Consider the following 56,710-nt stretch of genomic DNA (forward strand, 5'->3'; position numbering starts at 1 on the left):
TTCGGCGGCGACCTCGTCCGGCTGCACCCGCGCGTCACCTACGCGGCGCCCGGCGGCGAGGCGGAGCTGTACGGCCTGTACTTCACCGAGGCCGGCCAGCACCAGGAGCACCGGCTCATGGTCGACCACGACACCCCCAACTGCCGCTCGCACGTCACGTACAAGGGCGCCCTCCAGGGCGATGACGCGCACGCGGTGTGGATCGGTGACGTCCTCATCCAGGCGGCCGCCACCGGTACGGACACCTATGAGCTGAACCGCAACCTCGTCCTCACCGACGGCGCGCGGGTCGACTCGGTCCCCAACCTGGAGATCGAGACCGGCGAGATCGTCGGCGCCGGCCACGCCTCGGCGACCGGCCGCTTCGACGACGAGCAGCTCTTCTACCTGATGGCCCGCGGCATCCCGGCCGAGGAGGCCCGCCGTCTGGTCGTGCGCGGCTTCTTCGCCGAGCTGATCCAGCAGATCGGCCTGCCGGACGTCGAAGAGCGTCTGATGCGCAAGATCGAGGCCGAGCTGGAAGCGGCCGCGGCATGAGCTACGTACGTGTGGCGACGCTGGGCGAGCTGGCGGAGGACACCCCGAAGCGGGTGGAAATCGACGGCACGCCGGTCTCCCTCGTCCGTACCGAGGGCGAGGTGTTCGCGATCAACGACATCTGCTCGCACGCGAACGTCTCCCTGTCGGAGGGCGAGGTCGAGGACTGCTCGATCGAGTGCTGGCTGCACGGATCGGCCTTCGACCTGCGCACCGGCAAGCCGTCCGGCCTCCCCGCGACGCGCCCCGTCCCCGTTTACCCCGTCAAGATCGAAGGAGAGGGCCCGGAAGCCTCCGTGCTCGTCTCCGTCACCCAGGAGTCCTGAGTTCCCCATGGCAACGCTTGAGATCCACGACCTGCACGTCTCCGTCGAAGCCGAGAACGGCCCGCGCGAGATCCTGAAGGGCGTCGACCTGACCGTGAAGCAGGGCGAGACGCACGCCATCATGGGCCCCAACGGCTCCGGCAAGTCGACCCTCGCGTACTCCCTCGCAGGTCACCCCAAGTACACGATCACCGGCGGCACCGTCACCCTCGACGGCGAGGACGTCCTGGAGATGTCCGTCGACGAGCGCGCCCGCGCCGGTGTCTTCCTCGCCATGCAGTACCCGGTCGAGGTCCCCGGCGTCTCCGTCTCCAACTTCCTGCGCACCTCCGCCACCGCCGTCCGCGGCGAGGCCCCCAAGCTGCGGCTGTGGGTCAAGGAGGTCAAGGAGGCCATGGAGCGCCTGCACATGGACCCCGCGTTCGCCGAGCGCAACGTCAACGAGGGCTTCTCCGGCGGTGAGAAGAAGCGCCACGAGATCCTTCAGCTGGAGCTGCTCAAGCCGAAGATCGCGATCCTCGACGAGACCGACTCCGGTCTCGACGTCGACGCCCTGCGCACCGTCTCCGAGGGCGTCAACCGCGTCCGCGAGACCGGCGAGGTCGGCACCCTGCTGATCACCCACTACACGCGCATCCTGCGCTACATCAAGCCCGACCACGTCCACGTCTTCGCGGCCGGCCGCATCGTCGAGTCCGGCGGCGCCGAGCTGGCCGACAAGCTGGAGGCCGAGGGCTACGAGGAGTACACGAAGGGCGGCGCGACCCTGTGACACAGATTCCGGGCCTCCTCGACACCGAGGCGATCCGCAAGGACTTCCCCCTCCTGGACCGCCAGGTCCACGAGGGCAAGAAGATCGTGTACCTGGACAACGCGGCGACGTCGCAGAAGCCGCGCCAGGTGCTCGACGCGCTGAACGCCTACTACGAGCGCCACAACGCCAACGTCCACCGCGGCGTGCACGTCCTCGCCGAGGAGGCCACGGAGCTGTACGAAGGCGCCCGCGACAAGGTCGCCGCCTTCATCAACGCTCCCAGCCGCGACGAGGTGATCTTCACCAAGAACGCCTCCGAGTCGCTGAACCTCGTGGCCAACATGCTCGGCTGGGCCGATGAGCCCTACCGCGTGGACCACGACACCGAGATCGTCATCACGGAGATGGAGCACCACTCCAACATCGTGCCGTGGCAGCTGCTGTCGCAGCGCACCGGCGCGAAGCTGAAGTGGTTCGGCCTCACCGACGACGGCCGGCTCGACCTCTCCAACATCGACGAGGTCATCACCGAGCGGACGAAGGTCGTCTCCTTCACCCTGGTCTCCAACCTCATGGGCACCATCAACCCGGTCGAGACGATCGTCCGGCGGGCCCAGGAGGTCGGCGCGCTGGTCGTCATCGACGCCTCGCAGGCCGCCCCGCACATGGTGCTGGACGTCCAGGCGCTCCAGGCCGACTTCGTGGCCTTCACCGGCCACAAGATGTGCGGCCCGACCGGCATCGGCGTGCTCTGGGGCCGCCAGGAGCTGCTGGAGGACCTTCCGCCGTTCCTCGGCGGCGGCGAGATGATCGAGACCGTCTCGATGCACTCGTCGACGTACGCCCCGGCGCCGCACAAGTTCGAGGCGGGTACGCCCCCGATCGCGCAGGCCGTGGGCCTCGGCGCGGCCGTGGACTACCTCACCGCGATCGGCATGGAGAAGATCGCCGCGCACGAGCACGCGATCACCGAGTACGCCGTCAAGCGGCTGCTTGAGGTCCCCGACCTCAAGATCATCGGCCCGAGCACGGCCGAGGACCGCGGGGCGACGCTCTCCTTCACGCTCGGCGACATCCACCCGCACGACGTCGGTCAGGTGCTCGACGAGCAGGGCATCGCGGTCCGGGTCGGCCACCACTGCGCGCGGCCGGTCTGCCTGCGGTACGGAATTCCTGCGACCACCCGTGCGTCGTTCTATCTGTACTCCACCCCGGCCGAGGTCGACGCCCTGGTCGAGGGCCTGGAGTACGTCCGCAACTTCTTCGGTTAGTACAAGACGACGCGGTTGACCACGCACAGCGGATGAGGACGAGGACTGACTGAGCCGTGAAGCTGGATTCGATGTACCAGGACGTCATCCTGGACCACTACAAGCACCCGCACGGGCGCGGTCTTCGGGACGGCGATGCCGAGGTGCACCACACCAACCCCACCTGCGGGGACGAGATCACTCTGCGGGTGCGGCTGGACGGCACGACCGTCGCGGACGTGTCCTACGACGGCCAGGGCTGCTCCATCAGCCAGGCCAGTGCCTCGGTGCTGAACGACCTGCTCGTCGGCAAGCAGCTCGGGGAGGCGCAGCGGATCCAGGAGACCTTCCTGGAGCTGATGCAGTCCAAGGGCAAGATCGAGCCGGACGACGCGATGGAGGAGGTGCTGGAGGACGCCGTGGCGTTCGCCGGCGTCTCGAAGTACCCGGCACGGGTGAAGTGTGCCCTGCTGAGCTGGATGGCCTGGAAGGACGCCACGGCCAAGGCCCTTTCCGAGGAGGCGACGACCGCATGACCGACACGCCCGAGAACACCCTGACCAAGCCGGCCTCGGAAGAAGAGGTCCGCGAGGCCCTGTACGACGTCGTCGACCCCGAGCTGGGCATCGACGTCGTCAACCTCGGCCTGATCTACGGCATCCACATCGACGACGCCAACATCGCCACCATCGACATGACGCTGACGTCCGCGGCCTGCCCGCTGACCGACGTCATCGAGGACCAGGCGAAGTCCGCCACGGACGGCATCGTCAACGAGCTGAAGATCAACTGGGTCTGGATGCCCCCGTGGGGTCCTGACAAGATCACCGACGACGGCCGCGAGCAACTGCGTGCCCTGGGCTTCAACGTCTGACCGACGCCCCGTCACCCCGTACGGCCGTGTCCTTCCGAACACCTCGGAGGGCGCGGCCGTCGGCGTGTGCGGACCCTCTATGTGTACACCTGTACGCATCGCCGGTTAGGCTCCCGCCATGGGCTATCTGACGCTGGCCGGGGCGATCGTCTCGGAGATCCTGGCGACCACCGCGATGAAGTACAGCGACGGCTTCAGCAAGCTGTGGCCCTCGCTGGCCACCCTGGCGGGCTACCTCGTGGCCTTCGCGCTGCTCGCCCGGACACTCAGAACGATGAGCGTCGGCACGGCGTACGCGATCTGGGCCGGGGCCGGTACGGCGGTGATCGCGGCGATCGGCATGGTCTTCCTCGGGGAGAGCGCCGGCCCGTTGAAGATCCTCGGGGTGCTGCTGGTCATCGCGGGCGTCGTGGTGCTCCACATGGGCGGGGCGCACTGATGGCCCGGCGGCACGACCCCGAGCGGCGGCAGCGGATCATCGACGCGGCGATCGGTGTGGTCGCCGCCCACGGCATCGCGGGGCTCAGCCACCGCGCGGTCGCCGCGGCCGCCGATGTGCCGCTCGGCTCGACGACGTACCACTTCGCCACCCTCGACGATCTCCTCGTCGCCGCGCTGGAGCAGGTCAACGCGGCGTGGCTGGCGGACTTCGGCCGCTGGGCCGACGGGCTGGGCGGTGACGCCCCGGCGGCGGACGACATCCTGCGGTTGGTCGCCGACCTGCTCGCCGGGGACCGCTCCCGGGTGACGCTGGAGTACGAGCTGTATCTGGCGGCGCTGCGCCATCCGCGGCTGCGTCCGCTGGCCGCCGACTGCCTCGACGCGATGGCGCGGCTGCTGGCCCGCCGCACCGGCGATCTGCCCACCGCCCGCGCGCTGGTGGCCTTCGCCGACGGACTGCTGCTCCAGCACCTGCTGACCGGCCGCCCCTTCGAACCGGACGCGCTGCGGGCCGGGTTGACGGCGGCGCTGGCCTGAGGAGCGGACGGCCCGGGGCGCCGGGGTGTGTGGCGGGGCCCGCCGCTGGGGTTCGCGGCCTGCCTGGGGCGGTCCGGGGTGTGCCGGCCCTGACGGGCGGGCGGCCGGGACGTGCCGGGCTCGCCGACGGGGCGGCCCCGGGTGGCCGGGCGTACCGGACCGGACCACCGGGGCGGACCGGACTGCCGGGCCCGGCGGAGGCCGTCCCGGGCGGGCCGCGAAGCGGTGGGCCGGGCGGCCCCCGGGGCGCCGCGCCGACGGGGCCCCGGGGCGCCGCGCCGACGGGGCCCCGGGACGGTGGGCCGGGCGGGCTCCGGGCGGCGGGCCCGGTCGATGAGACCGGTTCGCCTCGGCGGGTGCCCTCCGGTTAGGTTTTCGGCATGACCGATGCTGCTACCTCCCGTACGACCGGCGCCGTCGCCGCCGGGCTCGCCACCGTCACGCCCGACGGCACCGTCCTCGACACCTGGTTCCCCGCGCCCGTTCTGGACGCCGCGCCCGGCCCGGCCGGTACCGAGCGGCTGACCGCCGAGCGGGCGGCCGAACTGCTGGGTGAGGCCGCGCCGCAGGCCGTCGGCCCTGACCCGGTCCGTGGCGTCGAGGTCGTGGCCGTCCGCACGGTCATCTCCTCGCTCGACGACAAGCCGCTCGACGCGCACGACGTCTACCTGCGCCTGCACCTGCTCAGCCACCGGCTCGTCGCACCGCACGGCCTGAGCCTGGAGGGCCAGTTCGGGCTGCTGGCGAACGTCGCCTGGACCTCGCTCGGCCCGGTCGCCGTCGACCAGGTGGAGACGGTCCGCCTCAACGCCCGCGCCGCCGGCAAGTACCTCCAGGTCACCAGCGTCGACAAGTTCCCGCGGATGACCGACTACGTCGCGCCCGCCGGGGTGCGGATCGCCGACGCCGACCGGGTGCGCCTGGGCGCCCACCTCGCGGCCGGTACCACCGTCATGCACGAGGGCTTCGTCAACTTCAACGCCGGTACGCTCGGCACCTCCATGGTCGAGGGCCGGATCAGCGCGGGCGTCGTCATCGGCGACGGCTCCGACATCGGCGGCGGCGCCTCCACGATGGGCACCCTCTCCGGCGGCGGCAAGCAGATCATCTCCATCGGCGAGCGCTGCCTGCTCGGCGCCGAGTCCGGCATCGGCATCGCCCTCGGCGACGAGTGCGTGGTCGAGGCCGGTCTGTACGTCACCGCCGGGACCCGCGTCACGCTCCCCGACGGTCAGGTGGTCAAGGCCCTGGAGCTGTCCGGCGCCGACAACATCCTCTTCCGCCGCAACTCCACCACCGGCGTCGTCGAGGCCCGCCCGAACAAGGCGACGTGGGGCGGCCTCAACGAGGTGCTGCACAGCCACAACTGAGCGGCCCCGCCCGGCCCCGGCGAACGCCCCCGTACCCAGCGGTGCGGGGGCGTCCGCATGCGGTGACGCGGAGTTATCCACAGCCCTACCGGCCGGGCGCGGGCCGATCGTAGGGTTGGTCCCATGCGTGATCTTGCAGCGGGGATGCGGTATCTGGCCAAGGGCCAGCGGTGGGTCGCCGGGCACGGGCGGTGGTGGGGCTTCGGGATGATCCCGGCGCTCATCGCCCTGGTGCTCTACGGGGCGGCGCTGACCGCCCTGGCCCTCTTCTCGGGGGACGTCGCGGCCTGGGCCACGCCGTTCGCGGACGGCTGGGGCGCGCCGTGGCAGGGGCTGCTGCGCGGCCTGTTCGTGGCGCTGCTCGTCGCCGGCGGGCTGATGCTCTCCGTGCTGACCTTCACGGCGGTGACGCTGCTGATCGGCGACCCGTTCTACGAGTCCCTGTCGGAGCGGGTCGAGGAGTCCGAGGGGCACTGCCCGCGCGGGCCGGAGCGGTCGCTGTGGCGGGAGATCTGGATCGCGCTCTGTGACAGCGTCCATGTGCTGCTGCGCGCGGCGCCGTTCGGGATCGCGGTGTTCGTGCTGGGCTTCCTGCCGTTCGTCGGGCAGACCGTCGTCCCGGCCGTCGGCTTCTGCGTATCGGGCTTCTTCCTCGCCATCGAGCTGACGTCGGTGGCGATGCAGCGCCGCGACATACCGGTGCGCGAGCGGCTGCGTCTGCTGCGCGGCCGCAAGGCGCTCGCCGTCGGCTTCGGCACCCCCGTCGTCCTGCTGTTCCTCATCCCCTTCGCCGCGGTGTTCCTGATGCCGGGCGCGGTGGCCGGGGCGACGCTGCTGGTACGCGATCTGGTGCCGGCGCAGGACGAGGGCGACGAGGCGGACGGGCCGGGCGCCGAGGTGCCGGGTGCCGCCGCCGGGCCGGTGGGCGCGGGGGCGGCGCCGTGGCCCGGCGCGGGCGGTCCGGCCGGTGCGGACGGCCGGGGTGGTCCGGGCGGCGGGTTCGGGCCGCCGCCCGCACCGTTCACCCCGGGGACGTGACGGGGCCCGGGGCGCCGGTGGCGTACGGGCCGCGGCGGTCTCGTAGAGCCGCGGCGGGCCGGGCTGCCGGCGGCGCCCCGGGCGGGGCGGCTCAGGGGCGGATCCGCAGCACCTGCGGGTCGTGGTCGCTGGCCTGGTCGGCGTACTCCGCGTTGAGGTGCACCACGTCGTAGTCGGCGTTCCTCAGATGCGGGCTGGTGAGCATGTGGTCGAGGACCTGGGAGTTGCCGGCGTAGACGTAGCCGTAGCGCTCGGCGCGGGGCAGGCCGTTCACCCGGTCGGTGAGGACGCCGCCCGCGGTGAGGGTCTTCAGGGCGGGGGAGAACTGGTAGTCGTTGAGGTCACCGGCGACCACCACATCCGCCTCGGGATCCTTGGCCAGCAGTTCCTTGACGAAGCCGTTCACCAGACCGGCCTGGGCGGTGCGCTGCTTCTCGGAGCCGCGGGCGGGCCGCTGGAATCGGCTGTCGAGGCCCTGGTCGCCGCCCTTGGAGTTGAAGTGGTTGGCGACGACGAAGAGCCGGCTGCCCGGACGGCCCTTGACGGCGAACTGTCCCACCAGCGGTTTGCGGCTGTCCTGCCATGCCGGGTCGGCCGGTGCGATCCGCCCCGGGGAGGCGGAGAGTGTGGCCCTGCCGTGGTCGGCGCGGGGCTCGACCGGGGTGGTGGCGTCGCCGCCGGGGATGTCGGTGAAGTCCACCTTCTCGGGGTTGTAGAGGAACGCGACCCGGATGTTGCCGCCGGGCTGCCCGCCGTCCTTGTCGTTCTCGGGGTCGATCTGCCGCCACTCGTAGGCCGGGCCGCCCGCCGCCTCGACGGCGTCGGTCAGCTTCTTGAGCGTGCCGTCCGCGGCGACCGTGCCGTCATCGGTGGGGCCGCTGTTGTCCTGGACCTCCTCCAGGGCCACCACGTCCGGCGCGGCGAGGTTCTTCACCAGCCCCTTCGCCAGCCGGTCGAACTTCGCCTGCGGGGTGGCGGGGGAGAGGTTCTCGACGTTGTACGTCGCGACGGACACCTCGCCGGGCCGGGCGGCGCGGGTCGTCTCCGGGGCCGGGGCGTGGCCGGTGAGCTTGCCCAGCGCCGTGGCCTGGAGGGTGTAGCCGCCGAAGTTGTCGTAGTCCAGCGGGCCTTCGGTGGTCCCGCCGAGGGTGGTGCCGACATCGGCCGCCGGGAAGGGGTGCGTATCGAGCGGCAGCAGTGAACCGACCTTGATCCGGGCCGGGTTGGGGTCGGCGTAGGAACCGTAGAGGACGCCGCCACGCGCGGTGCGGGAGTGCTTCGGGTCGGCGGTCACCCACAGCTCGTGGTGGGCGTTGGCCGGGCCGACCACGGGCGCGTCGGCGACCGAGACCCGCATGCCCTCCAGGGACTCGTAGCGGTCCAGGGCGTAGGAGCGGGGGCGCAGCGGCAGCGATTCGATGCTGCCGCCGTGCGCGTCGGGTGCGTAGGCGCGGGGGATCGCGGCGGCGTCGAGGCGGACGGCGGCGGGCAGCGGCCGGCCGGACGCGGTGACGTTCCAGGTGGCGCCGGTCAGCTCGGTGACGGACTGGAGACCGGCGTCCTTGCCGCCCGGGTAGTACTCCTCGACCGTGCCGTCCAGGGTGACCGCGTCACCGACGGCGACCTTCGGCGTCGTCCGCCCGGTGAAGACGAAGAGCGCCTCGCTGGTCGCGGGGGAGTCGTCCGGCTTCGGGTCCTGCACCCAGAAGCCGCGGGCGGAGCCGAAGGCGCGCAGCGCGGTGACGGTGCCGGGCACCCCGGATACCTGCTTCCCGGCGAGCGGGGAGAGGCGGGTGGTGCCCTGGATGTCGTGGATACGGGTGCCGGCGGCGTGGGCGGTCTGCGGGAGCGCCACCAGTCCGGCGGCGAGCGCGGCGGCCACGGCGGCGGCGACGGTGACCGGTCTGCGGAGCGGGCGGCGGGACGGTGAGGACGGCATGGCAGGCGCCTCCGGAGGGTGGGAGAGGACGGTGCGGAGCGGGGCGGGACGCGGGATCCACGCCTTCTACGCGCGTCAATCTCTTGTGCGCCCGGGGGAGTTGTCAAGGTGTTCCGGATGGCCGGGAGGGGGCCGCGGGGTGAAGCGTCCGGCATGCGCGGAATTCCGTCTACGCTGGGGCGCGCACGAGCCGAAGTCCCTTGAGGAGCTGAGCCCCAGATGTCCGCAGACCGCCCGACCCTGCCGCCGGTGCGGCTGCACTCCGACGCGGAACTGGCCCGGGACGCGCTGAGCGCTCCCTTGATGGCACGGGCCGCGCAGCTCGCCCGCTGGGCCGAGCGGGGCGTCCCCGTCGGGGTCGGCGGCGAGATCCTGGAGGAGTCGCTGGGCGCCGCCACCGAGCACCTGGGCCTGGCCGCCGACGAGGACGGCGCCGGGCTGACCGCCGAGGCGTGGCAGCTCGCCGTCGACACCGGGCTGGTCGAGGTCGAGGAGACCGCCGAGGAGGACGACGCGGAGGACGGCGCGGCCGTCGGCCTGGCCAGGCCCGGCGAGGAGCTGACGCAGCTCACCGGCGGCAGCCCGCAGGACATCCTCGACATCTGGCTCGGCGGTATGGAGACGGTGCTCGCCGACGCGGTCGCCCCGGACCTCGCCGACCTCGCCGACCAGCTCGCCGACGGCGGCGAACTGGACCTCGACGCGCTCGACTGGAACCCCGAGGAGGAGGCCGAACTCCTCGACGGCATCCTCGGCAACCTCTACCTGCTGACCGCGCTCGGCGACGCGCCCGGCCAGAGCGTGCCGCTGCCCGCACTCGCCGCCTCCATGATCGTCCCCGACGACATGGAGGAGCCGACCGACGACATCCTCGAAGAGGTCTCCGAGGCGATGATGCGCCTGGACGACCAGTTCCGGGTGCTGGAGCCCATCGGTCTGGTGGCGTACCAGCCGGTCGACGAGGCGCTCATCGAGGAACTGGACGACGCGGGCGAGACGGTCCGTCACGCCGAGCCGCTGACCGACGAGGACGTCACCCGCTACGGCATGGTCCGGCTGACGCCGCTCGGCGTCTACGCGGTCCGCGCCCGGATGCGGGAGGCGGGCGTGTACGCCCCGGCCGTCGGCGACCTGCGGGACGCCGCCGCCGGAACGCTGCTGGACGCGCTGCCCGACTACCCCGAGGAGCTGGCGCGGGAGGAGTCCGAGCAGTGGCTCGCGGCCCGTACGCCCCTGGACGCCGCGCGGGAGCTGCTGGCGGCGGCGCGCGGTGACGACGAGCGGGCCCCGCTGCGGCGGCTCGCCGCGCAGCAGACGCTGGCGCTCGCCGGTGCGGACGCGGAGCCCGCGCTCCGCGAGGTGCTGGACGACCGGCAGTTGGGCGGGCTGGCCCGGGTCTGGCTGACGGAGCGCGGGCTGCCCGGCATCCCCGAGCCGTCCCAGGACATGATCTTCTGGCTGACCGTCGACACCATCGCGGCCCAACTGGGCACCGCCGACGAGGACACCGAGGAGCTGCGCGATCTGGTCGCGGGGCTGACCGGCCGGCACAGCGGCTTCTTCGACGCGGTCTGGCAGGTGGACCACCCGGCGACCCCCGACGTCCTGGAGGCGATGGGCCGGCTGCACCCCGACCGCAAGGCCGCCAAGGAGGCACGGACGGCCGCCTTCAAGGCGCGCTCGCGCGCGGAGGGCTGACGCGGGCGGCAGCCCGGCACGGCGGGCGGCGCGGACACGGAGGTGTCGGCGCCGCCCATCGGCGTCGCGGGGCGGTGGTCCGGGCGGGGTTCCGGGCGTGGGCTGATGGTGCGCGCGGATGTTTCGACGGCTGACGCCCGGCCGCGGGTCGGTGACGTCGGGTAACACCCGGCTGTCCTGGAATCCGGCTGTCCCGGAATCCGGCCGTGCCCAGGGAGGCGGCTCCTCGTGTAACGCCTGACCGCGCTTTGGCCACCCCGGGTATCGCCCGGCCGCGCACCGGCCACTCCTGGTGCCTGGTCGCACCTTGGGATCCGGCCCCCTCCTGAGATCCGGCCGCGCCCCGGGAGCCGGTCACAGGGGCGACGTCCAGCCGCGCCCCGGCCGGCCCGGGTAACGCCCAGGAGCGCCCCGGGGAATGCCCGGAGGCCCGCCCCGGCCGCCCCGGCCGCCCCGGGCACGCCCCGGCCGCCCCAGGCAACGTCCAGGACCGCCCCGGGTAACGCCCGGAGACCCGCACCGAGGCCCAGCCCTGCCCCGGGAACCAGCCTTCGGCGGAACCCCAGCCGCACACGTCTCCGCCCAGGGCGGCTCAGGCCCAGGTCCAAGGGCAGCCCCACCGCACCCCCACCACAGCCCCACCCCACCCCTGGCCCCACACGCCCGGGCCCCTCTCCCCGGTTGCCGTGCCCCGTTCACCTTCCGTTCGCGGGCGGGCGGGATCGTGGGTTCCGTAGGTACAAGGGACCGAATCAGGCCGTCCAGGAGATGACCATGTCGCTGACCCGGAGAGACTTCGCCAAGCGTTCCGCCGCCACCGGTGCCGGGGTCGCCCTGGCCGGGAGCGCGGGGGTGCTGGCCACCGCACCCGGCGCGGTCGCCGCCGGGCCCGCGGAGGGCGGTGCCGCGGACGGCCCGGGGTACGGGCCGCTCCTGGCCGACCCGGAGGGCATCCTCGCGCTGCCGGCCGGATTCTCGTACCGCGTCGTCACCCGTACCGGTGTCACCAGGCTCGACAGCGGGGAGCCGACGCCCTCGCACCACGACGGCACCGGAGCCTTCGCGGGGCCGCGCGCCACCACCCTGCTGGTCAACAACCACGAGGTGAAGGGCCACCGCGCCGACCAGCCGCACCCGGTGCCGCTCGCCGCGGGGCTGGTCTACGACCCGGCGGCGGGCGGCGGCTGCACGGTCGTGGAGGTCGCGCAGGACGGCACCCCGGTCGGTGAGCGGGTCGGTATCGCGGGGACGTCCACCAACTGCGCGGGCGGCACCACACCGTGGGGCACCTGGCTGACCTGCGAGGAGACCGAGGACAAGGCCGGTCAGCGGGGCATGACCCGGGACCACGGCTATGTCTTCGAGGTCGATCCGCACGACCTCGCGGCGGGCCGCGACCCGCGGCCCGTCAAGGCGCTGGGCCGCTTCGCCCACGAAGCGGTCGCCGTCGATCCGCGCCGCGGCCACCTCTACCTCACCGAGGACGCCGACACCCCCAACGGCCTGCTCTACCGCTGGACCCCGCCGTCCGGCTTCCGGCACGGCCGCGGGCGGCTGCGGACCCTCGCCGACGACGCCGGGACGCTCGCCGCGTTCCGCTGCTTCGACTCCGGCGGCCGGTTCGTCGACGACCTCTCCCGCGCGACCCGGCCCGGCACGGTCTACGGCGTCGACTGGGTCGAGGTCCCCGACCGCGACGCCCGCACGACCTCCGTGCGACGGCAGTTCGCCGACGGCGAGATCACCCGCGCCCGGAAGCTGGAGGGCCTGTGGTGGGCCGACGGCGGCGCGTACGTCGTCGCCTCGTACGCCCGTGACGAGAGCCCCGTCCGCCACGACGGCCAGGTGTGGTTCTACGATCCGCGCCGCCGGACGCTGACGCTGAAGCTGCGGTTCGGCGTCAACCCGGACCCGGGGCGGGACGGCGCGTTCGACGGTCCGGACAACATCAGCGTCTCACCGCACGGCGGGCTGATCATCGCGGAGGACGGCGACGGCGTTCAGCATCTCTTCGGCGCCACCGACGACGGCCGGACCTATCCGATCGCCCGTAACGAGATGAACCTCGGCACCGAGGAGGAGCCGGAGTACAGCGAGTTCACCGGCCCGGTCTTCGCGCCCGACGGCCGCACCCTCTTCGTCAACATCCAGGAACCCGGCCTGATGCTGGCGATCACCGGCCCGTGGCGCCGCCAGGAGGGCCCCGGCCACCGGCGGTGACGCCCCCGTGACCGCCGGGCCGTGCGGAATCCCCGGCGCCCACGGGCGTTGAAGGAGAGATGAGCCCGACGACACGGACGACCCGCTTCTCGGTCCTGGACCGCTCCCGCACCCGGCAGGGACACCCGGACGCGGCGGCGCTGCGCGACACGGTGGCGCTGGCCCGCCACACCGAACGCCTCGGCTACCACCGCTTCTGGGTGTCCGAACACCACGGCGTGCCGGGCGTCGCCGGGTCCGCGCCCACGGTGCTGGCCGCCGCCGTCGCCGCGGCGACGGACACGATCCGGGTCGGTACGGGCGGGGTGATGCTGCCCAACCACCGGCCGATGGTGGTCGCCGAGCAGTTCGGGGTGTTGGAGGCGCTGTTCCCCGGCCGGATCGACATGGGCCTGGGCCGGTCGGTCGGGTTCACCGACGGCGTCCGCCGCGCGCTGGGCGCCGACAAGACGGCGGGCGCGGACTTCGCGGACCAACTCGCCGAGCTGACCGGCTACTTCGACGGCACCCAGCACGCCCATCCGCAGGTCCGCGCCCGGCCCGCCGAGGGGCTCCGCGTCCCCGCGTTCGTCCTCGCGACGGGCGCCGGGGCCCGGGTGGCGGCGGAGGCGGGGCTGGCGCTGGTCATCGGGGAGGTACGCGGCCGGAGCCGGATGCGGGAGGCGATCGACGGCTACCGCGCGGCGTTCCGCCCGTCGGCGCTGTGGCCGCGGCCGTACGTCATGGTGGCCGCGACGGTCGCGGTCGCCGCCACCACCGACGCCGCGTACCGGCTGCTGCTCCCGGAGGCGTACGCCATGGCCCACGCACGCACCCACGGCGTCTTCCCGCCGCTGCGGCCGGTGGCCGGCGGGTCGGCGGCCGAGCCGGTGCTGGGCGCGCGCGAACGCGGTTACGTCGAGGAGGAGTTGCGCGGCCGGATCCACGGCACGGAGGCGGAGGTGGCGGACGCGCTGAAGACGCTGACCGAGGAGACCGGGGCGGACGAGGTGCTGGTGACCACCAGCACGTACGACCGCGAGGCGCTGCTGGAGTCGTACGCCCGGCTGGCCCGGGTGGCGGGGCTGCGGGGGCGGACGGAGGAGGAGTGACCGGTCGGGGCCGCCGTCCGGGGGCCGGCCCCGGGCCGGTCACCGGACGAGCCCTCGGCGGTAGCGGATGTCCGGCACCGGAGGCGGCGGAGGTGCCGGGGCGGCCGGTCGGGGGCGGGACGGGAACGGCGGCGCGGAAGCGGCCGGAAGCGGCGGGCCCCGGCCCGCGCTCAGGCCGGGGCCCGCCGCTTCCGCGCCCGCAGGCCGGGAGGCGGGCACGGCCCCGCCTCGCCCTCACCTCAGAGCGCCGCTCCGCCCGGCTTGATCATGCCGCGGACGGTGCGGGCGTCGACGAACTCGCCCAGGGCCGTCATCTCCCACTCGCCGGAGTACTGCCGGATGAGCTTGGCCATCAGGACGCCGGTGCGGGGCTCGGCCTGGGTCAGGTCGAAGCGGACCAGTTCCTCGCCGGTCTGCGCGTCGCTGAGGCGGCAGTACGCCTTGGCGACATCGGTGAACTTCTGGCCGGAGAAGGAGTTCACGGTGAAGACCAGGCCGGTGACCTGCGGCGGGATGCCGCCGAGGTGGACGGTGATCACCTCGTCGTCGCCGGAGCCGTCGCCGGTGAGGTTGTCGCCGGAGTGCTGGATGGCGCCGTTGAGGACGGACAGTTTGCCGAAGAAGCAGTTGTCGATCTTCTTGCGGTCGGGGCCGTACGCGATGACGGAGGCGTCCAGGTCGATGGACTTCCCGCGGAACGCGGGCTCCCAGCCCAGCCCCATCCGGACCGAGCTGAGCAGCGGGCTGCCGTTCTTGACCAGCGAGACCGTCTCGTTCTTCCGCAGGCTGACCCGGCCCTTGTCCAGATTGATCTTCCCGGGGGCGGGTGGCGCCGGAGGCGTGACGCCCGGCGGCGGGGCCAGCGGGGCGGGCGCCCCGGCCGGCGGCGCCCACTGCCCGGCGGGCGGCGCGGGGGCGGCCTGCGGGGCGGGGGCGGGCGGCGCGGCCGGAGGGGCGGCGGGGGCGGCTGCCGGGGGCGCCGCCGGTTCCTCGACGGTGACGCCGAAGTCGGTGGCGATACCGGCCAGCCCGTTGGCGTAGCCCTGGCCGACGGCGCGGACCTTCCAGGCGCCGCCGCGGCGGTAGATCTCGACGACGACCAGTGCGGTCTCCGGGCCGAGTCCTGGCGGGGTGAAGGTGGCGAGGACGGCGCCGCTGTCCGCGTCGCGCACGGTGCCGGTCGGCTCCGTACCGGCGAAGGTGGCGCCGGGGGCGTCCGGGCTCGCGGTGACGACGATCTTCTCGATCTCCGCGGGGATCGCGGTGGTGTCGACGGTGATGGTGTCACCGCCGCCGGGTGCCCCGGCGCCGTGGGTCACCCCGGGGCCGCCGCTGGGCTGGTTGTAGAAGACGAAGTCGTCGTCGGAGCGCACCTTGCCTGCGGCGGTGAGCAACAGGCCCGAGACGTCCAGCCGCACGGGGGCGGTGACGTCCACCGCCACCCGCGCGGCGCCGAGCGGGAGATTCGAGCCAGGAGTCATTGCGGTCATGCCAGCAGTAACGAACGGCTCGCCTTTGCGGTTCCATTACCCGCCCCGTCCGGGGGAGCGTGGTTCCGCGGGCCCCGCCGGACGCGTTCCGGCGGGGCGGGCGGTCAGCGGCGCTCGCGGGAGTTGCCGAAGAGCAGCCGGTAGAGGATGAGCAGGACGAGGGAGCCGGCGACGGCCGCGACCCAGGTGGACAGGTCGAAGATGTCCTTCGGTATGGGACGGTCCAGGATCTTGACGGACAGCCAGCCGCCGACGAACGACCCGACGATGCCGGTGAGCGTGGTGCCCACCAGCCCGCCCGGGTCCCGTCCCGGCAGCAGGATCTTGGCGATGACGCCCGCGATCAGCCCCAGGACGATCCAGCTGACGATTCCCATGGTGTGTTTCCTCGTTCCTGCGCGCCGTGGCGCCGGTGTGACGTGCGGTTTCGGTATCTGACGTGTCGCCCTCAAGGACGCTGTGAAGGGCCCGCGAGTTCCCTTCGGCGGCGGACCGGGACGGCGAAGACCCGACCGTACGGCGCGCCCGGGTCAGTGCTGCCAGCGGGGCGGGTCGGTGCAGAACGCGCCGCCCAGGTGCGCGTGCGCCGGATCGTCCGGGTCCAGTTCCCCCTGGGCCGCGATGAGCGCCGCCGCGTACGGCTCGGAGTCGTCCTGCGGCTCGTACCCCAGGGCGCGGGCGGTCGACAGGTCCCACCACAGGCGGGTGTTGGCGGACGAGCCGTAGGCGACGGTGTGGCCGACGTTCTCGGCGGTGAGGGCGGCGTGCAGCAGCCGGGCGCAGTCCGCCGGGCTCAACCAGAGCGACAGCATCCGCACGGAGGTCGGCTCGGGGAAGCAGGAGCCGATGCGCAGCGAGACGGTCTCGATGCCGTGGCGGTCGTGGTAGAGCGAGGCGAGGTCCTCGCCGAACCCCTTGGACAGACCGTAGAAGGTGTCCGGGCGGCGCGGGGTGCCGACGCCGATCGCGGCGGAGCCGTCCGCCGGGCGCGGAGTGTAGCCGACGGCGTGGTTGGAGGAGGCGAAGACGACGCGGGGGACGCCCGCCTCGCGGACCGCCTCGTAGAGCTGGTGGACGCCCTCGATGTTGGCCCGCAGGATCTGCTCGAACGAGGCTTCCAGGGAGATCCCGGCGAGATGGATGACCGCGTCGACGCCGTCAACCGCCGCGCGCAGCGCCTCCCGGTCGGCGAGCGGTGCGGTGATGGCGTCGGGCGCGTCCGGTACGGGGCGCTCGTCGAAGAGGCGCAGCCGGTAGCCGTACGCGGGCAGCAGTTCGTGCATCAGGCGGCCCATGCCGCCGGCGGCGCCGGTGAGCAGGACGGTGCGGGGTGCGGGCATGGCGGATCCTCCGGCGGGAACGGCGTGACCCCGGGACGTCGGCGACGCGTGCGCGCGGGGCGGCGTTCAGAGGTGTGGACACGGTCGTCAGCACCGTAGGGAGCGTGATCGCCGGTGGTCAATACGCCGAAGGCGGCGGGGTGTTCGCCGTGCGGCGGGGAACGGCCCGTCCTCTTGACCGCCGGTCGCGGGCTGCTCTAGCGTGGCGCCGTTCAGAAATATGGACATTGGTCAGAGACGTGCACGTCGGGGTGGTGGGCCGCCGTCCGTCCGCGACCCATCCGCAGTCCGCCGGTGCCGCGGGGGCTCCGCACCGCCCCGGCACCGCACGCCAGGGAGGGCCCGTGACCCCAGCCTCGCCGCTCGCCGACCGCCTCGACGGAGTGCTGTTCTTCCCCGTGACCACCTACGCGCCCGACGGCGAGGTGGATCTGGACGCCTACCGCGCCCATGTGCGGCGCGGCGTCGAGGCCGGTGCGGGCGCCGTCTTCGCCTGCTGCGGCACCGGGGAGTTCCACGCCCTGACGCCCGAGGAGTTCGCGGCGTGCGTCGGCGCGGCCGTCGAGGAGACCGCCGGACGGGTGCCGGTGGTCGCCGCGGCGGGCTACGGCACGGCCCTCGCCGTCCGCTTCGCCCGCCTCGCCCGCGAACAGGGCGCCGACGGGCTGCTCGCCATGCCGCCCTACCTCGTGCGCGCGGGGCAGGACGGGCTGCTGCGCCACTACCGCGCGCTGGCCGCCGCCACCGACCTGCCGGTCATCGTCTACCAGCGGGACAACGCCGTCTTCACCCCGGACACCGTCGTCGCGCTCGCCCGCACCCCGGGCATCATCGGCCTCAAGGACGGACTGGGCGACCTCGATCTGCTCCAGCGCATCATCAGCGCCGTCCGCACCGAGGCCGCCGGCTCCCGCTTCCTCTACTTCAACGGCCTGCCCACCGCCGAACTCACCGGCCCCGCCTACCTGGGCCTGGGCGTGCACCTGTACTCCTCCGCCGTCTTCGCCTTCGCCCCCGAGATCGCCCTCGCCTTCCACCGCGCGCTCACCACCGGCGACCGGGAGACCGTCGACCGCCTGACGGACGGCTTCTACCGCCCCCTCGTCGACCTGCGCAACCAGGGCCACGGCTACGCGGTCTCGCTCGTCAAGGCGGGCGTCGGACTGCGCGGACCGGACGCGGGCGAGGTCCGGCCACCGCTCGCCCCGCCGGACCCCCGCCACGTCGAGGAGCTGCGCGCCCTGCTCGACCACGGACTCACCCTGCTCCCCGGTACGGACGGCCCGGCGGGCGCCGCCTGATGCGTGCCGCCGCCTTCCTCTACCCCTGGGACGTGGTCGGCGACCCCGGGGCCGCGCCCCGCCTCGCCGCGCTGGGCATCCGTCAGGTCACCCTGGCCGCTGCCTACCACTCCACCCGCGCCCTGACCCCGCGCCACCCCCGCCACCGCGTGGTCACCGCCCGCCACTCCGCCGTCCTCTACCCGCCCGACCCGCGGCGCTGGGCGGGGCGGGCGCTGCGCCCCGCCGTCCAGGACTGGATGCCGGGCCCCGACCCGTACGGCGCGGCCGCGGCGGCGCTGGCGGACGCCGGGATCGAGGTGCACAGCTGGGTCGTCCTCGCCCACAACTCCCGCCTGGGCGAGGAGCATCCGGACACCTCCGTCCGCAACGCCTACGGCGACCGCTACCCCTGGGCCCCGTGCATCGCCCGCCCCGAGGTCCGCGACCACCTCGTCACCCTCGCCGCCGAGGCCGCCGTACGGCCCGGCGCGCACGGCACCGAGCTGGAGTCCTGCGGCTGGTACGGCATGGCCCATCTGCACGCCCACGACAAGACCGGCGGGGTGCCGCTCACCGGCGCCGCGCAGTACCTGATGTCGCTCTGCTTCTGCACGGAGTGCCGCCGCGGCTACGCCGGGCTCGGGCTGGACGCCGACGAGTTGGGCGCGGCGGTGCGCCGGGCGCTGGAGCCGGTGTGGTCCGGGGCGGCGCGGCCCGCCGCCGCGGACCGGGCGGGGGAGTGGGCCGCCGTCGAGGCGCTGCTCGGCGCCGACCTGGCCGCCGTGGTGCGGGCCTGGCGGGCGCGGGCGGCCGGGGGGCTGCGGCGCGCCGCCGTCGCGGCCGTCCGCGAGGCCGCCGCCCCCGGCTTCCGGGTGCTGCTGCACGCCGATCCGGCCGCGCACCGCTGCGGCGCCAACGCCGGTACCGATCCGGCCGGGGTGTTCGGGTACGCCGACGGTGTGGTGGTGCCGTGCGGTCCGGACGCGGCGCAGCGGGCCGAGGCGCTCGGGCCGTTCGCCGCCGCGCCCGGCGCGGCCGGTGCGACCCTCGCCGCCAACTTCCCCGTCGTCTCCGGGATGGGCGGCAGCCCCGCCACCCTCGCCGCGGACGCCGCGCACGCCGCCGCGCTGGGCGCCGGTGAGCTGCGGCTCTACCACGCGGGCCTGGCGAGCGACGCGGATCTGGCCGCCGTCGGCACCGCGCTGGAAGCGCTCGGCCGCGTGCCGGCGAACGGTTGACCGGGGCGGCTCCCGCGGGCCGCCCCGGCCGTCTGTGGCCCCCCTGGGTGGTGGCTATCCGGTGCCCGCGGAAGGGACGGACACGCTCCCGCGCCCGGCGTCCCCGCAGGTCAGCAGGTGCGCCACCGGCCGGGTGGCGGCGCCTGGGGCCCCGCCGTCCCCATCGGACGCGACCGCGCCGGCGGTGAGGAGCGCGGCATGGCCGTCCGCCCGGCGCACCCCGACGGCGGCGCGCGGCGGCAGCGCGGCCGGAGCGTGCCAGGCGGCGGGTCCGGCCCCGGCCCGCCCGGTGACGGCGGTGGCGCCCGGGCAGCCGGGCGGGACGCCGTCGCGGAACCGGTCCGCGGGCGGCGCCGGGAGCGGGCCGTCGTGGCCGGGCCCGGCCGGTGCGCCGTCGGTCCCGGCGGCCGGTACCCGGAGCCGGAGGGGCGGCGGCGCCGTCTCCCGGACAGCGGAGCGCGCCGCCGGGCCGCCGAGCCCGTGGGCGGCGAGCGGCCGGTGCGGCGCGGTGGTCCGGGCGCCGACGGATATCAGCCAGCCCCCGGTGCCCACCGCGGCGAGCGCCAGGAGCAGCGTGCCGTTGCCCGCCCTCCCGCGCCGCCGCCTTCCGGGTCCGGTTCCGGGCGCGCCGGACATGTCAGGCCCGCCCGGCGGCGCGGCGGAACGGCCCGGGGACACCGGCGGGGCGCTCCGGGACGGCCGGACGGCGCGCGGCTGCGGGGGCGCGCCCCGGGCCGGTGACGGCCGGCGCGGTACCGGTGCGCGGGCGGGTGGCGTACACGACGAAACCTCCGTGCGGTACGGACGCGGCGCCCTCGCGCCGGCGGATTTCCGTACCTGCTGCCTTTCGAGATAAACCGCCCGGCGCGCCGTGAGCCTGCTGACGTCTTGTCAGAACGCCGCCGGCCGACCGGCCCACCGCCCGCCGTGATCGCGATCTTCGCAGGTCGGAAGGCGTGTCACGGCGTGTCGGGCCCGCCCGGGGCGCGCTGGGGTGAACGGGTGAGCCGCCGCGGCCCGTCCACCGCTCGGCCCGCAGGTGGCACGGCGTGGCGCGGCCGCGGCGGCGGTCGGCCGGGGTCAGAGCCGGCGGGTCGCCAGCAGCAGCCGGTCGCGGGCGTCGAAGAGGGTGTCCTTGAGCAGTTGCTCGTGATCGGGCGTCAGCCGCGCCACCGGGACCGAGCAACTGATCGCGTCGCGCGCCGGGGAGCGGTAGGGGATCGCGATGCCGAAGCACCGCAGCCCCAGCGTGTTCTCCTCGCGGTCGACCGCGTACCCCTGCTCGCGGACCGTGTGCAGCTCCTCGATCAGTTGCTCGCGGTCGGTGAGGGTGTGCTCGGTCAGCGCCGTCAGCTTCGCCGGGAGCAGCTCGCGGACCTGCTCGTCGGAGTACGTGGCCAGCAGCGCCTTGCCCAGCGAGGTGGAGTGCGCGGGCAGCCGCCGCCCGACCCGGGTGAACGGCCGCAGGTAGTGCTGGGACTGACGGGTCGCGAGATAGACGACGTCGACGCCGTCCAGCCGCGCGAGGTGGATGGTCTCGGTGGTGTCGTCCGAGAGCCGGTCCAGCGTCGGCCGGGCCGCGGCGACCACGTCGTCACCGTCGATGTACGCCGTGCCGACCAGCAGCGCGCGCACCCCGATGCCGTACCGCGTACCGGTCGCGTCGGTCTCCACCCAGCCCAGCTCGACGAGGGTGCGCAGCAGCATGTAGAGGCTGGACTTGGGGTAGCCGACGGCTTCCTGGACGGTGGCGAGGCTGTGCATACCGGGGCGGCCCGCGAAGAACTCCAGCAGCTCCACCGTCCGTACCGCGGACTTGACCTGCGCTCCACCCGTCTCCGTAGCTGACATCGCCCTTGACCCCTCTGATCGGCCCGCCCTAGAGTCCCAGAGGTTCAGTATCCGGGACGCCGTTCAGCATATCGAACGGCCTCCGGTCTGCGGCAAGAGTTGCGCTCGGGAGGAATACGCGGTGACCACAGCGGCGGCAGTACCAGTCTGGAGTGTCGACCCCCGAACCGGGAAGCGGCGCGAACGGGTCGCGGTGGAGGCCACCGCCGCCGAGGTGGACGCGGCGGTCCGCGCCGCCCACGCCGCCCGCCCGGCCCTCGCCGACCGCACCGCCCGCGCCGCCCTGCTGCGCCGCGCCGCCGACCTGCTCGACGGCGCCGGCGCCCGCGTCATCGAGGCCGCCGACGCCGAGACCGCGCTCGGCCCCGGCCGCCTCACCGGCGAACTGGCCCGCACCACCTACCAGTTGCGCGCGTGCGCCGACGCCGTCGACGAGGGCGCCTTCCTCGACGTACGGATCGACCACGCCGACCCGTCGCTCACCCCGCCCCGCCCCGACCTGCGGCGCCACAAGATCCCGCTGGGCCCCGTCGCGGTCTACGCGGCCAGCAACTTCCCGCTCGCCTTCTCGGTGCCCGGCGGCGACACCGCCAGCGCCCTGGCCGCCGGGTGCCCGGTCGTCGTCAAGGCCCACCCCGATCACCCGGCCACCTCGGAACTGGTCGCCGCGCTGCTGCGCCGCGCCGCCGCCGACACCGGGCTGCCCGAGGGCGTCGTCGGCCTGGTCCACGGCTTCGGCGCCGGGGTGGAGCTGGTCCGCCATCCGCTGATCGCCGCCGCCGGGTTCACCGGCTCGGTCCGCGGCGGTCGCGCTCTCTTCGACGCGGCGGCCGCCCGTCCGCACCCCATCCCCTTCCACGGCGAACTGGGCAGCCTCAACCCCGTCGTCGTCACCGCGGCGGCGGCCGCGGAGCGCGCCGAGGAGATCGGCGCCGGGCTCGCCGCGTCGGTGACGCTCGGCACCGGCCAGTTCTGTGTCAAGCCCGGCCTCGTCCTCGTCCCCGAGGGCCCGGACGGCGACCGGCTGCTGACCGCGCTCACCGCCGCCGTCAGCGACACCGAGGCGGGCGTCCTCCTCGACCACCGGATGCGGGACGCCTTCATCGACGGGGTCCGCGCCCGCGCCCAACTGCCCGGTGTCGAGACGCCGGTGACGCCCGGCGCGGGCGGCGAACACACCGTCGGCGCCGGGTTCCTGACGGTGCCCGCCGCCCGCCTCCTCGACGACCCCGACGCCTACGCCCTGCTGCTGGAGGAGTGCTTCGGCCCGGTGACCGTCGTCGTCCGCCACACCGGCGACGACGCGGTCGGCGCGGTCCTCGCCCAACTCCCCGGCAACCTCACCGCCACCCTCCACCTCTCCGCCGAGGAGGGCGCGGGGACGGACCCGGCGGGCCGCGGCGCCCGGCTGCTCGCCGAGGCCACCGCGCTCGCCGGACGCGTCGTCGTCAACGGCTGGCCCACCGGCGTCGCGGTCGCCCCCGCCCAGCACCACGGCGGCCCCTACCCGGCCTCGACCTCCACCGCCACCTCGGTCGGCGTCACCGCGATCGAACGCTGGCTGCGCCCGGTCGCCTACCAGGACACCCCGCCCGCACTCCTGCCGCCCGAACTCCGCGACGGCAACCCGCTCGGCCTGCCCCGCCGGGTGGACGGGCGGACGGAACGGAGCTGACGGGGCATCCGGTGAACGCCGAGGCAGGCGCCCGGCCCGAGGGGGCCCGCGCGGTGGATCCCGCCGACGCCCGGGTCCGGCCGGGGGCCGCCCGGCGTGCCCGGGCGGTGCGTGTTCCGGCCGGGTCCGCCCGGCGTGCCAGGGCGGCGCGTGTTCCGGCCGGGCACGTCCGGTGACCCCCGCCGCTACCGGCGCCCTGACCGTCCGCGCGGGCGGCGCCGGGGATCTGGGGCCCGTCGTCGCGCTGCACGCCCGGGCCCGTGCCGCGTACGACCGGGCCCGCCACCCCGGGGACGCCCCCGGCCCGGACACACACCGCCCGGCGGCCGACCGGGACTGGCGGCACGCGCTGGCCGGGCCGGACGCCCGGATGCTCTGCGCCGAGCGGGACGGCACCGTCGTCGGCGCCGCCTGCCACGGACCGGCCGCCGCACCCGGCACCGTCACCCTCCACCAGCTCCAGGTCGATCCCGCCCACTGGGGCACCGGCGTCGGCCACGCCCTGCACACCGCGTGCCTGCGGGCGTGGCGGGCGGCCGGGCACACCGCCGCCACCTTGGACGTGGTGTGGCACAACCGCCGCGCCCGCGCCTTCTACACCGCCCGCGGCTGGCGCCCCGACCCGTCCCGGGGTGCCGCCCCGGACGCGACCCACATCGGCCTGGCGCTGCTGTTGGACGACGGCGCGCGGCGCCCGGACGCCCGCCCGGACGCCCGCTCAGGGGGCCGGAACCGGTAGGCCGCGGGGCCGTACCGGGCCCCGCCGTACCGTCCAAGATCGTCCGGTACAGAATGACCCCTATGCCGATATCGCACCCGCCGTTGACGGCCACCCCCGACGACGCCCCGCTGATCAGCCGGACCCTGGTCCGCGCCTTCGATGACGACCCGATGATGCGCTGGTTCTTCCCCGACGACGCCACCCGCGAGGCGTCGCTGGGCCGCTACTTCACCACGCTCTTCACCCGGCAGTACGTCCACGCCGGGGTGTGCGAGCACACCGGTGCGGCGGTGTCGTTCTGGGTGCCGCCGGAGGCGCAGGACCGGGCCGTGCCCGACGCGGCGACCATCGCGGAGCTGACGGCCATCCTCGGCGACCGGGCGGGCCTGTTCGGCGAGGCGGTCGAGGCCGCCGCCGCGTACACCCCCGCTGAGCCGCACTGGTCCCTGGCGCTCCTCGGCGCCGACCCGGCCGTCCAGGGCCAGGGCCACGGTGCCGCCCTGCTCCGCTCGGGCCTCGCCAAGGCCGACGCGGCGGGCCGGCCCGCCTATCTCGAATCCTCCAAACCGGCCAACCTCCCCGTCTACGAACACTTCGGATTCACCGTCCGCGACGAACTGCGCCTCCCCGGCGGCGGCCCGGTCCTGTGGACGATGTGGCGGGAGCCGGCGGCTTAGACATCCGTCTCCGGCGCGTCGCGCGGACGCGCCGGAATTCCGTTCCGACCGCTCTCCGGCGGACCAAAGCCTTCAAGGTGACCGTGCACAAGGGCCCGTCGAGCCAGTGCTGGTCCACCCCGAAGGGCAAGGGCGAGGACGTCTTCGTGGCGGGCATCACCCGGATCACCAAGGGCTGCTGAACGGCTCCCCGGGGCGGGCGGCCCGCGACGGAAACGCCGCCCGCCCCGGCGGACGACGTGCCCCCGGCACCGGCGACGGCCCACGGCACGGCGCCGGCTCCGGCCCGGAATATCCTGCCCGCTGTCCGGGTTGTCCCCGTGCCCGCCCCGTACGAGGAAAGACATCCCATGCGCGTCGAAATCTGGTCCGACATCGCCTGCCCCTGGTGCTACATCGGCAAGGCCCGCTTCGAGGCGGGGCTCGCCGCGTTCGCGCACCGGGACGGTGTCGAGGTGGTGCACCGCTCCTTCGAGCTGGACCCGGCGGCGCCCGCGCCCACCGATGTGCCGGTGCTGGAGATGCTGGCGGTCAAGTACGGCGTCAGCCGGGAGCAGGCCGAGGCGATGGAGGCACGCGTCGCCGAGGCCGCGCGCGGTGAGGGCCTGGGCTACCGCTCGGACCGCGTCCACGGCAACACCTTCGACCTCCACCGGCTGCTCCACCTCGCCAAGGCGCACGGGGTCCAGGACGCCCTGCTCGGCGCGTTCTACCGCGCCAACTTCGCCGAGGCACGCCCGCTCGGCGACCGGGACACCCTGGTCGCCCTCGCCGCCGGGGCCGGCGTCCCCGCCGAGGAGGCCGCCCGGGTGCTGGCCGACCCGGACGCCTACGCCGACGCGGTACGCGCCGACGAACGTGAGGCCGCCGAACTGGGCGCCACCGGCGTCCCGTTCTTCGTCATCGACCGCCGCTACGGCATCTCCGGCGGCCAGCCCGCCGAGGTCTTCCGCCAGGCCCTGGAGCGCGCCCACGAGGAGAGCGCGCTCCGGACGCTGCCGACCGGGGACGCCGGGGTCTGCGGGGACGACGGGTGCGCGGTGCCCACCGCGTAGAACCGCGCCGCGAGCACGCCGGCGGAGGGGCGCCGCCGGCCGGAGCCGCCATGGACGCGGCGTCCCCGGCGGCGCACAGTGGGGGCATGCAGCGACACGACTCACTCGGCGGAGCCGAGTTCGCGCCCGGGAACCCGTATCTCAACACCGCATCCGGCGGGCTGCTCCCGGCCCGTTCGCGGACCGCCCTGGCGGAGGCGGTCGAGGAGGCCGCCACGTACGGCACGATGGGCCGCGACTACTTCGGGCCGGCCGAGGAGGCCCGGCGGGGGTTCGCCCGGCTGCTGGGGACGCCGGCCGAGCGGGTCGCCGTCGGCAGTTCCGTGGCGGTGCACTCCGCGTTCGTCGCCACCACCCTGGAGCCGGGCGCGGAGGTCCTGGTCCCCGAGGGCGACTTCAGCTCGCTGGTCAACCCGCTCGCCGCCGTCCCCGGCATCACCTTCCGCACCGCGCCGCTCGACGCGCTCGCCGACGCGGTACGGCCCACCACCTCGCTGGTCGCGTTCAGCGCCGTGCAGTCCCTCGACGGGCGGATCGCCGACCTCGACGCGGTCCGCGCCGCCGCCCGCGCGCACGGCGCCCGTACCTACCTCGACGTCACCCAGGCCGCGGGCTGGCTGCCGCTGCGCCCCGAAGGCTTCGACCATGTCGTCTGCGGCGCCTTCAAATGGCTGCTCTGCCCGCGCGGCACCACCTTCCTGGCGTTCGGCGACGGCGCCCTCGACGGGGACGGACCGCGGGCCCGGCACGCCGGATGGGTCGCGGGCGAGGACCCGGCGAAGTCCTGCTACGGCCCGGTCACCCACCCCGCCGCCACCGCCCGCCGCTACGACGAACCGCACGCTCTGCTCTCCTACGTGGGCGCCGCCGCCTCCCTCGCGCTGCTCGGCGAGATCGGCGTGGCCGCGGTGCACGCCCACAACACCGCGCTGGCCGACCGCTTCCGCGCCGGGCTGACCGCCCGGGGCCTGGCCCCCCGCCCGGCGCCCGGCTCCGCGATCGTCTCCGTACCGGCCCCGCCCGGCGCCGCGGACCGCCTGGCCGCCGCGGGCATCCGCGTCGCGGTCCGCGGCGGCCTGCTGCGCGCCGCCTTCCACCTCTACAACGGCACCGACGACGTCGACCGGGCGCTGGAGGTCATCGGGGAGGGGTGAGCGGACGACGGCCGGAGGCGGGGGCCCGCCGCGCGCCGGGGCCGGAACCGTGCGCCGGGCCCGGAACCGTGCGGCGGGCCGCGAGGCCAGGCCAGGTCAGGTCAGGCCAGGTCAGGTCGGGAACGCGGGCCGACGGCATCCGCGCCCGGCCGGCCACCTGAGCCCGGCCGCGGACCGGTCCGAGCCCGGCCGGCCCCCGAACCCCGGCCGTCCGGCGCCGCCACACCGCGGCCCGTGGCCCGCCCCGCCTCACACCTCCCCGCGCACCATCCGCAGCAGCCGGTCCAGGACCGCGCCGTCGCTCACCCGCAGGCCGTCGTGCTCCCACTCGTTGGTCACCCAGACCCGCATCCCCTGGATGCGTTCCGCCGTCGCCAGGGAGTGCGCGGTGTCGACGTACATGTCGTCGAAGTAGACCGCCGCGGCGGCCGGTACGGTGTTGGCCGCCAGTCGGGCGGGGTCGTACAGATCCGGCCAGTCACGCCGTTCGGCCAGCTCCTGGGCGGTCTCCTTGAGCGGGCGCAGCGCCGGATCGGTGTCGAAGAGCCACGGGTACATCATCTCGCCGGTGAAGTGGAGCGGTCCGTCGCCGTCCAGCACCGTGTCCACGTCGAACTGCGGATACGCCGTCAGCCCGTCGCGCACCCGCTGCGCCGCCCACGCCGTCGGGCCCGGATCCACCGACCGCTGCCCGTAGATCGCCTCGTGCACCACCGCGAACAGCGGCGCCGCGGCGTGCGACAGATGCGCCCGGACGCCCTCCAGGAACGCGTCGCCCAACTCCCGTCCGGCGGGGCCGGCCACCCACGCGTCGGCGAGCAGATGGTGCAGGACGTGCGAGCCGCTGCCGCTGCCCAGCAGCATCCCCAGCGCCTGGAACGCCCGCGGCGTCAGCGTCCCGCCGCCGGGCAGCCGCACCTCCCGCTCCCGCAGGTACCCGGCGATCTCCCGCGCCGCCGCCACGTCCTGCGGATACCGGGCGTAGTGCGCGGCGTTCTTCCGGGCCACCCGCGGATACGCCGCCCGGTAGACGTCCTCGGCGCTCACGTCGAGACCCGGCAGCCCGCCGGTCACCAGCGCCTCACGCAGCCCCTCGGGCGCCCGCGAGAGATACGCGACGGTGCAGAAACCGCCGAAGCTCTGCCCCAGCACGCTCCACGGGGTGTCCGCTCCCGCCAGCCGGCGGCGGAACAGCTCGGCGTCCCGGACGATCGCGTCGGCGCGGAAGTGCGCCAGGTACGCGGCCTGTTCCCGGGGCCCGCCGCGCAGCGGCAGCGTCTGCCGGTTGGCGGGCGTGGAGCGTCCGGTGCCGCGCTGGTCGAGGAGGAGGACCCGGTAGTCCTCCAGCGCCCGGCCCAGCCACGACTCCCGGCCCAGCGGGCGCGGCGCGGCGTTGCCGGGCCCGCCCTGGAGGTACACCAGCCACGGCAGCGCGGCGCCCTCCCGGCCCGCGGCGACCGCCTCCCGGCCGTAGACCTCGATCCGCTCACCGCCCGGGTCGTCATGGTCCAGCGGCACGTCCAGCACATGGTCGGTCAGGGTCACCCCGGGCAGCCGGTCGACGTTCATGGCCCGTCCTCACTCCCTCTCACGGGTGCGCCCGCCACCGCCGGGCGGGCCCGAACACCCTGGCCGGACCCTATGAGGTGACGGCCCGGCAGCGGAGAAGCACCCCGGGAACGCACGGCGCGGCCGCCGCACAGCCCAGGCTGTGCGGCGGCCGCGCGGGTGCGGCGGAAGGTGCCTCAGCGCACCGGCGTGAAGTCCCGGGCGCCGATGTACTCCGGGCGCGGCACGGGCGCCGCGAACGGTTCCACCGCGGCGTTCTCCACGCTGTTGAACACGATGAAGACGTTGCTGCGCGGGTACGGCGTGATGTTGTCACCGCTGCCGTGCATCGCGTTGCAGTCGAACCACGTCGCGGAGCCCGCCTTACCGGTGAACAGCCGGATGCCGTGCTCGTCCGCCATCCGCGTCAGCGCCTCGTCCGACGGGATACCGGCGTCCTGCATCTGGAGGGACCGCTTGTAGTTGTCCTTCGGCGTCTCGCCCTCGCACCCCACGAAGTGCCGGTGCGAACCGGGCATGATCATGAGGCCGCCGTTGGTGTCGAAGTTCTCGGTGAGCGCGATCGACACCGACACGGTCCGCATGTTCGGCAGTCCGTCCTCGGCGTGCCAGGTCTCGAAGTCCGAGTGCCAGTAGAAACCGGACGCGCCGAAGCCGGGCTTGACGTTGATCCGGGACTGGTGGACGTAGACGTCGGAGCCGAGGATCTGACGGGCCCGGCCCACCACACGCGGATCGGAGACCAGCCGGGCGAACACCTCGCTGATCTTGTGCACCTCGAACACGGACCGGATGCTCTGCGACTTCGGCTCGACGATGGAGCGCGGGTTCGCGCGCATCTCCGGGTCGCCCACCAGCCGGTCCAGCTCGGTGCGGTACACCGCGACTTCTTCCGCCGTCAGCAGTTCCCCGATGGCGAAGAAGCCGTCGCGTTCGAAGTCGCTCAGCTCGGACGGCTGGAACGGGCCCGCCGTGCCGGGCTGCGACCACACCACCGGGTCCTTCCGCGGGGTGATCACCTCGGAGGTGCCGCGGCTCGGGTACAGGTCGGCGGTGCGCTCGGGTGCGATGGTCATGGTGTTGCCTTCCTCTCCTCTCGTACGTGCTCCGTGGATGCCGGGGGCCGTCCGGTGGCTACCGGACGCGGGGCGCCGTTCAGGCGTCGGCGCCGTCCTCGGTCAGCAGGGGGTAGACGCCGTTCTCGTCGTGGTCCTCGCGTCCGGTGACCGGCGGGTTGAAGACACAGACGCAGCGGAAGTCCGTCTTGGGCCGCAGGGTGTGCTTCTCGTGGCCGTTGAGCAGGTACATCGTGCCCGGGGAGATCCAGTGCTTCTCGCCGGTCTCGTCGTTGGTCAGCTCGGCCTCGCCCTCCACGCACAGGACCGCCTCGATGTGGTTGGCGTACCACATCGACGTCTCGGTACCCGCGTACAGCGTGGTCTCGTGGAGGGAGAAGCCGACGCGCTCCTTGGCGAGCACGATGCGCTTGCTCTCCCAGGTGCCGGAAGCCGCCTTGACGTGGCGGTCGGTGCCCTCGATGTCCTTGAACGAGCGAACGATCACGGTGAGTCGGTGCCTTTCTGTGGAACGGTGACGAAGTGCCGGGCGCGGTGCGTGGTCAGACGCGGTCGCGGACGGCGCGGGCGAGGATCCGCAGACCCTCGTCCAGCTCTTCGGGGGTGGTCGTCAGCGCCGGGAGCAGCTTGACGACCTCGCTCTCCGGCCCGGAGGTCTCGATCAGCAGACCCAGGTCGAAGGCGCGCTTGGCGATCTTGTTGGCGAGGCTCTTGTCGCGGAACTCCATGCCCCACACGAGTCCGCGCCCGCGGTACTCGACGATGGCGTCCGGGTGTTCCTCGGCGATAGCCTTCAGGTGCGACTCGACGATCTCACCGCGGGCCAGCGTCTGCTTCTCCATCTGCCCGTCGGCCCAGTACGTGTCGAGCGTCGCGGCGGCGGTGACGAACGCCGGGTTGTTGCCGCGGAAGGTGCCGTTGTGCTCGCCCGGCTCCCACAGGTCCAGCTCCGGCTTGAACAGCGTGAGCGCGAGCGGCAGTCCGTAACCGCTGATCGACTTCGAGACGGTGACGATGTCCGGCACGATGCCCGCCTCCTCGAAGGAGAAGAACGCGCCGGTACGGCCGCAGCCCATCTGGATGTCGTCGACGATCAGCAGCATGTCCTGCCGGTCGCACAGCTCCCGCAGCGCGCGCAGCCACTCCGGGCGGGCGACGTTGATGCCGCCCTCGCCCTGCACCGTCTCGACGATGACCGCGGCGGGCTTGTTCAGTCCGGAGCCGGCGTCCTCCAGCAGCCGCTCGAACCAGAGGAAGTCCTCGGTGGCGCCGTCGAGGTAGTTGTCGAACGGCATCGGGGTGCCGTGCACCAGCGGGATACCGGCGCCCGCCCGCTTGAAGGCGTTTCCGGTCACCGCGAGGGAGCCCAGCGACATGCCGTGGAAGGCGTTGGTGAAGGACACGATCGACTCGCGGCCCTTGACCTTACGGGCCAGCTTCAGCGCCGCCTCGACGGCGTTGGTGCCCGTCGGGCCCGGGAACATGACCTTGTAGGGCAGGTCCCGCGGCCGCAGGATGATGTTCTGGAACGACTCCAGGAACGCCCGCTTCGCGGTCGTCGACATGTCCAGGCCGTGGGTGACGCCGTCCCGCTCGATGTAGTCGATCAGGGCGCGTTTGAGGACCGGGTTGTTGTGGCCGTAGTTGAGCGAACCGGCGCCGGCGAAGAAGTCCAGGTAGGTGTGGCCGTCCTCGTCGGTCATGCGGCTGCCCTGCGCGCGGTCGAACACGGTCGGCCAGCTACGGCAGTAGCTCCGCACCTCCGACTCGACGGTCTCGAAGACACTGAGGTCGGGCTGGGTGATGGTCACAGCATGCTCCTGGGAGATGAGTGGCGTGGGGGATTGCGAAGTCCGGGGTACGGGCCCGTCCGGCCGGTGGCACCGGGTGCCACCGCGGGGCCCGCGGGGTGGTGCGGTCAGAGACAGGGGACGTCGGGTGCGGTGAACGGGCCGATGAGGTGCAGGACCTCCGGCTCGTGCCCCTGCTCGGGGAAGAGCGCCGCATCGAAGAGCGGCTCGCGGCGGTGGGGCGCGCCGTGGCGCTCGGCGAACGAGGAGAAGAGCCGGTTGGACGCGGTGTTGTCCGCGGTGACCGTCGTCTCCAGACGGCTCACGCCCCGTTCCCGCGCCGTACGGGTGGTCAGCCCGTCGAGCAGGGCGGCCGCCAGGCCACGCCCGCGGTGCGCGTTGTCGACGGCCACCTGCCACACGAGCAGGGTGTCCGGACGGTCGGGGCGGATGTAGCCGGTGACGAAGGCGGCCGGCACTCCCTCGGTGTCGCGGGCGACGACGGAGGTGGCGGCGAAGTCACGGCACCACAGCAGGTAGCTGTAGGAGGAGTTCAGGTCCAGTGTCCGGGAGTCGCGGGCGATTCGCCAGATCGCGGCTCCGTCCTCCATGCGTGGGGCGTCGAGCTTGAAACCCTCCGGCAATTCCTTGATATCGCTTCGGGCACGTGCATGGTCTGCTTGTGCGGCGGTCATGGGAATTAAATTTACCGAGGGAAAAAGCAAATTGCATCGCGGGCAGGGGTTACGCGGACGGACGCTTTGTGTTATCGCGCGGGGGCGCCCGAGCGCGCGGATCCCTTGCGAGATGTATGCTTTTGTACCGGAAATCTCGGACGAAGCGGGCGGCTTGTGGAGTCGGTCACAGGTCCGTAACGTCCCTGACTCGGATCCGAATTCTGGCTTCCGGCGCTAGCGGAATCTTGGCGTTTGAGGTCGGGAAAAGCGGGAAGGAGAATACGGGAAGCTGGCATCCAAAGAATTGGGAATTTGCCAGCGGAAGATTCTCCGCAAGGTTGCCTCAGGCACCCCGAGAGGAACGTTCGGAAAGCGCCGGAGTGGATTGCGTTCACGGAAATGCACCGGCGTGCGCGGGCGCGCGGAGGGGGCGCCGTGAGCCTGCGCATAAAGTGCCGTCATGACGTCGAAGAGTGAAGGTGCGGCGCTGCACCTCAAGGGGCGGATCCTGGTCGGGCCGGACGACGTGCGCGACGAGATGTGGGTCGTCGGCGGCCGTATCACCTACGAGCGCCCGCGCGCCGCCCGCGAGTTCACCACCGTCGAGGGCTGGGTGCTGCCCGGTCTCGTGGACGCCCACTGTCACGTCGGGCTCGATGCCCACGGCCCCGTCGACGCGGCCACCGCCGAGAAACAGGCGCTCACCGACCGCGACGGCGGCGCGCTGCTGCTGCGCGACGCGGGCTCGCCGTCCGACACCCGCTGGATCGACGACCGCGCCGACCTGCCCCGGATCATCCGCGCCGGACGCCACATCGCCCGCACCCGCCGCTACATCCGCAACTACGCCCACGAGATCGAGCCGGACGACCTCGTCGCCTACGTGGCGCGGGAGGCGCGGCGCGGTGACGGCTGGGTCAAGCTCGTCGGCGACTGGATCGACCGCGCCACCGGTGATCTGGGCTCCTGCTGGCCGCCGGGCGAGGTCGCCGCCGCCATCGCCGAGGCGCACCGGCTCGGCGCCCGCGTCACCGCCCACTGCTTCGCCGAGGACTCCCTCGCCCCGCTGGTCGAGGCGGGTATCGACTGCGTCGAGCACGCCACCGGACTGACCGAGGAGACCATCCCGCTCTTCGCCGAACGGGGCGTGGCGATCGTCCCGACGCTGGTCAACATCGCCACCTTCCCGGACCTCGCCGCGGGCGGCGAGAAGAAGTTCCCGCGCTGGGCCGACCACATGCGCCGCCTGCACGCCCGCCGCTACGACACCGTCCGCGCCGCCTACGACGCCGGGGTGCCGGTCTACGCCGGAACGGACGCGGGCGGTTCACTGGCGCACGGGCTGATCGCCCAGGAGGTCGCCGAGCTGCGCAAGGCCGGACTGCCGGCGAAGGCCGCGCTCTCCGCCACCACCTGGGGCGCCCGCGACTGGCTGGGCCGCCCCGGCCTCACCGAGGGCGCCTCCGCCGACCTGGTCGTCTACCCCGAGGACCCGCGCGCGGACGTCCGGGTGCTGGCCGCACCGCGCCGGGTCGTACTGCGCGGACAGATCATCGGCTGAGGAGTGGCACCGGGTGCCACAGGGGAGCGCGGGGCGGCCGGGAACGGGTGGGCGCGGACGGTGAACGGCGCCGGGCGGTGCGTCCGGGCGTGGACGCGGCACGGGCGCCGGGCGGTGCTGAGGGCGCGGGTGCGTCGCAGGGGGTGCTGAGGGCGCGGGGCCGGGCGCTGTGCGCACCCGGCCCCGCGGTCCCGGGCGTTCGCCCCGGGCCCCTCACGCCTGCCGGGCGTCCCGCCGTCCCGTACGCGCCATCCACGCGGCGACCAGCGCGCCGGAGATGTTGTGCCACACGGAGAACACCGCGGCGGGCAGTGCGGCCGCCGGGCTGAAGTGCGCGGTGGCCAGTGACGCGGCCAGACCGGAGTTCTGCATGCCGACCTCGAAGGCCATCGCCCGGCTCGCCGGAGGGCCCAGCCGCGCCAGCTTGCCCGCGCCGTAGCCGAGCGCCAGGCCAAGTCCGTTGTGGAGCAGTACGGCGACGATCACCAGGAGCGCCGCGTCCTTGATCGCGGCGGCGCTGCCGGAGACCACGGCGAGCACGATGGCCGCGATGGTCACGGCGGAGAGCCAGGGCAGCGCCCGCAGCACCTTGTCGACATAACGACCGGCGATCAGCCGCACCAGAAGCCCGGCCACCACCGGCAGCAGCACCGTCTTCAGGATGTCGGTGACCATCACCCCGGCGTCGACGTCCAGGAACTGCCCGGCGAGCAGCAGTGTCAGCGGCGGCGTGACCAACGGAGCCAGGACGGTCGAGACGGTGGCGACGGAGACCGACAGGGCCACGTCGCCGCGGGCCAGGAACGTCACGACGTTGGACGCGGTGCCGCTGGGCGCGCAGCCGACCAGGATCACACCGGCCGCGAGCTGCGGCGGCAGATCCAGCACGGTCGCGATCAGCCAGCCGAGCCCCGGCATGATCACGTAGTGCGCCACCAGGCCCAGACCGACCGCCCAGGGCCGCTTGGCGACGGCGGCGAAGTCCGGCAGCGTCAGCGTCAGCCCCATCGAGAACATCACCACACCGAGCAGCCACGGCACCGCGGGCGCCCAGCCGGTGAAGTGCGACGGCCACAGCAGCCCCACCGCGCCGGCGGCGATCACCAGAAGCGGGAAGACCGTGACGGCGCGCCGGGCGGCGCGGTCGGACGAGGGGAGATCGCCGTGGGCCGCGGCCGGTACGCCGCCGCCCGCCGGGGACGCGGCGGCGCCGGTCGCTACGGGGCGCCCGGCCGTCTCGCCGGAGGGCTCTTTCGGAGGATTCGTCTGCTCGTTCGACACGGCGGCACTGTAGCCGCCACCTCCGTGTACGGCGCAACAGATCCGGATGCTGGACGCCCGGCCCCCTGCGCGCCCCGTCGAGCCGCGCCTTCGCGGGGTGACGTGCGCACGGCGGTCTTCGGGTGTTTCCGGGGCGGCCGTGACGGGCGGGCCCCCTGCATCCCGTGATTCGAATGTGTGAGCGAGAAACACTCATACGAATGAAATCACCATTCGTGGCTGCCTGTTCACCCTGCGTGCGTACAGTATGGATGGGTCGAGGTCACCGGCCGTCGCGATGTCCCCCATTGGCGCGGACGGTGGCTCCATTCCTCTGTGGGGGTTCCACACACGTGTCCACGAGTTCCACCAGTCCGTCCGGCATGCCCGCCTCCCCGCGGACCGGCCCTGACTTCACGGCCCCGGCGCGTCGTCCCGCGCGCCGGCTGGCCCACGCGGCGGTCGCCACGGCGCTCGCCGCGGGCCCCGTCCTCCTCGGTGCCGCCCCGGCCCACGCCGCCGACCACGGCACCGCCGGCGCCTCCGTGCTCCGCACCGGTCTGGACGTCAGCCTGCTCAACAAGGCCGTCACGCTGCCGCTGAACGTCACCCTCAACGAGGTGCACGCCCCGGCCGACGCGAAGAAGACGGCGCTCAGCGTCGACCTGGACGGCGTCGACGGCGGTAAGCCCTTCTCGGTGCTGCGCGCGGACGTCGCCACCGCCCGGGCCACCGCCGACGCGGCGAAGTCCGAGGGCTTCAGCAACCTCGCGCACGCCAAGGTCAACGTCCCCGGTCTGCCGCTGCTCTCCCTCATCGAGGTCGAGAAGGTCACCTCCCGCGCCGTCTGCGCGGCGGGCGAGCGGCCCACCGCCTCCTCGAACGTGCTCGGCACCGTCAAGATCCTCGGCAAGGCCGTCACGCTCACCGCCGGCGGCACCACCGAGGTCAAGGTCCCCGGTGTGGGCGAGGTCCGCCTCGGCCTCTCCAAGACGCAGACCACCTCCAGGAGCGCCGCGGCCACCGCGCTCGACCTCAAGGTCGGCGTCAACCCGCTCAAGCTGAACGTCGCCGAGGTCAACGGCCGGGTCCGGCTCGCCGAGGCGAGCTGCACCACCCCCGGTACCGACCCCGGCCAGGGCACCGCGGGCGGTTCGACGACGGGCGGCTCCGGCGGCTCCTCGGACGGCGGCGCGACGACCGGCGGGTCCTCCGGCGGGCAGAACGGCGGCGCCACGACCGGCGGTTCGACGGCGGGCGGTGACGGCGGCTCGACCGGCGCCACCACCGGCGGCTCCGGCTCCGGCGGCCAGGACGGCGGCGCCTCCGGCGGCTCCGACCCGCGGCCCCAGGGCGGCGGCGACGGCAACCTCGCCGAGACGGGCAGCAGCTCCACCACCCCCTACCTCGCGGGCGGCGCCGTGGTGCTGCTCCTCGCGGGCGCCGGCTCCGTCGGTTACGCCCGTAAGCGCAAGGCCGCCACGAGCGGCTGACACGACCCCGTACGCCGGGCCGGTGCCGTGGGGGCGCCGGCCCGGGGTGCGGTCCGGGCGCGGTCCGCAACCCCGTGCCCGCCAACGGTCCGTGTGCCGTCTCCCGCCCGCAGCCCGGGCGGGAGACGCCACCGGCACCAGGGCGGGACGGACGGCGTCCGGCGATGCGGGGCCGGCCAGGTGGCGGTCGGCCCCGCATCTTCCTGTCCGGGGGAGCGGGGGCGCCGCGGCCGGTGGCCGCCGCACGAACCGTCAGCTCCGGCCGGGCGCCGAGGCGTTCAGGCCCCCGCCGCGGCCGTTGGCCGCGCTACGAACGTCAGCTCCGGCCGGGCGCCGCCGCGTTCACGCTGCCCCGGCCCACCCGGGGCGGCCCCGCGCGCGGGCCCCGGGCGGCGCGGGCCCTCAGCCGGGGGCCGACCGCAGGCCCTGGTCCCGGGCGGCGCGGTCCCTCAGTCGGGGGCCGACCGCAGGCCCTGGTCCTGGGCCGACCCGGTGCCCACCTTCGCCATCGCCTCCGCGAGGGCGGTCGTGAAGCGGTCCGTGGTGGTGCGGTCGCGGACCGCCAGGCGGAGCCAGTCGGGGCCCAGGCCCGGGAACGTATCGCCGCGGCGGACCGCGAAACCGCTGGTCCGCAGGGCTTCCCGGACGGCCGCCGCGTTCGCCAGCCGGATCAGGACGAAGGGGGCCTCGGCGGGGCCGACGACCCTCACGCCGGGGAGCCGCGTCAGCCGCGCCACCAGATGGGCCCGGTCCGCCGTGGTCCGCCGCGCGGCGGACGCCGCCTCCGCCAGCGCCGCCGGGCCGGAGCACGCCTCGGCCGCCGTCAGCGCGGGCGACGACACCGGCCACAGCGGCTGCGCCCGCGCCAGTTCCGTCACCGTTCCCGGCTCGGCCAGCAGATAGCCGATCCGCAGCCCGGCCAGCCCCCAGGTCTTCGTCAGACTCCGCAGCACCACCAGCCCGGGCAGATCCGTCCGCCCGGCCAGCGACTCCCGTTCGCCGGGCACCGCGTCCATGAACGCCTCGTCCACCACCAGCGTCCGCCCCGGGCGTGCCAGCCGGGCCAGGGTGTCCGCCGGGTGCAGCACCGACGTCGGGTTGGTCGGATTGCCGACGACGACCAGGTCCGCGCCGTCCGGGACCGCCGCCGGGTCCAGCCGGAAACCGTCCCGCTCACGGAGGACCACCCGCTCCACCGTGTGCCCGGCGTCCCGCAGCGCCGCCTCCGGCTCGGTGAACTGCGGATGCACCACCACCGGGCGGCGCGCCCGCACCGTCCGGGCCAGCAGGACGAACGCCTCCGCCGCACCCGACGTCAGCAACGTCCGCGCCACCGGCACCCCGTGGTGTGCCGCGACCGCGCGCCGCGCCGCCGTCCCGTCCGGGTACGCGGCGAGCGAGTCCAGCGAGGCGGTGAGCGCCGCTTTCAGCCACGCCGGGGGCGTCCCCGTACGGACGTTGACCGCGAGATCCGTCAACGCGGCGGCGGCGCCGCGGACCTCGGCGTCGCCGTGGTGGCGCAGATCGGGTTCGGCCGCCGGACGCGGCGCGGGGTCAGCCGACGGCGACACGGTGCTCCGCCTCCGACCGGACCGCCTCGCGGTAGCGCGCCGCCACCGCGTCGGCCACCTCCGCCACCGCGCCGACCGGTTCGGCGCACGTCACCTCGGACTCCGGGTGCGCCGCGCCCCAGCCCTCGGTCTGCAGCCGCAGCCGCTCCTGCTCGGCGCCGGACAGCGGGAAGCACGGCAGCACCACGATCCGCCCCGGCGCGTCCGGTCCGGGCACCGCCGCGCCCAGGACCCGGCAGCGCTCAAGACCCGCCGGGACGTCCGGCGCGGCGTACGACAGGAACGCCGTCTCGACCCCGGCCAGGCCCCGGCCCTCCCACAGCAGCCGGGCGGCCCGCGCCACCTCGGCGTTGGCGTGCGGGTCCCCGGAGCCGGCGCCCACCAGCAACACCGTCGTCCGGGCCCGGTCGCGCGGGCGCCGCGCCCCGCCGCCCAGCGCCTCGTCCAGCCGCCGCTCCCACGCGCCCAGCAGCGCCGGATGGCCGTCCGGGGCCTGCCCCTGGACGAACGACAGCCCGGCATGGCGCGCGGCCGCCGCCGTCAGCTCCGCGGCCGGCCCGCGCCGTACGGGCCCCTCGGGCAGCAGCGGCACCGTCACGACCTCCGTCGCGCCCCGGGCGGCGAGCGCGTCGACCGCCTCGGCCAGCGGCAGCGCCGACGGCGCCCGCCCGGGGAATCCGGCCGCCGCCGGGACCTCGGGACAGCGCTCGGCGACCGCGTCCAGCAGCGTGCGCAGGGCCTGCGCCCCGTCGTCGTCACGGTCGCCGTGACCGGAGATGAGCAGGGCGGGAGGGGTGGTCACAAGTTCTCCTTGGGGGCCGTACGCCGGCGGGGCCGGGCCGGGTGACGAAGGGACGACGATAACCGAGGGGCGGTGCGGACCGGCGCGGTGGTGGCCGGGGGCCGCCGCGACCGCGCAGGTGGCCCGCGACGGCCCCGCGGGAGGGGCGGACTTCCGTTTGCCGACGAGCAGTTGGGCGCCGGGCCCGGCCGCCAGCAGCGCCGCCGCCTCGGCCACGCTGGGCGTCCCGACGGCCGCCAGCGCCGCCGCCGAACCGCCGCCCGGCACCCGCACCCCGGCCAGCTCCCCGGCCGGGAACGCCAGCAGCGCGACGCCCAGCCGCCGGGCCGCGCCGGTCAGCCCCGCCTCGGCGGCCTTCGCCCCGACGGTCGCCAGCGCGGCCACCGTCCCGCCCGCCTCCGCCAGCGCGGCGCGGACCAGCGAAAGCACCTCGTCCTCCGGGACGCCCCGCGCCGCGCCGACGCCCACGTACCGCGGCGTGTCCGGGGCCGTCACCGGACGCCCGCCGGGCGGCGCGCGGAGGTGCGGGGAGGACGCCGCGTCAGTAGGAAGGGGGCAGAGCCGGGGGCGAACCGGCGGGAAGGGGTGCGGCGGTGCCGGTCCTCATCGCGTGCGGCGCGGTCCTGATGACGCTGCTGGGCGGCTGGGTCGCCCAGCGCGTCACCGACCGCCGCCACCTCGTGCTCGGACTGGCCGGTGGTCTGATGCTCGGCGTCGTCGGCCTCGACCTGCTGCCGGAGGCACTTCACGCCGCCGGGCGCCCGGTCTTCGGCGTCCCGCTCGCGCTGCTCTGCTTCGTCCTCGGCTTCCTCGCCGCCCACGCCCTGGAACGCCTCCTCGCGGTGCGGCGCGCCGCCCGCGGCAGCGGTCCGCCGGGCGCCGCCGGGGCCGTCGCGCCGAACGGCGGCCGTATCCCGCAGGTGGGGCTGACCGCCGCCACCGCGATGGTGCTGCACAGCGTCATGGACGGCTTCGCCATCGGCCTCGCCTTCCAGGCCGGGCACGGCATGGCCACGGCGGTGGCGCTCGCCGTCATCGCCCACGACTTCGCCGACGGCTTCAACACGTACACGATCACCAGCCTGTACGGGAACGCCCGGCACCGGGCGCTGCTGATGCTCGGCGCGGACGCGGCGGCGCCGCTGGTGGGGGCGGCGGCGACGCTGTTCGTCACCCTTCCGGAGCAGTGGCTCGGCGGCTATCTCGGGTTCTTCGGCGGCGTCCTGCTCTACCTGGCGACCTCCGGCATCCTGCCCGAGGCCCACCACGACCACCCGGTGCTGCCCACGCTGGCCTGCACGGTCGCCGGGGCGGGCGCCATCTGGCTGATCGTCGGCCTCGCGGGCTGACCGGCCCGCCGCCGCGCCGCCCGCCACCACCGCGCTCATACCGCGACGGCCCCGTGCCCGAGGCGTACCGCGCCGCGCGGGCCGCGCACCACGGCGGTCAGCGCGGCGGGGCCGGCGGTCGCCGCCGCGTCCGGCCACCGTCCGCCGAGCGCCGCCAGCCGTGCGGCGGCCGCCGCCGGATCGGGATCGGTCACCGCGAACGCCTCCAGCGCCGCCGCGGGCAGGTCCGCGGCCGCCGGATGCGGGGTGGTGCCCCAGTCGAGGAGGAACGGGGTGGTGGTGCCGCCCGCGCACGGCGGCGTCAGCTCCCAGGAGAGCCGCCGGCCGTCCGGGGCACGGCGGCCCATCGCCGCCGCGTCGCCCGGGTCGTACCCGGCGGCCCGCGCCCGCGCCACCCGCTGTGCGAGACCGGTGGCCCGCAGCGCCCAGGTGACCAGCCGCGGCCCGGTCAGCGCGTCGATGCCGAACCAGCGCGGACCGTCCGGTTCCGGCTGCTCCGGGTCCGGGCCGATCAGCTCCAGATACGCGCCGGAGCCGAGCGGACCGGCCAGCCCGAGCAGGCGGTTGCGGGTGCCGCGGCCCGGATGGCTGCCGCCCGTCACCGGCCGCAGCCCGGTCAGCTCGGCCACCTCCTCGGCGGCGGCAGCCAGGTCCGGCGCCGCGTACACCAGATGGTCGAGGACGGCCGGTGCGGCGCTCACCGGGCACCCGCCGCGGCGGCCACGAAACGGGTGGCGAGCGACGGCACCGCCGCCCAGTGGACGTGCAGATACGACGCGTGCACCCCGCCGGAGGTGAAGCCCTCCACCCGCCGCGCGGGGTGGGTGACGCCCCACGCCGGGGACGCGCCCGCGCCCGGCTCCACGGCGGTGCGGTGGAACTCGTGACCGCGCACCCGGGTGCCCGCCGCGGCCAGCGCGTTGTCCGTCAGCGCCACCGCCTCGCGGTAGCCGAGCGTCAGCCGCTGTGTCATCCGCGCGTCGGCGGGCAGCACCCCGCACATCGGCCGCCCGTCCAGCGACCGGGACAGGTACAGCAGCCCGGCGCACTCCGCCGCGACCGGCGCGCCCGTCGCCGCGAGTGCGGCCACCGCCGCCCGCAGCGGCGCGTTCGCCGACAGCTCCGGGGCGTGCACCTCCGGGAAACCGCCGCCGATCACCAGCCCCCGCGTCCCCTCCGGCAGCCGCGTATCGCGCAGCGGATCGAACGGCACGACCTCGGCGCCCGCCGCCCGCAGCAGCTCGGTGTGTTCCGCGTACGAGAAGGTGAACGCGGCGCCGCCGGCCACCGCGACCACCGGGCGGCCCGCCACCGCACCACCCGCCGCGGCGACCTCCGCGGCCGGGTCCCACACCTCGTCCGGCAGCTCGCCCGCGCTGCGGGCCAGCGCCAGCAGCGCCTCCAGATCGCAGCCCTCGCGCACCCGCGCGGCCAGCTCCCGTACCGAATCCACCGCCTCCGCGCGGCGTTCGGCGACCGGGATCAGGCCCAGGTGGCGGGAGGGGGTACGGACCTCGCCGGTGCGGCGCAGCGCGCCCAGCACCGGGACGCCGGACGACTCCATCGCCTCCCGCAGCAGCGCCTCGTGGCGGTCCGAGCTGACCTTGTTGAGGATCACCCCGGCCAGCCGCACCTCCGGGTCCCAGGACGCGAAGCCGTGCACCAGCGCGGCCACCGACCGGGACTGCGACGACGCGTCCACGACCAGCACCACCGGCGCCCGCAGCACCTTCGCGATCTGCGCCGTCGACGCCAGCTCGCCCTGGCCCGACGCGCCGTCGAACAGCCCCATCACACCCTCGACGACGGCGAGATCGCAGCCCCGTGCGCCGTGCCGGAACAGCGGCGCGATCCGCTCCGTACCGCACAGGTAGGCGTCGAGGTTGCGGCCCGGACGGCCGGTGGCCAGCGCGTGGTAGCCCGGGTCGATGTAGTCCGGGCCGACCTTGTGCGGCGAGACGGCGAGCCCCGCCTCGGCGAACGCGGCCATCAGGCCCGTCGCCACCGTCGTCTTGCCCGCCCCGGACGCGGGCGCGGCGATCACCAGCCGGGGGACCGTGCCGCTCATGCCACACTCACCATTCGATGCCCCGCTGGCCCTTCTGGCCGGTGTCCATCGGGTGTTTCACCTTCGACATGTCGGTGACCAGATCCGCGAAGTCCACCAGCGCCTGCGGCGCGTTCCGCCCGGTGATCACCACATGCTGGGTGCCGGGCCGCTCCCGCAGCGCCGAGATCACGTCCTCGGTGTCGATCCACCCCCAGTGCAGCGGGTAGGCGAACTCGTCCAGCACCAGCAGCTTGTACGTCTCGGTGGCCAGATCCCGCTTGACCTGCTCCCAGCCCTCGCGCGCCGCCTCCTCGCTGGAGGCCAGGTCGCGCTGGACCCAGGACCAGCCCTCGCCCATCTTGTGCCAGGCGACGGTGCCGCCCTCGCCACTCTCGCCGAGCACCTTCAGCGCCCGCTCCTCGCCGACCTTCCACTTCGCCGACTTCACGAACTGGAACACCCCGACCGGCCAGCCCTGGTTCCAGGCGCGCAGCGCGAGCCCGAACGCCGCCGTCGACTTGCCCTTGCCGACGCCGGTGTGGACGAAGACCAGCGGCCGGTTGCGGCGCTGGCGGGTGGTGAGCCCGTCGTTCGGTACGACGGACGGCTGTCCCTGCGGCATTTACGCCACCTTCCTGGAGTCCGAGATGTGATGCGCGGCGGCCGTACCCCGCCCGCCGCGGAGATTTTGTACGAGCCCCGACACGCTGTCCGCGCGCAGCTCGTCGAGGGTGACGGCGGGGCCGCCCAGCTCCCGGGCGAGCGCCCCGGCCAGACCCAGCCGCACCGGACCGCTCTCGCAGTCCACGACGACGGACGCGACGCCCTCGGCGCCCAGCAGCCGCCCGGCGCGCGCCGCCCGCTCCAGCGGCGACGGCGCCCCGGAGCCGGTCGCCCGGCCGTCGGTGACGACCACCAGCAACGGCCGCCGCGACGCGTCCCGCATCCGCTCCACCCGCAGCACCTCGTGAGCCTTGAGCAGCCCCTCGGCGAGCGGGGTGCGGCCCCCGGTCGGCAGCGACGCCAGCCGCGCCGCGCCCGCCTCCACCGACGACGTCGGCGGCAGCGCCAGCTCCGCCTCCCGCCCCCGGAACGTGATCATGCCGATCTTGTCGCGCCGCTGGTACGCGTCGAGCAGCAGCGACAGCACCGCGCCCTTGACCGCGCTCATCCGCTTGCGCGCCGCCATCGACCCGGAGGCGTCCACCACGAACAGCACGAGGTTGCCCTCCCGCCCCTCGCGGACCGCCTCCCGCAGATCGTCGCGGCGCACCACCAGGCCCGGACCGCGCCGCCCGCGCGCCCGCTGGTGCGGCGCGGCCGCCTGCAACGTCGCCGCCAGATGCAGCTTGCCGAGCGCACCGCGCGGCCGCCGGGACCCGGTGGTCCGGCCGTGCGCGGTCCGCGCCCGCGAACGGCGGCCGTCCGCGCCCTCGCCCAGCCCCGGCACGTCGAGGCGCCGGGTGGCGAACGGCTCGCCCGCCGCCACCGCCGCCTGCTGCGCCGCCGGGGCCCCGGCCGGACGGCCGTCGGGCTCACCGCCCGGCTCCGCGCCGTCGCCGTCCCGGCCCGGCGCGGGCCCGCTCTCCCGCGGCCCCGGCACGCTCTCCTCCCGCGGCGGCGGCGCACCGCCCCCGTCGGGACCGCCCCCGTCCGGGCCACCGCCGTCCGGCCCGCCCCCGGGCCCGCCGTCCGGCCCCTCCGGCTCACCGTCCGGGCCGCCCTCGGGCCCGCCGTCCTGCGGACCGTCCGGCTCCGGGTCGTCCTCGGGGGCCGACTCCTCCAGCAGCCGGTCGAGCTTCTCCTCGTCGAGACCCGGCGCGTCGAACGGGGCCCGGCGCCTGCGGTGCGGCAGCGCCAGCAGCGCCGCCCGCCGGACGTCCTCGGTGCGTACGTCCGTCCGCCCGGCCCACGCGGCCAGCGCCGTCGCGGTCCGCGCCATCACCAGGTCCGCGCGCATCCCGTCGACCTCGAACCCCGCGCAGACCGACGCGATCTGCCGCAGCGCCCCGTCGCCGAGCCGCACCGAGGACAGCAGCGCCCGCGCGGCGGTGATCCGCTCCCGCAGCGCCGTCTCCTCGCCCGCCCAGCGCGCCGCGAACGCCGCCGGGTCGTCGTCGAACGCCAGCCGCCGCCGGACCACCTCCACCCGCCGCGCCGGGTCCCGGTCCGCCGCGACCTCCACGGTCAGCCCGAACCGGTCCAGCAGTTGCGGACGCAGCTCGCCCTCCTCCGGGTTCATCGTCCCGACCAGCAGGAACCGCGCCGCGTGCCGGACGGAGACGCCCTCCCGCTCGACGTGCGAGGCGCCCATCGCGGCGGCGTCCAGCAGCAGGTCGATGAGGTGGTCGTGGAGCAGGTTGACCTCGTCGACGTAGAGCAGCCCGCGGTGCGCCCGGGCGAGCAGCCCCGGCTCGAAGGACTTCACGCCCTCGGCCAGCGCCCGCTCGATGTCCAACGCGCCGACCAGCCGGTCCTCGGAGGCGCCCACCGGCAGCTCCACCATCCGGGCGGGCCGGTGCGCCGCCTCGTCCGCCCCGTGCGGCCCGTCCGGGCAGCCGGGGTCCGGCGCGGCCGGATCGCAACTGAAGCGGCAGCCGTCGACCACCGCGACCTGCGGCAGCAGCTCGGCCAGCGCCCGGACGGCGGTGCTCTTGGCGGTGCCCTTCTCGCCGCGGACGAGGACGCCGCCCACCGCCGGGCTGACGGCGTTCAGCAGCAGCGCCAGCCGCAGGTCGTCCATTCCGACGACGGCGGTGAACGGATAGCGGGCGCTCATGTGGCGATCACTCCTTCATGCGAGGTGCGGCCGTCACCGGCCGCCCGGTCCGTGCCCTCGGGCACCCTTGCGTGACGTCCTGGCGCCCTACGCGCCCTCACGGCGCCCCCGGCGGGACGAACGGCAGCCCCGGCGGGACGCCCTTCTCGATCAGCCGCAGCAGCGCACCGGTGTCGGCGTGCTCCTCGATCAGGTCGCCGAGCCGGTCCAACTGCTCCTCGCGCAGCGCGCCGAAGCTGGTGTCCGGCGCCGGGACGAACGCCCGCCCCGCGTCCGCCGCCACCCGCGCGAGGAACGCCCGCCGGAACGCGTCGCTCTCCAGCGACCCGTGCCAGTGCGTCCCCCACACCGACCCCGACCGGCAGCCGTCCAGCGGCCGCCCGGCGTCGTCGGTGAAGAACGGCTCCCCGCCGCTCACCTCGGCCACCCCGTGATGGATCTCGTACCCCTCGGCTGCCGCGCCCAGCGCCGTACCGACCGGCCTGGCCAGCGTCTTCTCCACCGCGAACCGCACCCGCAGCGGCAGCAGCCCCAGGCCCGGCACGGTGCCCGCCCGGGACTCCACCTCGTCGTCGATCACCTCGCCGAGCATCTGGTAGCCGCCGCAGATGCCCAGCACCGGACGGCCCTCGGCGGCGCGCCGGGCGACCGCGTCGGCCAGCCCCCGCTCCCGCAGCCAGGCCAGCGCCCGCACCGTGCCGCGGGTGCCCGGCAGCACCACCAGATCCGCGTCGGCCAGCTCCTCGGCGCGGTCGACGAACCGCACCACCACGCCCGGTTCGGCGGCCAGCGCGTCCACGTCCGTGAAGTTCGACATCAGCGGCACCGCCGCCACCGCGACCCGCAGCACGTCCGCGCCGTGCGGCGGCGCCACCACGGACTCGCGGACCGCGCCGCGCAGCGACACCCGCAGCCCGTCCTCCTCGTCGATGCCCAGCCCGTGCGTGAACGGCAGCACACCGAGCGACGGACGCCCCGTCAGCTCCCGCAGCATCTCCAGCCCCGGCTCCAGCAGCGTCACATCGCCGCGGAACTTGTTGACGAGATACCCGGCGATCAGCGCCTGGTCCTCCTCGGCCAGCAGCGCCGTCGTCCCGAAGAACGACGCGAACACCCCGCCGCGGTCGATGTCACCGACCACCACCACCGGCAGCCGCCCGGCCCGCGCGATCCCCATGTTGACGATGTCGGTGCGCCGCAGATTGATCTCCGCCGGGGAGCCCGCGCCCTCACATATCACCACGTCATGGGCGCGCCGCAGCTCGGCCAGACACTCGGTGACGGTGCCGAGCAGCTCCTCGCGGCCGGCCGGGCGCGCACCGCTCCCGGGGCGCCCGAAGTACCCCCGCGCGCTCATCTCGCCGACCGGTTTGCCCAGCAGCACCACCTGGCTGCTGCGGTCCCCGCCGGGCTTGAGCAGCACCGGGTTCATCAGCGCCGACGGCTCCACCCGGGCGGCCGCCGCCTGCATCGCCTGCGCCCGGCCGATCTCCGCGCCGTCCCGCGTCACGAACGAGTTCAGCGACATGTTCTGCGCCTTGAACGGCGCGACGTCCACGCCCTGCCGCACCAGCCAGCGGCAGATCCCCGCCGTCACCACGCTCTTGCCCGCGTCGGAGGTCGTCCCCGCGATCAGCAGTCCGCCGCCCGTCACCGCACCCCGCCCTTCCGCCGGGCGAGGGCCGGACGCACCGCGCCCGCCAGCAGCCGCCCGGCCACCGTCACCGTCAACGCCCCCACGCTCACCCGCCGCGAGAGCCGCACCGCCCGCGCGATGTCCTGTGTCGCCACCGCACGGCCCCCGCCGTTCAGCCGCGGCCGGTGCTCGACACGCCCGCCGTACGCCAGCGTCCCGCCGAGCCGTACGCCCAGCGCGCCCGCGAACGAGGCTTCCACCGGGCCCGCGTTGGGGCTCGGATGCGCGCCGCCGTCCCGCCGCCAGGCCCGCAGCGCGCCGCGCCGGTCCGGGGCGGCGAGCACGGTGAGCGCGGCGGTCAGCCGGGAGCCGGGCCACCCGGCGACGTCGTCCAGCCGCGCCGACGCCCAGCCGAACCGGCGGTGGCGCGGCGACTTGTGACCCACCATCGCGTCGAGGGTGTTCACCGCCCGGAACGCCACCAGCCCCGGGACACCGCCGACGGCGCCCCACACCAGCGCGCCCACCACCGCGTCCGAGGTGTTCTCCGCGACCGACTCGACGACCGCCCGCGCCATCTGCGCCTCGTCCAGCGCCTGCGGATCCCGGCCGCACAGATGCGGCAGCCGCCGCCGTGCCCGGTCGAGGTCCCCGGCGGCCAGCGCGTCGCCGACGGCCCGCGCCTCCCGGCCCAGTGAGGTACCGCCCAGCACCGACCAGACGGTGGCGGCGGTCAGCGCGGTGACGGCGGCGGTCCGTACGGGGGAGGGGGCGGGCGCGGTCCCGCGTACCGCGCGGGTCAGCAGCGTGGCGCCGGCGGTCGCGCCGCCCGCGCAGAGCAGGGTATGGACGGCGCCGGCACCGCGGTGGTCGCGCCAGAGCCGGGCCTCGACGGCCGCCGCACCGCGCCCGAAGGCGGCCACCGGATGGCCGCGCCGCGGGTCGGCGGCGAGCAGATCACCGAGAAAGCCCAGGACCGCACCGCACGCGTAGCCGGCGTGTTCGGCACGCATCGGATCAGACCGCCGTCACGCCTCGGAGGGACTGCGGCAGGGAGGATCTGGCAGGGCGGCCGGGCATGGCGGTATGTCCTCACTCAGGGTCCGCGCCCTGGTTCGACGTGACGGCGACAGGAGTCTCCTGGCTTCCCGGATCGGCGCGTCCCCCGGCCTTCCAGTCCTGGCGTGCGCCCGTCGGGCGTGCACGGGGCGGACCGTGACCTTCGTCGGAGGTGCGCTCCCCGGTGACAGTGGCGGGACCGCGCCGGATTCACACCGGACTTCCTCTGCTGTCGCCGATTGGCGTGGGAAGTCCACCACGCCCCGCCAACCCCGTCAACTCACCCGTGACCTGCGACGCCGTGGTATCGCGGGCCATGTGGCAGAGGCCACAGGACCGGCACGACGCACGGCGCCCGGCCACCGCTCAGGTGCGGTGACCGGGCGCCGGGTACGCCGTGCCGGACGGGTCAGGCGGCGACGATCAGATAGATGCCGTACGCCACCGCCGCCGCGCAGACCGCGTAGGCGGCGAGGCCGCCGATCCGCGCGCCGGCGCCCGGGGCACCCGCCGTGGCGGGCGCGCCCTCGGTCCGGGTACGGGCCGTGCCGACGATGCCGACCGTGAACAGGCCCACGATCCCGACCGTCACCACCAGGGTGACGCCGAAGACCTGGCCGAGAGCTGCCCAGTCGATGCTCATGCTGCGGTTCCTCAGATTCGGGCGGTCAGCCGGCGGCTGTCGCGGTCTTGGCGCGCGGGGCGCTCGCGGCGGGGGCGGACTCCTCGCCCTCGACGGGGTTCAGCGACCCGGCCGGGGGAGGGGAGACCGTCTGGAGGGCCGCGGTGACCACACCGGGCGGCTCCGTGAACTCGGTCTCGTTGACGTTGTTGTGGTCGATGGGCTTGCGGCGGGACGCGGCCCAGATGGCGCCGCAGATGCCGAGCGCGAGGATCGCGACGGCCGTGACGCCCCAGTCACCCTGGTCGGCCAGGAGCGCGGCACCGGCGGACACCAGGCCCGCGGCCGGCAGCGTCAGGCACCAGGCGACGACCATCCGTACCGCCGTCGACCAGCGCACCACACCGCCCTTGCGGCCCAGACCCGAACCCATCACCGAACCCGAGCAGACCTGGGTGGTGGAGAGCGCGAAGCCGAGGTGCGAGGAGGCCAGGATGGTGGCCGCGGCGCCGGTCTGGGCGGCGAAGCCCTGCGGCGGCTGGATGTCGGTGATGCCCTTGCCCATGGTGCGGATGATCCGCCAGCCGCCCAGGTACGTCCCCAGGGCGATGGCCATACCGGCCGAGGCGATGACCCACAGCGGCGGGTCGGAGTGCGGGGCGACCACACCGCCGGTGATCAGCGCGAGGGTGATGACACCCATCGTCTTCTGCGCGTCGTTGGTGCCGTGCGCCAGCGAGACCAGCGCCGCCGAGGCGATCTGCCCGGCGCGGTAGCCCTTGGCCGTCTCCTGCTCGTCGCGGCCCCGGGCCAGCCGGTACGTCAGCCGGGTCGCGGCCATCGACGCGATACCGGCGACCACCGGGGCGGCCACGGCCGGGATCAGGACCTTCATCACCACGGCGCCGCCGTGCACACCGCCGGTGCCCACGGACACCAACGTGGCGCCGATCAGACCGCCGAACAGGGCGTGGGAGGAGCTGGAGGGAAGGCCGGCGAGCCAGGTGAGGAGATTCCAGACGATCGCGCCGACCAGACCGGCGAAGATCACTTCAGGTCTGATACCGGCGCTTTCGTCGATGATCCCGCCGGAGATGGTCTTGGCGACCTCCACGGACAGGAACGCGCCGACGAGGTTGAGGACCGCCGACATCGCCACCGCGATCTTGGGCTGCAGCGCGCCGGTGGAGATGGTGGTGGCCATGGCGTTGGCCGTGTCGTGGAAGCCGTTCGTAAAGTCGAACACCAAGGCCGTGACGATCACGATCCCGATGAGAAGCGTGATGTGTTCCATTCACCCAGGCAATCAGTTCGATGGTCAGTGACGCCGGAAACGTACGAAGGGTGGGTGAACGGGAGATGAACGTGGCCGGGCCCGGTAATGACGCCGTCGCAGTGTTCGGAAGGAGGTATCTCACACGTCACTTGCACCCCATCTGTATGTGGCTCGAATGAGCTGCCGCTCGGCCCGAATATGGCTTGTTCCGCCGCCCGTGAACAGCATCCGAACGACCCCGTCGCAATCCGTCACCCCGCTGGTGGACGCCCCGCCCCCTCGCCCCGCCCCGCGTCCCCCTCCGCACGCGGACCTGGCGCGAATCCACGGCCCCCGCCACCCCGCACGCCTGGCCGAAACCCCCGGCCCCCGGAACGCCCCGCCGTTCGAGCGCGGCGCACGCCGCCCCACCTCCCGCGCCTCCGTACGCCCGCCCCGGACCGCACCGGCACCCCCACGCGAACGCACTCGCGTCGAACGGACCGACCGGCCTCCACGGCGGCGGGCCGTCGCCCGCGGCCGGGCTTCTGCCGCCCTCTCCGGGGCGGTCCGCCGCGCGGGCGGATCTCCCCGGAGCCCCCGCCCGGTCCGTACGCGATGGGCCGTCGGCGGGGCTCCCCGTATGAACGGACTTCCCGTAACGGCGCCGGCCCCGGCCGCCGCGGCAACGGCCCCGTTCCTCCGGGGCGGCCCGCCCCGCCCCTCCCATGCCAGGCCGCCGCGCGAGCGCCCGAACGGCCGCCCGGCCCGTACAACGACGGGCCCACCGTCGCCCCTCCCGCGTAGCCGCCCCTCCGAGGGCCGCCCCGCCCGTACGGTGACGGCGACCCGCCGCCCACGCATCGGAGGAACCCGTGACCCGTCCCAGCGTCCCCGCCCCGCAGCCGGACCGGCCCGGGGCCGATGCCCTCGCGGCCGCCTGGGAGGAGGTCGTCGCCACCGCCCGCCGTACCGTCGCCGACGGGCTCGTCGTCGGCACCTCCGGCAATGTTTCGGCCCGCGTCGGCGACACCGTCCTCGTCACGCCCAGCGGCGTCCCCTACGACCGCCTCGGCCCCGGGGACCTCACCGCCGTCGGTCTCGACGGCCGGCAGTGCGCGGGCAGCCTCCCGCCCACCAGCGAACTCCCCATGCATCTCGCCGTCTACCGCGCCACCGACGCCACGGCCCTCGTCCACACCCACGCCCCGCACGCCACCGCCGTCACCGTCCTCACCGGCGAACTCCCGCCCGTCCACTACATGACCGCCGCCCTCGGTGGCCCCGTCCGCGTCGCCCCCTACGCCCCGTACGGCAGCGACGAACTGGCCGCCCACGCCCTCGCGGCGCTGCGCGACCGCACCGCCTGCCTCCTCGCCCACCACGGCACCCTCGCCCTCGGTGCCACCCTCGACCAGGCCCTGGACCGCACCGCCCAACTGGAGTGGATGTGCCAGGTCTGGCTCCTCGCCTCGTCCGTCCCCGGCCGCACCCCGTCCCTCCTGACCGCCGCCGACCTCGCCGAGACCGCCACCCGCCTGCGCGGATACGGCCGCCATCCCCAGGACACGCCGTAGTCCGCGGCCCCGGCTCACCCGTACGCCCCGTCCGCTGGCCGCCCCCGGCACCCGGCTCCACACTGAAGACGTGCGCCTGGCTCCTGCGGCGGCTGTGGCCGTCACCACCGTGATCGGTGCCGGTGCGGCCGCGGTGGCGGCCGGCCGGTACGCCGGGGGCGTCGCCCTCCGGCCCTCCCCCCAGGTGCCGTTCCCTGGGGACTCGCGCCTGACCGTCCACGCCACCGGCGACGGCACGGTCACCCTGACCCGCAGCCTGGCATCGCTGCGCCCCGGCACGTACGGCCTCTCCGGCCCCGGCTGCCACGCGATCACCGGCCCGGTGGTGCACCACACCCCGCACCCCGCCGACACCGTCGTCCGCCGCCTGGAACGGATCACCCACGGCGCGCTCCCGCCCGGCACCCGGGTGCGGCTCACCCCGCAGGTGTACGCCGGAAACCCCCGCGACGCCCTCGGCCTGACCTGCGCCGACGTCGATGTCCCGGGCGAACTCGGACCGCTGCCCGCATGGTTCCTGCCGGGTGTACGCGACACCTGGGTGATCACCGTGCACGGCCTCGGCACCACCCGCGAGCACCCGATGAACGTCATGCCGTTCCTCCACCGCCACCGGCTGCCCGTCCTCGACCTCGCCCACCGCAACGACGCGGGCGCCCCGCAGACCCCCGACCGGCTGCACCACCTCGGCGACTCCGAATGGCGCGACCTGGACGCCGCGATCCGCTACGCCGTCCGCTACGGCGCCCGCGACGTCGTCCTCCATGGCTGGTCCACCGGCGCCACCATGGCGCTGCGCGCCGCCGCCCGCTCCGGTATGCGCGACCGCATCCGCGGCCTCGTCCTGGACTCACCGGTCCTCGACCGGCACGCCACCGTCCGCGCCCTGGCCACCGCCCGGCACGTACCGCGGGCCCTGCTGCCGCTCGCGGTCCGCGCCGCCGAGGGCCACACCGGACTCCCCGTCGACCGGCCCGGCGACGCCGTCGACCCGGACACCCTCACCGTCCCCACCCTCCTCTTCCACGGCCCGGACGACATCCTCGCCCCCTGGGCCGCCTCCCGCGCCCTCGCCGCCCGCCGCCCGGACCTCGTCACCCTCCGCCCCGTGCCGCACGCCCCGCACGCCGCCATGTGGAACGCCGACCCCGCCGCCTACGAGGAGTCCCTGCGCCGCTTCCTGACCCCTCTCATGTGACCGCCCGGACCGCGACGGCCCTCCCGCACGGGTACCGGACGGCGCGACCCCCGGACATACGGGGGGACAACTCCCCACAACCGTGATGGGTCGCCTGGGTGAACCCCGCTGAGCGGGCCGTTTCCCGTCGTCCGATTGGGTTTTCGGGCCATCAGCGGCAAGACTGCTCCTGTGACGTCCCGTACTCCGCGCGACTCCCGGCTCCGACTCGTCCCCAGGCAACCGATTGCCGCCGCCCGCCGGGCGGTGAGCACCCGGACGGCCCGTCCGGCCCCACGCCCGCCCGAGGGCACCCCGCCGCCCGCGGAACTGGCGCGCCAGGCCCGCGCCGCACTCTCGGGCGCCGCCCGCCTGGCCCGCTGGGCCGACGGCGCCACCGCCGGACTACGGGCCGGGCGCGACGGCGCCCTCCCGGCGGCCGACGTGGAGCGCGCCGCCGAGGCCCTCGGCCTGTCCGCCGCCGAGGTGCGCGCCGACTGGGACCGCGCCCGCCTCGCCGGACTGATCGAGCTGCACGGCGGACTCGCCCGCGCCGGCTGGCGGCTGCGCGCCTGGGACCGCGACGACACCGCCGCCCTCCGCGGCTGGGTCGCCCTCTTCGACGCCTGGTCGCTGGCGCTGCCGTCCCCCGAGGGCGCCGGGCCCGCCATCGTCGGCGAGGTCGTCGAGGCCGTACCGCAGCTTCTGTCGCTGCTCCATCTGTCGGCCGGTCCGGTACGCCTCCAGGCCCTGCTGGACATGCTCGAACAGCGCGTCGCCGAGCTGCGCACCGAGCGCTGCGAGGTGCCGTACGGCCCCCGTGCCGAGCCCGCGGACGGCGACGCGGCCGACGAGGAGGCCCGGGCCCCGCTCACCGCCCTGCTGGACTGGGCGCTCGCCGCCCTGACCGCGGTCGGCGCGCTGGTGCCCGCCGACGGCGCCCCGGCCCCCGCCCCGGACGACGGCGACGACGCCCGCGAGGCGCAACTGACGCCACTGGGGCACTGGTCGGTCTGGGTCAAGCTGGAGCAGATCTGCGTCGCGGCACAGAGCCCGGCGGGCAACATCGAGCAGACCGCCGCCGCCATGCTCCGCGGCTGCGCCCGGCTCACCCCGGGCCCGGCCCGCGCCGAGTACCGCGCCTGGCTCGCGGCCCGCTCGGTCGGCTCGGCCGTCGAGGAGCTGCTGACCGTGGCGCGCGGCGAGGACGCCCTGCTGCGCGGGCTCGCCTTCGAGGCGCTGCGCGCCGTCGGCGCCCCGGCCGAGGCCGCCGTCCGCGCGGCCGCCGACGAGGCGGCGCTGCGCCCGTACGTCCTGCTGTGGCTCTTCGAGCACGAGGGCGGCGACCCGGACAACGCCCTCGACGTGCTCACCCGCGAGGAGTCGACCTGGCTGTGGGTGGACACCGCCGCGGCCGTCGCCGACCACGGTGAGAGCCAGTTGCTCATCCGCCACCTCGACTCGGCGGTCCAGGGCTCCGTCCCGCGCCTCCTCGAAGAGGTACGCGCCGTGGGCCACCCGCGCACCGTCCAGGTCCTGGTGGCGCTCGCCGCGGCGCACCCCGACCCGGCGCTGGCCAAGGCCGTCCGCCGCGCCGCGTTCCAGGTGCACACCGGCGGCGTCTGAGGCCCGGGGCCGCCGGACCACCACGGCCCGGCGGCCCGGCGGGGCGGGGGACGGCCGCCCCGCCGCTCCCCGTCATCCGTCCGCGCCCGGCGCATACGTACCGAAGCTCCAGACATTGCCCTCGGCATCGCGCGCCATGTAGTCGCGGGAGCCGTACTCCTGGTCCCGGGGCTCCATCAGGACCTCCGCCCCGGCGGCCCGCGCCCGTGCGTGATGGGCGTCCACGTCCTCGACCACGACGTAGACACCGCTCGGCCCGGCACCGGCCATCGCCGCGTCGAAGGCGCCGCCGTGCCCCTTGGAGCCGAGCATCACCCGTCCGTTGCCGTAGGACAGCTCGGCGTGGACGACGGCGCCGTCCTCGCCTCGGTACACGGCTTCCTCGGTGAAGCCGAAGGCTTCGGTGAGGAAGCGGATCGCGGCCGGTGCGTCGCGGTAGAGAAGGGTGGGGAAGAGGGTCGGGTGCTGCGGGGTGTCCGGCATGGTGTCCGCCTCTCCGGGAGCGCGTCCCGTTCCGCACGGCTCCGCGCGCCGCCCGCGCGGGCATCCGTGAGATCTGCCTCACAGTCTGCCGGGGACCACTGACAACGCACCCGCGGCAGCCGCGCACGCCACCGCGCCGGGCGGCCCCGTCTCACGTCCGCGGCCCGCCCGGCGGCCGGGAAAACCAGTTGTGCGGCACCGTTAGACTGCCTCGTATGGCAGTTCTCCTCTGGGTTCATTAGACGGCGTAGACCGCTCTCGGACCGTCCGTCCATTCCGCCGTCACCCTGCCCTGGAGTTTTTCCGTGATCACCGCTTCCGGCCTTGAGCTGCGCGCCGGCGCCCGCGTTCTCATCGATTCCGCTTCCTTCCGTATCGCCAAGGGCGACCGCGTCGGCCTGGTCGGCCGCAACGGCGCGGGGAAGACCACCCTCACCAAGGTCCTGGCCGGTGAGGGCATCCCCGCCGCCGGTTCCGTCACCCGCTCCGGCGAGGTCGGCTACCTCCCGCAGGACCCGCGCACCGGCGACATGGACGTCCTCGCCCGCGACCGCATCCTCTCCGCCCGCGAACTGGACACCGTCCTGCGCAAGATGCGCGAGAACGAGGACCGGATGGCGAACGGCAAGGGCGCCACCCGTGAGAAGGCGATGCGCAAGTACGAGCGCCTGGAGACGGAGTTCCTGACCAAGGGCGGGTACGCCGCCGAGGCGGAGGCGGCGACCATCGCCGCCAGCCTGGGCCTGCCCGACCGGATCCTCGCCCAGCCGCTGCACACCCTCTCCGGTGGTCAGCGCCGCCGCGTGGAGCTGGCCCGGATCCTCTTCTCGGACGCCGACACCCTGCTGCTCGACGAGCCGACCAACCACCTCGACGCCGACTCCATCGTCTGGCTGCGTGACTACCTCAAGACGTACCGCGGCGGCTTCATCGTGATCTCCCACGACGTCGACCTCGTCGAGACCGTCGTCAACAAGGTCTTCTACCTCGACGCCAACCGCGCCACCATCGACGTCTACAACATGGGCTGGAAGCTCTACCAGCAGCAGCGCGAGGCCGACGAGAAGCGCCGCCGGCGCGAGCGGCAGAACGCCGAGAAGAAGGCCGCGGCACTCAACTCGCAGGCCGACAAGATGCGCGCCAAGGCCACCAAGACCGTCGCCGCGCAGAACATGGCCAAGCGCGCCGAGCGCCTGCTGGCCGGTCTCGAGGACGTCCGCGCCGCCGACAAGGTCGCCAAGCTGCGCTTCCCCGACCCCGCGCCGTGCGGCAAGACCCCGCTCACCGCCGAGGGCCTGTCGAAGTCGTACGGCTCGCTGGAGATCTTCACCGACGTCAACCTCGCCATCGACAAGGGCTCCCGCGTCGTCATCCTCGGCCTCAACGGCGCCGGCAAGACCACGCTGCTGCGGCTGCTGGCCGGGGTGGAGACCCCCGACACCGGCGAGGTCCGCCCCGGCCACGGCCTCAAGCTGGGCTATTACGCGCAGGAGCACGAGACGCTCGACCCGGACCGTACGGTCCTGGAGAACATGCGCTCCGCCGCCCCGGACATGGACCTCGTCGCCATCCGTAAGACGCTGGGTTCCTTCCTGTTCTCCGGCGACGACGTCGACAAGCCCGCCGGGGTGCTCTCCGGCGGTGAGAAGACCCGCCTGGCACTGGCCACGCTGGTCGTCTCGTCCGCCAACGTCCTGCTGCTCGACGAGCCGACGAACAACCTCGACCCGGCCAGCCGCGAGGAGATCCTCGGCGCGCTGCACACCTTCACCGGCGCCGTCGTCCTCGTCTCGCACGACGAGGGCGCGGTGGACGCCCTGGAGCCGGAGCGGATCATCCTGCTCCCCGACGGCGTCGAGGACCTGTGGGGTCAGGAATACGCGGACCTCGTCGCACTGGCGTGACGGCGGCGGGCCGCAGGTCCGCGCATCGATCATTCGGCCGACGGGTGATCCATCATCTGAGTGAGAACGGCTCGTACACCGGCGAGCCTCCAAGACGGAGCCGGGCCCCTGTGGCCCGGCTTCCGTCGTTTCCGGCACACCTCTGCTGACCTGCGGTTTCCCGGGCGGCAGCGGCGTCGTGCGGCGATTTCGGTGGGTGTCGGAGGCCCTTGGGCAGATTGTCCGGACGCGTACGGTCTCGGACGGCTCCTCACAGACCTTGCCGAATGGGTGGCCAGGAACGCGGGGAGGGGTGATCATGAGAAGTCCAGAGCGCACTTCCCATGAGGAGGCACGGGTGGCCGAGACTCTGAAGAAGGGCAGCCGGGTGACCGGCGCCGCGCGCGAAAAGCTCGCGGCAGACCTGAAGAAGAAGTACGACTCCGGAGCGAGCATCCGGGCGCTGGCCGAAGAGACCGGTCGCTCCTATGGATTCGTCCACCGGATGCTCAGCGAATCCGGTGTGTCCCTGCGCGGTCGGGGCGGAGCAACGAGGGGCAAGAAGGCCGCCTCGGCCTGACGACCGCGACTCCGACGGGTGTCCCCCCGGTCGGTCGAGCAGACGACCGGGAGGTTACCGTTCAGTCACTTACGCACGCTGGTGCGACGGCTGACTCGGAGGCATTCTGATGACTCTGCTCGACAAGGACGGTGTGCGGCTCACCGTGGACGACGCGCTCGCCACGGTGACCCTCGCAGGCGCCGCCAAGCGCAACGCCCAGTCGCCCGCCATGTGGCGGGCGCTGGCCGAGGCCGGGGCGCTGCTGCCGGGGAGCGTCCGCGTCGTGGTGCTGCG

52 protein-coding genes and 1 riboswitch (2 of these 53 cut by a window edge) are annotated in these 56,710 nt (G+C 74.8%); of the genes, 29 read left to right on the plus strand and 23 right to left on the minus strand.

The window, feature by feature from the left end:
- From sufD to ACGH2B_RS22380, 10 genes are all read left to right on the plus strand, one after another.
- Positions 1-537, plus strand: the 3' portion of a protein-coding gene (gene sufD, locus ACGH2B_RS22335; protein ID WP_399092698.1) for a Fe-S cluster assembly protein SufD. 645 nt of this gene lie to the left of the window's left edge; the window shows 537 of its 1,182 coding nt (coding positions 646-1,182); its start codon lies off the left edge, out of view; its stop codon occupies positions 535-537.
- Positions 534-863, plus strand: coding sequence for a non-heme iron oxygenase ferredoxin subunit (locus ACGH2B_RS22340; protein WP_399092701.1), 330 nt, complete (start codon positions 534-536; stop codon positions 861-863). Before sufD ends, ACGH2B_RS22340 begins: the two co-directional genes overlap by 4 nt.
- 7 nt (positions 864-870) lie before the next feature.
- Positions 871-1,635, plus strand: a complete 765-nt coding sequence (gene sufC / locus ACGH2B_RS22345; RefSeq protein WP_399092704.1) for a Fe-S cluster assembly ATPase SufC — start codon at positions 871-873, stop codon at positions 1,633-1,635.
- On the plus strand, positions 1,632-2,888 hold the full coding sequence (locus tag ACGH2B_RS22350) for a cysteine desulfurase (RefSeq protein ID WP_399092707.1): 1,257 nt from the start codon (positions 1,632-1,634) through the stop codon (positions 2,886-2,888). The genes sufC and ACGH2B_RS22350 overlap by 4 nt, the downstream gene beginning before the upstream one ends.
- Before the next feature lie 56 nt (positions 2,889-2,944).
- Positions 2,945-3,403 carry a Fe-S cluster assembly sulfur transfer protein SufU gene (gene sufU, locus ACGH2B_RS22355; protein ID WP_399092710.1) on the plus strand — a complete coding sequence of 153 codons (459 nt, stop codon included), beginning with the start codon at positions 2,945-2,947 and terminating at the stop codon, positions 3,401-3,403.
- On the plus strand, positions 3,400-3,741 hold the full coding sequence (locus ACGH2B_RS22360) for a metal-sulfur cluster assembly factor (RefSeq protein ID WP_030282991.1): 342 nt from the start codon (positions 3,400-3,402) through the stop codon (positions 3,739-3,741). The genes sufU and ACGH2B_RS22360 overlap by 4 nt, the downstream gene beginning before the upstream one ends.
- Positions 3,742-3,859: 118 nt before the next feature.
- Entirely contained in the window at positions 3,860-4,180 is a 321-nt protein-coding gene (locus tag ACGH2B_RS22365; RefSeq protein WP_399092714.1) for a DMT family transporter, read from the plus strand.
- Positions 4,180-4,719 (plus strand): TetR/AcrR family transcriptional regulator, encoded by a 540-nt coding sequence (locus ACGH2B_RS22370; protein ID WP_399092717.1) that lies wholly within the window; start codon positions 4,180-4,182, stop codon positions 4,717-4,719. The genes ACGH2B_RS22365 and ACGH2B_RS22370 overlap by 1 nt, the downstream gene beginning before the upstream one ends.
- 380 nt (positions 4,720-5,099) lie before the next feature.
- Positions 5,100-6,089 carry a 2,3,4,5-tetrahydropyridine-2,6-dicarboxylate N-succinyltransferase gene (gene dapD, locus ACGH2B_RS22375; protein ID WP_399092720.1) on the plus strand — a complete coding sequence of 330 codons (990 nt, stop codon included), beginning with the start codon at positions 5,100-5,102 and terminating at the stop codon, positions 6,087-6,089.
- 123 nt (positions 6,090-6,212) lie between these two features.
- A complete protein-coding gene (locus ACGH2B_RS22380) occupies positions 6,213-7,127 on the plus strand; it encodes an EI24 domain-containing protein (RefSeq protein ID WP_399092723.1) in 915 nt (304 codons plus the stop codon).
- A 91-nt stretch (positions 7,128-7,218) separates the two neighbouring features.
- On the opposite strand, the gene ACGH2B_RS22385 is transcribed toward ACGH2B_RS22380, so the two are convergent.
- Positions 7,219-9,066, minus strand: coding sequence for an endonuclease/exonuclease/phosphatase family protein (locus ACGH2B_RS22385; protein WP_399092726.1), 1,848 nt, complete (start codon positions 9,064-9,066; stop codon positions 7,219-7,221).
- A gap of 219 nt (positions 9,067-9,285) precedes the next feature.
- Between ACGH2B_RS22385 and ACGH2B_RS22390 the strand changes: the two genes are divergently transcribed.
- The 3 genes from ACGH2B_RS22390 (at position 9,286) to ACGH2B_RS22400 (ending at position 14,075) form a co-directional block, all read left to right on the plus strand.
- Complete coding sequence (locus tag ACGH2B_RS22390; RefSeq protein ID WP_399092729.1) at positions 9,286-10,764, plus strand: hypothetical protein; 1,479 nt, start codon at positions 9,286-9,288, stop codon at positions 10,762-10,764.
- A gap of 774 nt (positions 10,765-11,538) precedes the next feature.
- Entirely contained in the window at positions 11,539-12,984 is a 1,446-nt protein-coding gene (locus ACGH2B_RS22395; protein WP_399092732.1) for an alkaline phosphatase PhoX, read from the plus strand.
- A gap of 59 nt (positions 12,985-13,043) precedes the next feature.
- On the plus strand, positions 13,044-14,075 hold the full coding sequence (locus tag ACGH2B_RS22400) for an MsnO8 family LLM class oxidoreductase (protein ID WP_399092735.1): 1,032 nt from the start codon (positions 13,044-13,046) through the stop codon (positions 14,073-14,075).
- Positions 14,076-14,314: 239 nt separating this feature from the next.
- Here ACGH2B_RS22400 and ACGH2B_RS22405 read toward each other — a convergent pair whose 3' ends face one another.
- From ACGH2B_RS22405 to ACGH2B_RS22415, 3 genes are all read right to left on the minus strand, one after another.
- Positions 14,315-15,556 (minus strand): TerD family protein, encoded by a 1,242-nt coding sequence (locus ACGH2B_RS22405; RefSeq protein ID WP_399097222.1) that lies wholly within the window; start codon positions 15,554-15,556, stop codon positions 14,315-14,317.
- 113 nt (positions 15,557-15,669) lie between these two features.
- Positions 15,670-15,942 carry a GlsB/YeaQ/YmgE family stress response membrane protein gene (locus ACGH2B_RS22410; RefSeq protein ID WP_399092738.1) on the minus strand — a complete coding sequence of 91 codons (273 nt, stop codon included), beginning with the start codon at positions 15,940-15,942 and terminating at the stop codon, positions 15,670-15,672.
- Positions 15,943-16,095: 153 nt separating this feature from the next.
- Complete coding sequence (locus tag ACGH2B_RS22415) at positions 16,096-16,905, minus strand: NAD-dependent epimerase/dehydratase family protein (RefSeq protein WP_399092741.1); 810 nt, start codon at positions 16,903-16,905, stop codon at positions 16,096-16,098.
- Positions 16,906-17,249: 344 nt separating this feature from the next.
- Between ACGH2B_RS22415 and ACGH2B_RS22420 the strand changes: the two genes are divergently transcribed.
- Positions 17,250-18,206, plus strand: a complete 957-nt coding sequence (locus tag ACGH2B_RS22420; protein WP_399092744.1) for a 5-dehydro-4-deoxyglucarate dehydratase — start codon at positions 17,250-17,252, stop codon at positions 18,204-18,206.
- Entirely contained in the window at positions 18,206-19,426 is a 1,221-nt protein-coding gene (locus ACGH2B_RS22425; protein ID WP_399092747.1) for a hypothetical protein, read from the plus strand. Before ACGH2B_RS22420 ends, ACGH2B_RS22425 begins: the two co-directional genes overlap by 1 nt.
- Positions 19,427-19,480: 54 nt before the next feature.
- On the opposite strand, the gene ACGH2B_RS22430 is transcribed toward ACGH2B_RS22425, so the two are convergent.
- Positions 19,481-20,062, minus strand: a complete 582-nt coding sequence (locus ACGH2B_RS22430; RefSeq protein WP_399092750.1) for a hypothetical protein — start codon at positions 20,060-20,062, stop codon at positions 19,481-19,483.
- A gap of 444 nt (positions 20,063-20,506) precedes the next feature.
- On the minus strand, positions 20,507-21,277 hold the full coding sequence (locus ACGH2B_RS22435; protein ID WP_399092753.1) for an IclR family transcriptional regulator: 771 nt from the start codon (positions 21,275-21,277) through the stop codon (positions 20,507-20,509).
- Between the two features lie 121 nt (positions 21,278-21,398).
- Between ACGH2B_RS22435 and ACGH2B_RS22440 the strand changes: the two genes are divergently transcribed.
- From ACGH2B_RS22440 to ACGH2B_RS22460, 5 genes are all read left to right on the plus strand, one after another.
- Positions 21,399-22,952: an aldehyde dehydrogenase (NADP(+)) gene (locus ACGH2B_RS22440; protein ID WP_399092756.1), complete on the plus strand. Its 1,554-nt coding sequence runs from the start codon at positions 21,399-21,401 to the stop codon at positions 22,950-22,952.
- A 172-nt stretch (positions 22,953-23,124) separates the two neighbouring features.
- Positions 23,125-23,691 (plus strand): GNAT family N-acetyltransferase, encoded by a 567-nt coding sequence (locus ACGH2B_RS22445; protein ID WP_399092759.1) that lies wholly within the window; start codon positions 23,125-23,127, stop codon positions 23,689-23,691.
- A gap of 62 nt (positions 23,692-23,753) precedes the next feature.
- Positions 23,754-24,350, plus strand: a complete 597-nt coding sequence (locus ACGH2B_RS22450) for a GNAT family N-acetyltransferase (protein ID WP_399092762.1) — start codon at positions 23,754-23,756, stop codon at positions 24,348-24,350.
- Positions 24,351-24,700: 350 nt separating this feature from the next.
- Entirely contained in the window at positions 24,701-25,405 is a 705-nt protein-coding gene (locus ACGH2B_RS22455) for a DsbA family oxidoreductase (RefSeq protein WP_399092765.1), read from the plus strand.
- Between the two features lie 86 nt (positions 25,406-25,491).
- Positions 25,492-26,559 (plus strand): aminotransferase class V-fold PLP-dependent enzyme, encoded by a 1,068-nt coding sequence (locus tag ACGH2B_RS22460; RefSeq protein ID WP_399092768.1) that lies wholly within the window; start codon positions 25,492-25,494, stop codon positions 26,557-26,559.
- A 249-nt stretch (positions 26,560-26,808) separates the two neighbouring features.
- Here the strand turns inward: ACGH2B_RS22460 and ACGH2B_RS22465 are convergent, their stop codons facing one another.
- The 5 genes from ACGH2B_RS22465 to ectA form a co-directional block, all read right to left on the minus strand.
- Entirely contained in the window at positions 26,809-28,128 is a 1,320-nt protein-coding gene (locus ACGH2B_RS22465) for an alpha/beta fold hydrolase (RefSeq protein WP_399092771.1), read from the minus strand.
- A gap of 176 nt (positions 28,129-28,304) precedes the next feature.
- Positions 28,305-29,204, minus strand: a complete 900-nt coding sequence (gene thpD / locus ACGH2B_RS22470) for an ectoine hydroxylase (protein WP_399092774.1) — start codon at positions 29,202-29,204, stop codon at positions 28,305-28,307.
- Positions 29,205-29,283: 79 nt separating this feature from the next.
- Positions 29,284-29,691, minus strand: a complete 408-nt coding sequence (locus ACGH2B_RS22475; protein WP_399092777.1) for an ectoine synthase — start codon at positions 29,689-29,691, stop codon at positions 29,284-29,286.
- A gap of 55 nt (positions 29,692-29,746) precedes the next feature.
- The gene (ectB, locus tag ACGH2B_RS22480) at positions 29,747-31,015 is read right to left on the minus strand and encodes a diaminobutyrate--2-oxoglutarate transaminase (protein WP_399092780.1); all 1,269 of its coding nucleotides are present in this window, start codon (positions 31,013-31,015) and stop codon (positions 29,747-29,749) included.
- Between the two features lie 107 nt (positions 31,016-31,122).
- Positions 31,123-31,689: a diaminobutyrate acetyltransferase gene (gene ectA / locus ACGH2B_RS22485; protein WP_399092783.1), complete on the minus strand. Its 567-nt coding sequence runs from the start codon at positions 31,687-31,689 to the stop codon at positions 31,123-31,125.
- A gap of 442 nt (positions 31,690-32,131) precedes the next feature.
- Between ectA and ACGH2B_RS22490 the strand changes: the two genes are divergently transcribed.
- Positions 32,132-33,232 carry an amidohydrolase family protein gene (locus tag ACGH2B_RS22490; protein WP_399092785.1) on the plus strand — a complete coding sequence of 367 codons (1,101 nt, stop codon included), beginning with the start codon at positions 32,132-32,134 and terminating at the stop codon, positions 33,230-33,232.
- A 213-nt stretch (positions 33,233-33,445) separates the two neighbouring features.
- On the opposite strand, the gene ACGH2B_RS22495 is transcribed toward ACGH2B_RS22490, so the two are convergent.
- Entirely contained in the window at positions 33,446-34,513 is a 1,068-nt protein-coding gene (locus tag ACGH2B_RS22495) for a bile acid:sodium symporter family protein (protein ID WP_399092788.1), read from the minus strand.
- A 332-nt stretch (positions 34,514-34,845) separates the two neighbouring features.
- Between ACGH2B_RS22495 and ACGH2B_RS22500 the strand changes: the two genes are divergently transcribed.
- Positions 34,846-35,985: an SCO1860 family LAETG-anchored protein gene (locus tag ACGH2B_RS22500; protein ID WP_399092791.1), complete on the plus strand. Its 1,140-nt coding sequence runs from the start codon at positions 34,846-34,848 to the stop codon at positions 35,983-35,985.
- 449 nt (positions 35,986-36,434) lie between these two features.
- On the opposite strand, the gene cobC is transcribed toward ACGH2B_RS22500, so the two are convergent.
- A complete protein-coding gene (gene cobC, locus ACGH2B_RS22505; RefSeq protein WP_399092794.1) occupies positions 36,435-37,556 on the minus strand; it encodes an Rv2231c family pyridoxal phosphate-dependent protein CobC in 1,122 nt (373 codons plus the stop codon).
- Entirely contained in the window at positions 37,540-38,853 is a 1,314-nt protein-coding gene (locus ACGH2B_RS22510) for a cobalamin biosynthesis protein (protein WP_399092797.1), read from the minus strand. The genes cobC and ACGH2B_RS22510 overlap by 17 nt, the downstream gene beginning before the upstream one ends.
- A gap of 131 nt (positions 38,854-38,984) precedes the next feature.
- Here ACGH2B_RS22510 and ACGH2B_RS22515 point away from each other — a divergent pair, with 131 nt between their 5' ends.
- Positions 38,985-39,707 carry a ZIP family metal transporter gene (locus ACGH2B_RS22515; protein WP_399097225.1) on the plus strand — a complete coding sequence of 241 codons (723 nt, stop codon included), beginning with the start codon at positions 38,985-38,987 and terminating at the stop codon, positions 39,705-39,707.
- A gap of 35 nt (positions 39,708-39,742) precedes the next feature.
- On the opposite strand, the gene ACGH2B_RS22520 is transcribed toward ACGH2B_RS22515, so the two are convergent.
- The 8 genes from ACGH2B_RS22520 to ACGH2B_RS22555 form a co-directional block, all read right to left on the minus strand.
- Entirely contained in the window at positions 39,743-40,408 is a 666-nt protein-coding gene (locus ACGH2B_RS22520; protein WP_399092801.1) for a VOC family protein, read from the minus strand.
- Positions 40,405-41,775 (minus strand): cobyrinate a,c-diamide synthase, encoded by a 1,371-nt coding sequence (locus ACGH2B_RS22525; protein WP_399092804.1) that lies wholly within the window; start codon positions 41,773-41,775, stop codon positions 40,405-40,407. Before ACGH2B_RS22525 ends, ACGH2B_RS22520 begins: the two co-directional genes overlap by 4 nt.
- Positions 41,776-41,782: 7 nt before the next feature.
- Positions 41,783-42,379, minus strand: a complete 597-nt coding sequence (gene cobO, locus ACGH2B_RS22530; protein WP_399092807.1) for a cob(I)yrinic acid a,c-diamide adenosyltransferase — start codon at positions 42,377-42,379, stop codon at positions 41,783-41,785.
- Positions 42,380-44,536, minus strand: coding sequence for a putative cobaltochelatase (locus tag ACGH2B_RS22535; RefSeq protein WP_399092810.1), 2,157 nt, complete (start codon positions 44,534-44,536; stop codon positions 42,380-42,382).
- Positions 44,537-44,633: 97 nt separating this feature from the next.
- Positions 44,634-46,190: a cobyric acid synthase gene (locus tag ACGH2B_RS22540; RefSeq protein WP_399092813.1), complete on the minus strand. Its 1,557-nt coding sequence runs from the start codon at positions 46,188-46,190 to the stop codon at positions 44,634-44,636.
- Positions 46,187-47,185 (minus strand): cobalamin biosynthesis protein, encoded by a 999-nt coding sequence (locus ACGH2B_RS22545; RefSeq protein ID WP_399092816.1) that lies wholly within the window; start codon positions 47,183-47,185, stop codon positions 46,187-46,189. Before ACGH2B_RS22545 ends, ACGH2B_RS22540 begins: the two co-directional genes overlap by 4 nt.
- Positions 47,186-47,305: 120 nt before the next feature.
- A riboswitch (cobalamin riboswitch) is annotated at positions 47,306-47,459 on the minus strand.
- 181 nt (positions 47,460-47,640) lie between these two features.
- Positions 47,641-47,874 carry a hypothetical protein gene (locus ACGH2B_RS22550; protein WP_399092819.1) on the minus strand — a complete coding sequence of 78 codons (234 nt, stop codon included), beginning with the start codon at positions 47,872-47,874 and terminating at the stop codon, positions 47,641-47,643.
- A gap of 25 nt (positions 47,875-47,899) precedes the next feature.
- On the minus strand, positions 47,900-49,147 hold the full coding sequence (locus tag ACGH2B_RS22555) for an anion permease (protein ID WP_399092822.1): 1,248 nt from the start codon (positions 49,145-49,147) through the stop codon (positions 47,900-47,902).
- Positions 49,148-49,983: 836 nt separating this feature from the next.
- Between ACGH2B_RS22555 and ACGH2B_RS22560 the strand changes: the two genes are divergently transcribed.
- The 3 genes from ACGH2B_RS22560 (at position 49,984) to ACGH2B_RS22570 (ending at position 53,488) form a co-directional block, all read left to right on the plus strand.
- Positions 49,984-50,685 (plus strand): class II aldolase/adducin family protein, encoded by a 702-nt coding sequence (locus ACGH2B_RS22560; RefSeq protein ID WP_399092825.1) that lies wholly within the window; start codon positions 49,984-49,986, stop codon positions 50,683-50,685.
- Positions 50,686-50,755: 70 nt separating this feature from the next.
- Positions 50,756-51,883, plus strand: a complete 1,128-nt coding sequence (locus ACGH2B_RS22565) for an alpha/beta hydrolase (RefSeq protein WP_399092828.1) — start codon at positions 50,756-50,758, stop codon at positions 51,881-51,883.
- Positions 51,884-52,054: 171 nt separating this feature from the next.
- The gene (locus tag ACGH2B_RS22570) at positions 52,055-53,488 is read left to right on the plus strand and encodes a hypothetical protein (protein WP_399092831.1); all 1,434 of its coding nucleotides are present in this window, start codon (positions 52,055-52,057) and stop codon (positions 53,486-53,488) included.
- Positions 53,489-53,560: 72 nt separating this feature from the next.
- Here the strand turns inward: ACGH2B_RS22570 and ACGH2B_RS22575 are convergent, their stop codons facing one another.
- Positions 53,561-53,971, minus strand: a complete 411-nt coding sequence (locus ACGH2B_RS22575; protein WP_399092834.1) for a VOC family protein — start codon at positions 53,969-53,971, stop codon at positions 53,561-53,563.
- A 305-nt stretch (positions 53,972-54,276) separates the two neighbouring features.
- Between ACGH2B_RS22575 and abc-f the strand changes: the two genes are divergently transcribed.
- The 3 genes from abc-f to ACGH2B_RS22590 all read left to right on the plus strand — a co-directional run.
- Positions 54,277-55,875: a ribosomal protection-like ABC-F family protein gene (gene abc-f / locus ACGH2B_RS22580; protein ID WP_399092837.1), complete on the plus strand. Its 1,599-nt coding sequence runs from the start codon at positions 54,277-54,279 to the stop codon at positions 55,873-55,875.
- 337 nt (positions 55,876-56,212) lie between these two features.
- Positions 56,213-56,434: a helix-turn-helix domain-containing protein gene (locus tag ACGH2B_RS22585; RefSeq protein ID WP_009718933.1), complete on the plus strand. Its 222-nt coding sequence runs from the start codon at positions 56,213-56,215 to the stop codon at positions 56,432-56,434.
- Between the two features lie 109 nt (positions 56,435-56,543).
- Positions 56,544-56,710: the 5' end (the start) of an enoyl-CoA hydratase/isomerase family protein gene (locus tag ACGH2B_RS22590; protein WP_399092840.1), read on the plus strand. Its footprint extends 613 nt past the window's final position; 167 of the gene's 780 nt are visible here — the first part of the coding sequence; the start codon lies at positions 56,544-56,546; its stop codon lies beyond the right edge, outside the window.

The sequence above is a fragment of the Streptomyces sp. BBFR2 genome, assembly GCF_044497305.1.
GTDB lineage: Bacteria > Actinomycetota > Actinomycetes > Streptomycetales > Streptomycetaceae > Streptomyces.

Coding starts and splice junctions, on each gene's coding strand:
- ACGH2B_RS22340 (WP_399092701.1), top strand. CDS start 534: ATGAGCTACGTACGTGTGGCGACGCTGGGCGAGCTGGCGGAGGACACC.
- sufC (WP_399092704.1), top strand. CDS start 871: ATGGCAACGCTTGAGATCCACGACCTGCACGTCTCCGTCGAAGCCGAG.
- ACGH2B_RS22360 (WP_030282991.1), top strand. CDS start 3,400: ATGACCGACACGCCCGAGAACACCCTGACCAAGCCGGCCTCGGAAGAA.
- ACGH2B_RS22365 (WP_399092714.1), top strand. CDS start 3,860: ATGGGCTATCTGACGCTGGCCGGGGCGATCGTCTCGGAGATCCTGGCG.
- ACGH2B_RS22370 (WP_399092717.1), top strand. CDS start 4,180: ATGGCCCGGCGGCACGACCCCGAGCGGCGGCAGCGGATCATCGACGCG.
- dapD (WP_399092720.1), top strand. CDS start 5,100: ATGACCGATGCTGCTACCTCCCGTACGACCGGCGCCGTCGCCGCCGGG.
- ACGH2B_RS22380 (WP_399092723.1), top strand. CDS start 6,213: ATGCGTGATCTTGCAGCGGGGATGCGGTATCTGGCCAAGGGCCAGCGG.
- ACGH2B_RS22385 (WP_399092726.1), bottom strand. CDS start 9,066: ATGCCGTCCTCACCGTCCCGCCGCCCGCTCCGCAGACCGGTCACCGTC.
- ACGH2B_RS22390 (WP_399092729.1), top strand. CDS start 9,286: ATGTCCGCAGACCGCCCGACCCTGCCGCCGGTGCGGCTGCACTCCGAC.
- ACGH2B_RS22395 (WP_399092732.1), top strand. CDS start 11,539: ATGTCGCTGACCCGGAGAGACTTCGCCAAGCGTTCCGCCGCCACCGGT.
- ACGH2B_RS22400 (WP_399092735.1), top strand. CDS start 13,044: ATGAGCCCGACGACACGGACGACCCGCTTCTCGGTCCTGGACCGCTCC.
- ACGH2B_RS22405 (WP_399097222.1), bottom strand. CDS start 15,556: ATGACTCCTGGCTCGAATCTCCCGCTCGGCGCCGCGCGGGTGGCGGTG.
- ACGH2B_RS22410 (WP_399092738.1), bottom strand. CDS start 15,942: ATGGGAATCGTCAGCTGGATCGTCCTGGGGCTGATCGCGGGCGTCATC.
- ACGH2B_RS22415 (WP_399092741.1), bottom strand. CDS start 16,905: ATGCCCGCACCCCGCACCGTCCTGCTCACCGGCGCCGCCGGCGGCATG.
- ACGH2B_RS22425 (WP_399092747.1), top strand. CDS start 18,206: ATGCGTGCCGCCGCCTTCCTCTACCCCTGGGACGTGGTCGGCGACCCC.
- ACGH2B_RS22430 (WP_399092750.1), bottom strand. CDS start 20,062: ATGTCCGGCGCGCCCGGAACCGGACCCGGAAGGCGGCGGCGCGGGAGG.
- ACGH2B_RS22435 (WP_399092753.1), bottom strand. CDS start 21,277: ATGTCAGCTACGGAGACGGGTGGAGCGCAGGTCAAGTCCGCGGTACGG.
- ACGH2B_RS22450 (WP_399092762.1), top strand. CDS start 23,754: ATGCCGATATCGCACCCGCCGTTGACGGCCACCCCCGACGACGCCCCG.
- ACGH2B_RS22455 (WP_399092765.1), top strand. CDS start 24,701: ATGCGCGTCGAAATCTGGTCCGACATCGCCTGCCCCTGGTGCTACATC.
- ACGH2B_RS22460 (WP_399092768.1), top strand. CDS start 25,492: ATGCAGCGACACGACTCACTCGGCGGAGCCGAGTTCGCGCCCGGGAAC.
- ACGH2B_RS22465 (WP_399092771.1), bottom strand. CDS start 28,128: ATGAACGTCGACCGGCTGCCCGGGGTGACCCTGACCGACCATGTGCTG.
- thpD (WP_399092774.1), bottom strand. CDS start 29,204: ATGACCATCGCACCCGAGCGCACCGCCGACCTGTACCCGAGCCGCGGC.
- ectA (WP_399092783.1), bottom strand. CDS start 31,689: ATGACCGCCGCACAAGCAGACCATGCACGTGCCCGAAGCGATATCAAG.
- ACGH2B_RS22490 (WP_399092785.1), top strand. CDS start 32,132: ATGACGTCGAAGAGTGAAGGTGCGGCGCTGCACCTCAAGGGGCGGATC.
- ACGH2B_RS22515 (WP_399097225.1), top strand. CDS start 38,985: ATGACGCTGCTGGGCGGCTGGGTCGCCCAGCGCGTCACCGACCGCCGC.
- ACGH2B_RS22525 (WP_399092804.1), bottom strand. CDS start 41,775: ATGAGCGGCACGGTCCCCCGGCTGGTGATCGCCGCGCCCGCGTCCGGG.
- cobO (WP_399092807.1), bottom strand. CDS start 42,379: ATGCCGCAGGGACAGCCGTCCGTCGTACCGAACGACGGGCTCACCACC.
- ACGH2B_RS22535 (WP_399092810.1), bottom strand. CDS start 44,536: ATGAGCGCCCGCTATCCGTTCACCGCCGTCGTCGGAATGGACGACCTG.
- ACGH2B_RS22545 (WP_399092816.1), bottom strand. CDS start 47,185: ATGCGTGCCGAACACGCCGGCTACGCGTGCGGTGCGGTCCTGGGCTTT.
- ACGH2B_RS22550 (WP_399092819.1), bottom strand. CDS start 47,874: ATGAGCATCGACTGGGCAGCTCTCGGCCAGGTCTTCGGCGTCACCCTG.
- ACGH2B_RS22555 (WP_399092822.1), bottom strand. CDS start 49,147: ATGGAACACATCACGCTTCTCATCGGGATCGTGATCGTCACGGCCTTG.
- ACGH2B_RS22575 (WP_399092834.1), bottom strand. CDS start 53,971: ATGCCGGACACCCCGCAGCACCCGACCCTCTTCCCCACCCTTCTCTAC.